At 61.0% G+C, this 55,912-nt stretch carries 59 protein-coding genes (2 of these 59 running past the window's edge); 38 read left to right on the forward strand and 21 right to left on the reverse strand.

All coding sequences use genetic code 11. The annotated features are described in order from the left end of the window. Positions 1–491 carry the 3' end of a CaiB/BaiF CoA transferase family protein gene (locus D3P04_RS01350; RefSeq protein WP_119745614.1) on the forward strand. The gene continues 727 nt to the left of window position 1, outside the view, so 491 of the gene's 1,218 nt are visible here — the last part of the coding sequence; its start codon lies beyond the left edge, outside the window; it ends in the stop codon at positions 489–491. Between the two features lie 302 nt (positions 492–793). Next, the gene (locus D3P04_RS01355) at positions 794–1,972 is read left to right on the forward strand and encodes an amidohydrolase (RefSeq protein WP_119745142.1); all 1,179 of its coding nucleotides are present in this window, start codon (positions 794–796) and stop codon (positions 1,970–1,972) included. Here D3P04_RS01355 and D3P04_RS01360 read toward each other — a convergent pair. The 3 genes from D3P04_RS01360 to D3P04_RS01370 form a co-directional block, all read right to left on the reverse strand. Continuing rightward, the gene (locus D3P04_RS01360; protein ID WP_220475231.1) at positions 1,961–2,908 is read right to left on the reverse strand and encodes a LysR substrate-binding domain-containing protein; all 948 of its coding nucleotides are present in this window, start codon (positions 2,906–2,908) and stop codon (positions 1,961–1,963) included. The two genes, D3P04_RS01355 and D3P04_RS01360, sit on opposite strands and share 12 nt — an antisense overlap. 209 nt (positions 2,909–3,117) lie before the next feature. Then, positions 3,118–4,518 (reverse strand): PepSY-associated TM helix domain-containing protein, encoded by a 1,401-nt coding sequence (locus D3P04_RS01365; RefSeq protein WP_119745146.1) that lies wholly within the window; start codon positions 4,516–4,518, stop codon positions 3,118–3,120. A gap of 39 nt (positions 4,519–4,557) precedes the next feature. Next, positions 4,558–4,944, reverse strand: coding sequence for a hypothetical protein (locus tag D3P04_RS01370; RefSeq protein WP_147391862.1), 387 nt, complete (start codon positions 4,942–4,944; stop codon positions 4,558–4,560). Positions 4,945–5,234: 290 nt separating this feature from the next. Between D3P04_RS01370 and D3P04_RS01375 the strand changes: the two genes are divergently transcribed. From D3P04_RS01375 to D3P04_RS01410, 8 genes are all read left to right on the forward strand, one after another. Next, on the forward strand, positions 5,235–6,209 hold the full coding sequence (locus D3P04_RS01375; RefSeq protein WP_220475232.1) for a substrate-binding domain-containing protein: 975 nt from the start codon (positions 5,235–5,237) through the stop codon (positions 6,207–6,209). A gap of 72 nt (positions 6,210–6,281) precedes the next feature. Beyond that, positions 6,282–7,802, forward strand: coding sequence for a sugar ABC transporter ATP-binding protein (locus D3P04_RS01380; RefSeq protein WP_220475233.1), 1,521 nt, complete (start codon positions 6,282–6,284; stop codon positions 7,800–7,802). Then, entirely contained in the window at positions 7,792–8,754 is a 963-nt protein-coding gene (locus D3P04_RS01385; protein ID WP_119745152.1) for an ABC transporter permease, read from the forward strand. Before D3P04_RS01380 ends, D3P04_RS01385 begins: the two co-directional genes overlap by 11 nt. A gap of 22 nt (positions 8,755–8,776) precedes the next feature. After that, positions 8,777–9,664 (forward strand): TIM barrel protein, encoded by an 888-nt coding sequence (locus tag D3P04_RS01390; RefSeq protein ID WP_220475234.1) that lies wholly within the window; start codon positions 8,777–8,779, stop codon positions 9,662–9,664. A 9-nt stretch (positions 9,665–9,673) separates the two neighbouring features. Then, positions 9,674–11,443, forward strand: coding sequence for a dihydroxyacetone kinase subunit DhaL (gene dhaL, locus D3P04_RS01395; protein ID WP_182912698.1), 1,770 nt, complete (start codon positions 9,674–9,676; stop codon positions 11,441–11,443). Continuing rightward, positions 11,433–11,984: an SIS domain-containing protein gene (locus D3P04_RS01400; protein ID WP_119745154.1), complete on the forward strand. Its 552-nt coding sequence runs from the start codon at positions 11,433–11,435 to the stop codon at positions 11,982–11,984. The genes dhaL and D3P04_RS01400 overlap by 11 nt, the downstream gene beginning before the upstream one ends. Positions 11,985–11,989: 5 nt before the next feature. Next, the gene (locus D3P04_RS01405) at positions 11,990–12,937 is read left to right on the forward strand and encodes a sugar-binding transcriptional regulator (protein WP_220475235.1); all 948 of its coding nucleotides are present in this window, start codon (positions 11,990–11,992) and stop codon (positions 12,935–12,937) included. Positions 12,938–13,020: 83 nt separating this feature from the next. Continuing rightward, a complete protein-coding gene (locus tag D3P04_RS01410; RefSeq protein WP_119745156.1) occupies positions 13,021–13,359 on the forward strand; it encodes a zinc ribbon domain-containing protein YjdM in 339 nt (112 codons plus the stop codon). 85 nt (positions 13,360–13,444) lie between these two features. On the opposite strand, the gene D3P04_RS01415 is transcribed toward D3P04_RS01410, so the two are convergent. From D3P04_RS01415 to D3P04_RS01425, 3 genes are all read right to left on the reverse strand, one after another. Continuing rightward, positions 13,445–13,696 carry a hypothetical protein gene (locus D3P04_RS01415; protein WP_119745158.1) on the reverse strand — a complete coding sequence of 84 codons (252 nt, stop codon included), beginning with the start codon at positions 13,694–13,696 and terminating at the stop codon, positions 13,445–13,447. Positions 13,697–13,707: 11 nt separating this feature from the next. Next, positions 13,708–14,040 (reverse strand): hypothetical protein, encoded by a 333-nt coding sequence (locus D3P04_RS01420; protein WP_119745160.1) that lies wholly within the window; start codon positions 14,038–14,040, stop codon positions 13,708–13,710. Positions 14,041–14,150: 110 nt separating this feature from the next. Further along, positions 14,151–14,546 (reverse strand): VOC family protein, encoded by a 396-nt coding sequence (locus tag D3P04_RS01425; RefSeq protein WP_119745162.1) that lies wholly within the window; start codon positions 14,544–14,546, stop codon positions 14,151–14,153. 223 nt (positions 14,547–14,769) lie between these two features. Here D3P04_RS01425 and D3P04_RS01430 point away from each other — a divergent pair, with 223 nt between their 5' ends. After that, on the forward strand, positions 14,770–15,213 hold the full coding sequence (locus D3P04_RS01430) for a DMT family transporter (protein WP_119745163.1): 444 nt from the start codon (positions 14,770–14,772) through the stop codon (positions 15,211–15,213). A gap of 270 nt (positions 15,214–15,483) precedes the next feature. Here the strand turns inward: D3P04_RS01430 and D3P04_RS01435 are convergent, their stop codons facing one another. Together D3P04_RS01435 and D3P04_RS23215 are read right to left on the reverse strand one after the other, a co-directional pair. Then, on the reverse strand, positions 15,484–15,912 hold the full coding sequence (locus D3P04_RS01435; protein ID WP_119745165.1) for a DUF2267 domain-containing protein: 429 nt from the start codon (positions 15,910–15,912) through the stop codon (positions 15,484–15,486). A 122-nt stretch (positions 15,913–16,034) separates the two neighbouring features. Then, positions 16,035–16,196, reverse strand: a complete 162-nt coding sequence (locus tag D3P04_RS23215) for a hypothetical protein (protein WP_182912699.1) — start codon at positions 16,194–16,196, stop codon at positions 16,035–16,037. 203 nt (positions 16,197–16,399) lie between these two features. On the opposite strand from D3P04_RS23215, the gene D3P04_RS01440 reads away from it, so the two are divergent. From D3P04_RS01440 to D3P04_RS01460, 4 genes are all read left to right on the forward strand, one after another. After that, positions 16,400–17,299 (forward strand): LysR family transcriptional regulator, encoded by a 900-nt coding sequence (locus D3P04_RS01440; protein ID WP_119745167.1) that lies wholly within the window; start codon positions 16,400–16,402, stop codon positions 17,297–17,299. A 278-nt stretch (positions 17,300–17,577) separates the two neighbouring features. After that, positions 17,578–18,255: a phosphatidylserine decarboxylase gene (locus D3P04_RS01450; protein WP_119745171.1), complete on the forward strand. Its 678-nt coding sequence runs from the start codon at positions 17,578–17,580 to the stop codon at positions 18,253–18,255. Positions 18,256–18,263: 8 nt separating this feature from the next. Then, positions 18,264–19,007, forward strand: a complete 744-nt coding sequence (gene pssA / locus D3P04_RS01455) for a CDP-diacylglycerol--serine O-phosphatidyltransferase (protein WP_119745174.1) — start codon at positions 18,264–18,266, stop codon at positions 19,005–19,007. Positions 19,008–19,019: 12 nt separating this feature from the next. After that, positions 19,020–19,640, forward strand: a complete 621-nt coding sequence (locus D3P04_RS01460) for a class I SAM-dependent methyltransferase (protein WP_119745176.1) — start codon at positions 19,020–19,022, stop codon at positions 19,638–19,640. Positions 19,641–19,855: 215 nt separating this feature from the next. Here D3P04_RS01460 and D3P04_RS01465 read toward each other — a convergent pair whose 3' ends face one another. Continuing rightward, the gene (locus D3P04_RS01465; RefSeq protein ID WP_119745178.1) at positions 19,856–20,767 is read right to left on the reverse strand and encodes a DMT family transporter; all 912 of its coding nucleotides are present in this window, start codon (positions 20,765–20,767) and stop codon (positions 19,856–19,858) included. A 290-nt stretch (positions 20,768–21,057) separates the two neighbouring features. Here D3P04_RS01465 and D3P04_RS01470 point away from each other — a divergent pair, with 290 nt between their 5' ends. The 11 genes from D3P04_RS01470 to D3P04_RS01520 all read left to right on the forward strand — a co-directional run bounded on the left by D3P04_RS01470 (position 21,058) and on the right by D3P04_RS01520 (position 33,477). Then, complete coding sequence (locus tag D3P04_RS01470) at positions 21,058–22,020, forward strand: NAD(P)H-dependent flavin oxidoreductase (RefSeq protein ID WP_269902612.1); 963 nt, start codon at positions 21,058–21,060, stop codon at positions 22,018–22,020. 114 nt (positions 22,021–22,134) lie between these two features. Then, a complete protein-coding gene (locus D3P04_RS01475; RefSeq protein WP_119745182.1) occupies positions 22,135–23,166 on the forward strand; it encodes an ABC transporter substrate-binding protein in 1,032 nt (343 codons plus the stop codon). Positions 23,167–23,277: 111 nt separating this feature from the next. Next, entirely contained in the window at positions 23,278–24,372 is a 1,095-nt protein-coding gene (locus D3P04_RS01480; protein WP_119745184.1) for an ABC transporter ATP-binding protein, read from the forward strand. Between the two features lie 2 nt (positions 24,373–24,374). Further along, the gene (locus D3P04_RS01485) at positions 24,375–25,292 is read left to right on the forward strand and encodes an ABC transporter permease (protein ID WP_119745186.1); all 918 of its coding nucleotides are present in this window, start codon (positions 24,375–24,377) and stop codon (positions 25,290–25,292) included. Positions 25,293–25,295: 3 nt separating this feature from the next. After that, the gene (locus D3P04_RS01490; RefSeq protein ID WP_119745188.1) at positions 25,296–26,114 is read left to right on the forward strand and encodes an ABC transporter permease; all 819 of its coding nucleotides are present in this window, start codon (positions 25,296–25,298) and stop codon (positions 26,112–26,114) included. Next, entirely contained in the window at positions 26,104–26,925 is an 822-nt protein-coding gene (locus D3P04_RS01495; protein ID WP_119745190.1) for an enoyl-CoA hydratase-related protein, read from the forward strand. The genes D3P04_RS01490 and D3P04_RS01495 overlap by 11 nt, the downstream gene beginning before the upstream one ends. Positions 26,926–26,983: 58 nt before the next feature. Beyond that, positions 26,984–27,763, forward strand: coding sequence for an enoyl-CoA hydratase/isomerase family protein (locus tag D3P04_RS01500; RefSeq protein ID WP_119745192.1), 780 nt, complete (start codon positions 26,984–26,986; stop codon positions 27,761–27,763). 10 nt (positions 27,764–27,773) lie between these two features. Continuing rightward, the gene (locus D3P04_RS01505) at positions 27,774–28,931 is read left to right on the forward strand and encodes an acyl-CoA dehydrogenase family protein (RefSeq protein ID WP_119745624.1); all 1,158 of its coding nucleotides are present in this window, start codon (positions 27,774–27,776) and stop codon (positions 28,929–28,931) included. 40 nt (positions 28,932–28,971) lie between these two features. After that, positions 28,972–29,646, forward strand: a complete 675-nt coding sequence (locus tag D3P04_RS01510; RefSeq protein WP_119745194.1) for a TetR/AcrR family transcriptional regulator — start codon at positions 28,972–28,974, stop codon at positions 29,644–29,646. Positions 29,647–29,714: 68 nt separating this feature from the next. Continuing rightward, entirely contained in the window at positions 29,715–31,853 is a 2,139-nt protein-coding gene (locus tag D3P04_RS01515) for an acetate--CoA ligase family protein (protein ID WP_119745196.1), read from the forward strand. A gap of 46 nt (positions 31,854–31,899) precedes the next feature. Continuing rightward, complete coding sequence (locus tag D3P04_RS01520; protein ID WP_119745198.1) at positions 31,900–33,477, forward strand: acetolactate synthase large subunit; 1,578 nt, start codon at positions 31,900–31,902, stop codon at positions 33,475–33,477. Between the two features lie 32 nt (positions 33,478–33,509). Here the strand turns inward: D3P04_RS01520 and D3P04_RS01525 are convergent, their stop codons facing one another. The 3 genes from D3P04_RS01525 to D3P04_RS01535 form a co-directional block, all read right to left on the reverse strand. Then, complete coding sequence (locus D3P04_RS01525; RefSeq protein WP_232844852.1) at positions 33,510–33,836, reverse strand: hypothetical protein; 327 nt, start codon at positions 33,834–33,836, stop codon at positions 33,510–33,512. Between the two features lie 151 nt (positions 33,837–33,987). Beyond that, positions 33,988–34,671, reverse strand: a complete 684-nt coding sequence (locus tag D3P04_RS01530) for a gamma-glutamylcyclotransferase (RefSeq protein WP_119745201.1) — start codon at positions 34,669–34,671, stop codon at positions 33,988–33,990. A gap of 84 nt (positions 34,672–34,755) precedes the next feature. Then, entirely contained in the window at positions 34,756–35,559 is an 804-nt protein-coding gene (locus D3P04_RS01535) for a helix-turn-helix domain-containing protein (RefSeq protein ID WP_119745626.1), read from the reverse strand. 148 nt (positions 35,560–35,707) lie between these two features. Between D3P04_RS01535 and D3P04_RS01540 the strand changes: the two genes are divergently transcribed. Further along, positions 35,708–36,040: a DUF1330 domain-containing protein gene (locus D3P04_RS01540; RefSeq protein ID WP_119745203.1), complete on the forward strand. Its 333-nt coding sequence runs from the start codon at positions 35,708–35,710 to the stop codon at positions 36,038–36,040. A gap of 82 nt (positions 36,041–36,122) precedes the next feature. Here D3P04_RS01540 and D3P04_RS01545 read toward each other — a convergent pair whose 3' ends face one another. Next, on the reverse strand, positions 36,123–36,530 hold the full coding sequence (locus D3P04_RS01545) for a MerR family transcriptional regulator (RefSeq protein WP_119745205.1): 408 nt from the start codon (positions 36,528–36,530) through the stop codon (positions 36,123–36,125). Between the two features lie 67 nt (positions 36,531–36,597). On the opposite strand from D3P04_RS01545, the gene D3P04_RS01550 reads away from it, so the two are divergent. Beyond that, a complete protein-coding gene (locus D3P04_RS01550) occupies positions 36,598–37,248 on the forward strand; it encodes a cation transporter (RefSeq protein WP_119745207.1) in 651 nt (216 codons plus the stop codon). 45 nt (positions 37,249–37,293) lie between these two features. Here D3P04_RS01550 and D3P04_RS01555 read toward each other — a convergent pair whose 3' ends face one another. Beyond that, a complete protein-coding gene (locus tag D3P04_RS01555) occupies positions 37,294–38,199 on the reverse strand; it encodes a LysR family transcriptional regulator (RefSeq protein WP_119745209.1) in 906 nt (301 codons plus the stop codon). Between the two features lie 148 nt (positions 38,200–38,347). On the opposite strand from D3P04_RS01555, the gene D3P04_RS01560 reads away from it, so the two are divergent. The 8 genes from D3P04_RS01560 to D3P04_RS01595 all read left to right on the forward strand — a co-directional run bounded on the left by D3P04_RS01560 (position 38,348) and on the right by D3P04_RS01595 (position 47,247). Further along, the gene (locus D3P04_RS01560; RefSeq protein WP_119745211.1) at positions 38,348–39,856 is read left to right on the forward strand and encodes an ABC transporter substrate-binding protein; all 1,509 of its coding nucleotides are present in this window, start codon (positions 38,348–38,350) and stop codon (positions 39,854–39,856) included. Between the two features lie 85 nt (positions 39,857–39,941). Continuing rightward, on the forward strand, positions 39,942–40,877 hold the full coding sequence (locus tag D3P04_RS01565; RefSeq protein ID WP_119745213.1) for an ABC transporter permease: 936 nt from the start codon (positions 39,942–39,944) through the stop codon (positions 40,875–40,877). Continuing rightward, positions 40,878–41,702, forward strand: coding sequence for an ABC transporter permease (locus D3P04_RS01570; protein WP_220475236.1), 825 nt, complete (start codon positions 40,878–40,880; stop codon positions 41,700–41,702). A gap of 3 nt (positions 41,703–41,705) precedes the next feature. After that, positions 41,706–42,701 (forward strand): ABC transporter ATP-binding protein, encoded by a 996-nt coding sequence (locus tag D3P04_RS01575; RefSeq protein WP_119745215.1) that lies wholly within the window; start codon positions 41,706–41,708, stop codon positions 42,699–42,701. Next, positions 42,688–43,650 (forward strand): ABC transporter ATP-binding protein, encoded by a 963-nt coding sequence (locus tag D3P04_RS01580; protein WP_119745217.1) that lies wholly within the window; start codon positions 42,688–42,690, stop codon positions 43,648–43,650. Before D3P04_RS01575 ends, D3P04_RS01580 begins: the two co-directional genes overlap by 14 nt. A 28-nt stretch (positions 43,651–43,678) precedes the next feature. Beyond that, positions 43,679–44,608: a serine hydrolase gene (locus tag D3P04_RS01585; protein ID WP_119745630.1), complete on the forward strand. Its 930-nt coding sequence runs from the start codon at positions 43,679–43,681 to the stop codon at positions 44,606–44,608. Positions 44,609–44,994: 386 nt separating this feature from the next. Further along, positions 44,995–46,206, forward strand: coding sequence for a kynureninase (kynU, locus tag D3P04_RS01590; protein ID WP_456299482.1), 1,212 nt, complete (start codon positions 44,995–44,997; stop codon positions 46,204–46,206). A gap of 102 nt (positions 46,207–46,308) precedes the next feature. Then, the gene (locus D3P04_RS01595) at positions 46,309–47,247 is read left to right on the forward strand and encodes an AEC family transporter (RefSeq protein ID WP_119745221.1); all 939 of its coding nucleotides are present in this window, start codon (positions 46,309–46,311) and stop codon (positions 47,245–47,247) included. 92 nt (positions 47,248–47,339) lie between these two features. Here D3P04_RS01595 and D3P04_RS01600 read toward each other — a convergent pair whose 3' ends face one another. Beyond that, entirely contained in the window at positions 47,340–47,579 is a 240-nt protein-coding gene (locus D3P04_RS01600; protein WP_119745223.1) for a hypothetical protein, read from the reverse strand. 225 nt (positions 47,580–47,804) lie between these two features. Next, on the reverse strand, positions 47,805–48,251 hold the full coding sequence (locus D3P04_RS01605; protein ID WP_119745225.1) for an Rrf2 family transcriptional regulator: 447 nt from the start codon (positions 48,249–48,251) through the stop codon (positions 47,805–47,807). An 83-nt stretch (positions 48,252–48,334) separates the two neighbouring features. Here D3P04_RS01605 and hmpA point away from each other — a divergent pair, with 83 nt between their 5' ends. Further along, a complete protein-coding gene (gene hmpA / locus D3P04_RS01610; protein WP_119745226.1) occupies positions 48,335–49,528 on the forward strand; it encodes an NO-inducible flavohemoprotein in 1,194 nt (397 codons plus the stop codon). Between the two features lie 250 nt (positions 49,529–49,778). On the opposite strand, the gene D3P04_RS01615 is transcribed toward hmpA, so the two are convergent. The 5 genes from D3P04_RS01615 to D3P04_RS01635 form a co-directional block, all read right to left on the reverse strand. Continuing rightward, on the reverse strand, positions 49,779–51,380 hold the full coding sequence (locus D3P04_RS01615; RefSeq protein ID WP_119745228.1) for an FGGY-family carbohydrate kinase: 1,602 nt from the start codon (positions 51,378–51,380) through the stop codon (positions 49,779–49,781). 18 nt (positions 51,381–51,398) lie between these two features. Then, complete coding sequence (locus D3P04_RS01620; RefSeq protein ID WP_119745230.1) at positions 51,399–52,127, reverse strand: SDR family oxidoreductase; 729 nt, start codon at positions 52,125–52,127, stop codon at positions 51,399–51,401. A gap of 12 nt (positions 52,128–52,139) precedes the next feature. Then, a complete protein-coding gene (locus tag D3P04_RS01625; RefSeq protein ID WP_119745232.1) occupies positions 52,140–53,390 on the reverse strand; it encodes a sugar ABC transporter permease in 1,251 nt (416 codons plus the stop codon). Continuing rightward, complete coding sequence (locus tag D3P04_RS01630) at positions 53,387–54,178, reverse strand: ATP-binding cassette domain-containing protein (protein WP_119745233.1); 792 nt, start codon at positions 54,176–54,178, stop codon at positions 53,387–53,389. The genes D3P04_RS01625 and D3P04_RS01630 overlap by 4 nt, the downstream gene beginning before the upstream one ends. Positions 54,179–54,267: 89 nt before the next feature. Beyond that, a complete protein-coding gene (locus D3P04_RS01635) occupies positions 54,268–55,317 on the reverse strand; it encodes an ABC transporter substrate-binding protein (protein ID WP_119745235.1) in 1,050 nt (349 codons plus the stop codon). Positions 55,318–55,547: 230 nt separating this feature from the next. Here D3P04_RS01635 and D3P04_RS01640 point away from each other — a divergent pair, with 230 nt between their 5' ends. Further along, positions 55,548–55,912 carry the 5' end (the start) of a LacI family DNA-binding transcriptional regulator gene (locus D3P04_RS01640; RefSeq protein WP_119745237.1) on the forward strand. 667 nt of this gene lie beyond the right edge of the window, so the window shows 365 of its 1,032 coding nt (coding positions 1–365); it begins with the start codon at positions 55,548–55,550; its stop codon lies beyond the right edge, outside the window.

The following is a 55,912-nucleotide window of genomic DNA, read 5'->3' on the forward strand; positions in this document are numbered from 1 at the left end:
ATGTCTGCGCGCTGCTTTACACGGATGATCACTGGCGGCGGTTCCTGAAGGCCATCGGTCGGGACGGTTTGATGGAGACGGATGACCGTTTTGCCAGTTTCCGGTCGCGGATGGACCATATCGCCCATGTCTATGGCTGGCTGGCCGAGATCTTTCTGACCCGAAGTTCGGACGAATGGATCGACCTGCTGGATGCGGCGGATGTGCCGGTCATGGCGATGCACACATTCGAGACGGTCCTGAAGGATCCGCATCTGGCCGATACCGGATTTTTCAGGACCGTCGCGCATCCGACCGAGGGCACGACCATCGCCATGACCAATCCGGTGGCGATGTCCTCGACCCCCGTCGCCATCGAGCGGCTGGCGCCCGGTCTGGGGGAACATACCGTCGAGATCCTGCGGGATCTTGGTCTGTCGCAGGAAAGGATCGGCGAGCTTCTGGAGCGCGGCATCGTCGCCGGACCGGACGGCGTGTCGCCACCGGTCTGAAGGGAATGTCCTGCTGCGGCATGTCCGCTGCTTTGTCGGGGTCTTGCAGTGCTATACATCGTTGGAACGGGTCTCGCTGAATCGGAAACGCCGGTTATTTGCGTCGCGCGATGGCCGGGGGCGCTCCTCGTCGCCGGCTGACTCTCGAACCAGTGGCGCGACCCGTCGGCGGTCCCTGAGGTATTTGGACAAAGAAGAAGGGGCAGGAAGCTTCGCCGGGCTGCGGCACGCTCTGGACCTTGCCGCCGATCCCGGCGAAGCTTGTGACCTTCATGGAATGCATTTGAAAGCGACTGACCGACATGACCAACCGTCTGACCTTTCCCGATCCGACCGAAGAGGATCTGCGCGAACTGACAGCTTTTCGCCATGAGCTGCACCGCAACCCCGAATTGCCCGGAGAAGAGCAAGAGACCGCCCGCCGCGTCTGCGAGATGCTGGCGCCAGCCCGCCCCGATCACGTGCTGACCGGTTTGGGCGGGCATGGGGTCGCGGCCATTTTCGACAGCGGCGCGCCGGGCCCGACAATCATGTTCCGGGCCGAACTCGATGCCTTGCCGATCCAGGAACTGGGCGAGATCGCCCATCGTTCGGCAGTGCCGGGGAAGGCGCATCTTTGCGGGCATGATGGCCATATGACGATTCTGCTGGGCTTCGCCCGTATCCTGTCGCGCAGTCGCCCGTCGAGTGGCCGTGTCGTACTGATGTTTCAGCCAGCGGAAGAAGACGGCTCGGGCGCGGCTGCCGTCATTGCCGATCCCCGTTATGACCAGATCAAGCCGGATTGGGCTTTCGCGCTGCACAATATGCCCGGGATCGAATTCGGCACCGGCAAGATCAGCATCGGGGTTGCCAATTGCGCTTCGCGCGGGATCTGGATCCGGCTGACCGGCAGCACCGCCCATGCCTCGCGTCCTTCGGACGGGCGCTCGCCGATGCAGGCGATGTGCGAGATCATGCCGGCGCTGGAAAGTCTTGGCAGTGGCCAGCCGCTTGGTCCGGATTTCACCATGGTGACCCTGACCCATGCGACCATGGGTGCCGAATCCTATGGCGTCGCACCCGGCGAGGCACTTGTCATGGCGACCTTGCGGACCGTTGCGGACGATCAGATGGACGCGCTTGTGGAACAGGCGGAAACCCTGATCCGTGATGTCGCCCGGCGTCATGATTTGCAATATGAACTGGGATATGACGACGTGTTTCTGGCCTGCACCAATGCCCCCGAGGCCGTGGCCCATCTGACGGCGGGTCTGGAATATGCCGGAATGACGCCCCGGATCGAAAAGCTGCCCTCGGTCGCGTCGGAGGATTTCGGGCGCTTCGGTCTTGGCGGCGCGCGTTCGGCGATGGTGTTTCTTGGCGCCGGACTGGACCGGCCGGGGGTTCACACGCCGGAATATGATTTCCGCGATGAGATGATCCCGATGGGCATCCGGCTGTATTCGGAAACGCTGGCGGAATGCCTGTCAGAGAGCTGACGGCCCGGACGGGTCCGCTGCCCGTTTCGCAAGTTTCCGCGCGAGCGAGATGAAATTCTTCACCGCCACCGAGGGATCGCCGCGCCGGAACGCCACCGCAAGATCCCCGCGCGGAACATCCCCGGTAAGGGGCCGGTAGACGACATTCGGCAACTGGATGCAGCGCACCGATTTCGGCACAAGTGCCACCCCAAGCCCGACCGAAACCATGCTTGCGATGGTCATGAAATCGCGTCCCTGCGGGCCAAGGCGCGGTTCGAACCCCGCAGCCATGCAGGCATTGACGGTATGGGCGTTGAAACTGACCTGATGCGGATGTTGTGGCGTGATGAAGACCTCGTTCCGCAGATCGCGCAGGGCGACGGAGGATTCGGAGGCATGCGCATGGATGCTGGGCAGGGCGATCAGCAATGCCTCGCAGAGAACCGGAACCGATGCGATGCCTTCGGGCAAGGGAACCGGCGGACGAATGAAGCCGACATCCAGCGTGCCTTGCGCGATCGCCTCCAGTTGCTGAAGCATCTCGAGTTCCGAGATCTCAAGCTCGATCAGGGGATGATCTGCACGAAATCCGCCGACCAGCCGGGTCAGCACCCCGGTATAGGCCGCCGATCCCACATAACCGATCGCCAGCCGCCCGATTTCGCCGCGTGACGCGCGCTGGGCGATCTGGGTCGCGCGTTCGACCTGTTGCATGATCTTGCGGATCTCGGTCATGAACATCTCGCCGGCCAGCGTCATCCTGAGACGCCGCCGGGAGCGGTCGAACAACGTTACCTGAAGGATCTGTTCCAGCGCCTTGATCTGCTGGCTCAGGCCCGGCTGCGCGATGTTCAGGCGCTCTGCTGCCTGCCGGAAGCTCATTTCCTCGGCGACGGTCAGGAAATATCGCAGATGACGCAATTCCAGATTTCCGGTACTTGGGCGTTGTCCCAACTGAAGCCTCATATCGACATGTTCAACTTCCGGATCGCAGTATGATCGCAAGTTCTGCTGATGTAAAAGGCCGGACTCTGCACCGTCCGCAGATGATGCCGATCTTGCCGTCACGCTTTCAGTCGCCTGAATAGGGTGCGAAGAGCGGCCGGCCGGAGTCGGGGCGCAGCGGCATTCCGGTCATCGGAAATACCGCCGCGGCCCCTGCGTTACGACATGGCCCGTTTCACATTGGGCAGCAGCCGCAGCAGCGTCGCATCGGCGATCAGCACCGCAAGAATGGCAAGCCCGCCCATCGGGAACAGCGCCCCCAGCGTGATGACAAGGACGGCCGCGCCCTTCCAGAGCGGCAGATCGCGCGGTTTCGGCGGTGCTGCAAGGCGGGTCCGGCCGCTGGGGCGGCGCTTCCACCACATGACCAGCCCGGACAGGGAAACCATGATCACCGACAGACAGAACACCGTGTTCAGCACAAGATTCCAGATCCCCATATCGCCCTCGTGGAAGGCGATGCCCCAGGCCATGGCCTTGGCATAGGGCGAGTAGTCGGAATATCGCACATCGGCCAGCACGTTGCCGGTATATTGGTCGATATGTATCGTCCGGTCTGCCGCCGGGTCTGGCCCGTCATTCGACATGCTGTCATGGCTGATCGTCCAGACCCCGGTTTCATCTCTGGGAAGACTGATCTGGAACCGCCCCGCGAATCCCAGTTCGCGCGCGAATTCCGCGACGCCGTCGATATCGACATTGCCCGCAACCGCCCTGGCCCCGGCCACGGAGCCGGATTCGGGCATAGGCGTCTGCTCCAGCCCCCAGGGAACCTCATGCGCGCCATCGTGATTCATGGCGGCATGGGTCGCGTCCGATAGTGGGGCGCCCATTTTCTCGGCCGGGAAGCTGTTCCATGCCTGTACGATCCGCTCGCCCCAGATTCCGCTCCAACTCAGGCCCGACAGCAGGAAAACCACCAGCATCAGCGAGATCCAGATGCCAAGCGTTCCATGCAGGGATTTCCAGAATGAGCGTCCGCGGGCCGACAGCCGAAGAAGGAATATTTCGCGCCAGCCCGTGCCGCCCCGCGGCCAGTGAAGGTAAAGCCCGGTTGCGATCAGCAGGATGGCGAGGCTTGCGGCGATCTCGATCAGCCGGTCGCCCAAAGTGCCCAGCATCAGAGAACCGTGGATATTGCTGGCGAAATCGTACCAGCCCGCCCGCCAGGGGAATTCGTGCATCACCTTGCCGCTATAGGGATCGAGCGCGATCCCGGTCGTGCCGCTTTCGGTTTCCACCGCGAAACTGGCGATGCGATCGGATGCCAGCGGCGCGACATATTGCACGGCGCGGCCATCGGGCGTGGCGGCCTCGGCGATGGCCTGAAGCTCGCTGACCGGAAGCGGTGGTCCGTCCGGCGTCACGGCCATGCGTTCGGCGCCAAGCCCGGCCCCCCAGGAAATCCACAGCATCACCAGGCCGGTCGTGGCCAGCATCAGCAGGAAGGGGATGACATAAAGCCCGGCGTAGAAATGCCATCGCCAGGCGATGAAATAATAGGCATTCGCGGCGCGACCGGCCGCCGGGGCATAGGCCCCGCTGGTGACATCCGTCATTTTGTCCTCGTTCGTATCTGTATCTTCGGAAGCGAAAGATCAGATCACGGCAGGAGGACCCGTCGATGGCGGCAGGCCGGTTGCCCGGCTGGCGGTCAGGATGGAAGACGCGATCAGGGCCGTTTCGGCAAGGATCGGGGCGACGTTGCCCGGAGAAACGGGCGCACCGGGAACATCTGCGGTGAAGTTGAAGCTGGCCCAGTCACAGGGCTTGTGCCGATCCGGGGTCTTGTCGTCGGCCGGTTCTCCGGTCTGAGGATCGATGTGAAGTTCAAGGGGGCCTTCGCCCGAGCAGATGACCATGACGACGCCTTCGGAACCGCGCAGAGGCATAAGGCCGTTGGTCGTTGCGGACAGCAGAAAGACGAGGGCGGTAACGGCCCATAGGATGACTTTGCCTGACTGAACCCCGTGCATCGTTTTCATGACTTGGGGTGCTAGCCATTAAAGGTGCGGCCCGTCAACAGAAACCGGCCCTGATACAGGTGCATATTGTCGCATCGGTGAAACTGGCCCGCGTGGTGCGGAGCCCCGGGGCGTAAGTGCGATCAGCCGCAGATCCATCTTATCCGGCGACGATCCGGTTTCGGCCTCCCGGTTCCGCCCGCATGAAAGGCGTATGACACGCAAATACTATTGTATTTTTTAAAATACACTTGCATGGTGATGGTGTCACAACAGGGGAATCGCAGAATCGCTGCGATTGAGGAGGAGACATGACATCTGGAATGAACGGGCTGGTTCCGGCTCTCCGGGCTATTGCGGCAACCACCACGGCGGTTGTTCTTGCGACGGCGTTTCCTGCATTCGCGCAGGAAGAACCGGGAATGGAGGTAAAGGACAGTTATCGCTTCGTCATCATCCCGAAAGTGGTGCATCCGTGGTTCGATCAAGTGAATAACGGCGCAATGCAGGCCGCGCAGGTGATCGAGGCGCAGACGGGTTCGAAGGTCGAGATCGTATACAGCGCACCCCAGCAGGCCGATGTCGTTCAGCAGAACCAGATCATCGAAAGCTCGATCGCGACCCGCCCGGATGGCATTGCGGTCGATCTGCTGGATGCAAGCGGCAACCGGGCATCGCTCGAGGAAGCCGTCGGGCAGGAAATCCCGGTCACCATCTTCGATTCAGTGCCGCCCGAAGGCATGGAGCTGACCAGCATCGGCAATGATTTCTGCGAGCAGGCCAAGCTCGCCTCGCGCCGTCTTGTCGAGCTTATGGAAGAGTCGGGGCAGGTCGCCATCATGATGGGGGTTCCCAGCGCGCCCAACCACGCGATCCGCGCGCAATGCCATGAAGAGGTTTTCGCCGAATATCCGAATATCGAACTGGTCGCGACCGGGATCGACAATGACGATATCGAAACCGCGCAAAAGCAGGCGGCGGCGATCATGCAGGCCAATCCCGATCTCAAGGGCTGGGTCGCCAGCGACGCCGCCGGGCCGATCGGTATCGGACAGGCGATCCAGGAAGCGGGAAAGACCGGCGACGTAATCCTGGTGGGGCTGGATAACCTGCCCGAAATGCTGCAGCTCATCCGTGACGGCGTGGCGGAATCCAGTTCCTCCACGCGGCCCGAGATGCAGGGCTACTGGTCCATCATGGCGATGTGGCAGCAGGCCATGGGCATCGATACGCCCAAATATATCGATACCGGGATCGACTTCATCACCAAGGAAGATCTCGAGTAACCATCCTCTCGGACAGGTGCGGACGGCAAGGCCGGATTCATCTCTGGCCTTGGCCGCCGGAACCGCAATCCAATGGCAGGAAACGATATGGTCTATCTGGAGGCGCAGAAGCTGGGGCGCGACTTTCCCGGCGTAAGGGCGCTGGATGAGGTCTCGATAACGCTGACCCTTGGCCGGGTGCATATTCTGGCGGGCGAAAACGGGGCGGGAAAATCGACGCTCGTCAAGCTGCTGACCGGGTCGGACACGCCCAGCCAGGGCAGCATCCGGATCGATGGAAAAGATCCCTGGCAACATCCCGAGATCTTCGAGACGATCAGCTATGTCCCTCAGGAACTGACCCTGTTTCCGCATCTCAGCGTTGCCGAAAACCTGTTCATGCCGTTCTGGCGCTCGGGGCATGGGAGGCGCGTCATCGACAGGAAGGGCATGGAGCGGGACGCGAAGGAATATCTGGATCGTTTCGCCATCGAGGCGAGGCCGGGCGACCTTGTCCGGCAGATTTCGGTCCCGGATCAGCAATTATTGCAAATCGCGCGTGCCTCGACCAACAGGAACATGAAAGTTCTTATTCTGGACGAGCCGACCTCGGCCCTGACCGCGACCGAGGTCGAACGGGTGTTCAGCGTGATCCGGGATTTCCGCAAGGCCGGGCTGGCGGTGATCTTCATCTCTCACAAGATGGACGAGATCTTCGAGATCGGTGACGATTATACCGTGTTGCGCAATGGCCGGGAGATCGAGACCGGGCAGATCGGCGACTGTTCGGAAAGTGAACTGATCCGGGCCATGTCCGGCAAGGCGTTGAAGGTCGACGACGATTTCCGCCCGCGCGGCACGAAGACCGATCGGGTGCCCCTTTTGTCGGTCAGGGAGCTGAGCGGCAAGAGATTCGAGAATGTGTCATTCGATCTGTTCGGCGGCGAGATCCTGGGATTTGCCGGGCTTGTGGGCTCGGGGCGTTCGGAAGTGATGCAGACGCTGTTCGGCTTCCTTCGCGCAAAATCCGGCAGCGCCGAACTCGAGGGGCGGAAATGGAAACTGGGCGATACGAGCTTCTCGGTCGCGCAGGGAATGCTGTACCTGTCCGAAGAGCGCAAACATCACGGCATATTGCCGCTGCTGTCGCTGCGCAAGAATATCGGCATCTCGATACTGGACAGGACGGCGGGCCGGTTCGGCATCTCGGCCCGCAAGGAAAGCGCCGAGGTCGCGAAGGTCATCCGGGATTACGACATCAAGACCGACAGCATGGGCAAGCGGATTTCGTTGCTGTCGGGGGGTAATCAGCAGAAGGCCATTATCGGCCGTGCCATGGCGACCTCTCCGCGCGTTCTGATCTTCGACGAACCGACCAAGGGGATCGACGTCAGGACCAAGGCAGAGATCTACAGGATCATGCGCGACCTGGCAGAGCGCGGCGTCGCCGTCATCCTGATTTCATCGGAGATGGAAGAGCTGCGGAAATGCGCAAGCCGGATCATCACGATGCATGCAGGCACCACCACCGGCGAGTTCCAGACCGAGAACACGACGAACGAAACTCTGGTGGCGGCAATTTTTGGCAAGGAGTCGGCAAGTCATGAAGCGTAATCCGCTGGCATTGATCGCGGCAAATCCGTTGATGGGCGTCTTCATCGCGCTGGTCATCATTTTTGCCATATCCATTGCGGCTTCCCCGCATTTCCTGACCGGTTACAACATGTCGGTCATCGCGCGGGCGCTTGCCTTCGTGGGGCTGATCACGATCGGGCAGGCCATGCTGATGATACTGGGCGAGCTTGACCTGTCGCTTGGCGTGATTGGCGGGCTTTGCGGCGTCGTTGCCGGGATGGCCATGACCAGCGGGGGGCTGCCTCCGATCGTCGCGATTCCCGCCTGTCTGCTGCTGGGCGCGATGCTGGGTGCGTTGAACGGTTTGCTGGTCTCGATCCTGAAGCTGCATTCGCTGGTGCTGACGATCGGCACGGCGGGCGTTTTCGGCGGGGTCAATCTGGTGCTGACGAAGGGCGTGGCGATCACGGGAATGCCCCCGGAAATCCAGTTCTTCGGCCGGGGCGAGGTCTACGGCATACCGGTTCCCTTCATCATCATGCTGGTCGTTCTGGCAATTGCGGTCTTCATTACCGCGAAAACGCCGTTCGGGCGCTTCATGTATGCCATCGGCAACAATGTGGCGGCGGCGGAGATGCTGGGGATCAAGGTGAACCGGATCCGGGTTCTGGTCTTCACCATGGCCGGATTGCTTGCCGCGCTTGCCGGGCTGTTGATGGTGGCCCGCCTTGGGACAGCGCAGCCGTCGATCGGCGAGACATGGGTGCTTGCCCCGATCGCGGCATCGGTCATCGGCGGCGTGGCGACGACCGGCGGCGTGGGCAGTCCGCTTGGCGCGATCTTCGGCGCCAGCATCATCGCGATCATCGAGAATATCATCGTCCTGTTCGGCGTCTCGCCCTATTGGCAGGGCGTTGTCAGTGGCGTGATCGTCGTGCTGGCGATTTCCTTCGACTCGGCCTCGCGCAGGCTGATCCGGAAGGAAAGCTGATGAACGGGAAAGCAAGGAGGATATGATGAAGCTTGGCTTGAATCTTTCATTTGCCATCAAGCGCTGGATCGGCGGCGAGAACATGGCCCGGATCATCAGCGAAGAGCTTGGCTACGACAGGGTCCAGTTCACATGGGACCTCGTCGATCCGTCATGGCCCGCCGATACCCGGGACCGTATCGCGGGGGATTACGCCCAAAGCTTCCGCAAGGCCGGGATCGCGATAGAAAGCAGCTTCGGGGGGCTTGCCTCTTACACCTATAACCATTTTCTTGCGCCGACCCGCGATCTGCGCGACCTGGGCAAGCTGCATCTGCGCAACGCGATCGACATGACCGCGGCCATGGAGGTGAAGGCGGCCGGGATGCCGCTGGGATCCTATTCCGCCGCGGACGCCCTTGATCGCCAGAGACGGGAAGAGATCTACCGGGAAGCGCTGGAGGCCATCGTGGAATTGTCGCGTCATGCGAAATCCCGGGGCCTTGAGACATTGCTGATCGAACCGGTGCCGCTTTCGACCGAATTTCCCTCGTCAGCGGAGGACGCCCTGCGGCTGATGCGCGATCTCGACGGCGCGACCGATATTCCCGTCCGGCTGCTGGTCGATTGGGGGCATGCGATGTTCCCGGCGCTGTTCGGCGATGATGCGAATATGGATCACTGGCAGAAAACCTGCGGCGAGTTCATCCATTCCTATCATATCCAGCAAACCGACGGTCTGCTTGACCGGCACTGGAATTTCACGCGCAAGGGTATCGTTACCCCGGAATTGCTGGCAGAGTTCTGGAACCGGCACGGGTTGACCGATCAGACCTATTTCCTTGAGATCATCTATCCGTTCGAACAACCGGACGACGAGGTGCTTTCGGATATGAAAAATGCGACAAGACTGCTGCGCGCCGTGCAGTGAGGGGTAAAGGTGCACAAGACGAAAAAGCTGATAAACGCGCCCGAGGATGTCATTTCCGAGATGGTCGCAGGCATGCTGGCGGTGCATTCCGATATCCTGATGCCCGCCGGGCAGACGGGCAGGGTGCTGGTCGCCCGCCACGGGGCAAGGCCGAACAAGGTGGGGATCGTGATCGGCGGCGGCTCGGGGCACGAGCCCGCCTTTGCGGGCTATGTCGGGCAGGGGCTGGCCGATGCGGCGGCGCTGGGCAATGTTTTCGCCTCGCCCCCGCCCGAGCCGATTCTCGAGGCGACCCGCGCGGCGGATAACGGCGCGGGCATCCTGTATCTCTATGGCAATTATGCCGGCGATGTCATGAATTTCGACATGGCCGCCGAGCTGGCGCGGGCCGAGGGGATCGAGATCCGTTCCGTTCCGGTCGCCGACGATGTCGCCTCGGCTCCGGCGGAACGCGCGAATGAGCGACGCGGCATCGCAGGGGATTTCTTCGTGTTCAAGGCCGCCGGAGCCGCCGCCGATCTGGGATATGATCTTGACGGTGTCGAGCGGGTGGCCCGAAAGGCGAATGAATATGTCTCGACGATGGGGGTGGCGCTCAGCTCCTGTTCGATTCCGCAGACGCTGAGGCCGAATTTCGAACTTGGGCATGACGAGATGGAGATCGGCCTGGGGGTCCATGGCGAACCGGGTATCCGCCGCGGCAAGGTCGAGAGTGCGGACAGGATCACCGATGTCCTGATGGAACATATCCTTGGTGATCTGAAATTGCCCGAAGGCCAGCAGGTCGCGGTTCTGGTCAATGGCCTTGGCTCTACCTCGCCGATGGAACTGTATATCGTTTTTCGCCGGGTGAAAGAGATTCTGGACCGGCGCGGGATCGGCATCTGCCGGTCATTCGTGGGCGAATATGTGACCTCGATGGAGATGGCGGGGGCCTCGGTCACGGTGTTCCGCCTGGATGACGAATTGCGGACCCTGCTGGATCATCCCTGCAACGGCTTTGCCCTGCGGGTTAAGGAAACCTCCGCCGATCCGGGCGCGACACGGCGGTTGCCGGACAGCGTGGCCGCCGCGTCTGCCGAACCCGTGGCGGATGACGCAGGAATTCGCCGCCGCGATCTGGGCGGCCCGGTCTCCGCAAGCCGGTTTCGCGGCATGATCCGCGTGGTGGCTGACAGGATCGACCTCAATGCCGACTGGCTGTCCGAGCTGGACGGGGTTATCGGCGACGGCGATCACGGGGTTACAATGCAATATGGCTGGGCGGCGGTGCGCCATATGCTGGACGAGACGCCGGACGACATGCCGGTCGACGCGACCAGCCGGTTGATCGCCAAGACCTTCCTGGACGCGGTCGGCGCCTCTTCCGGTCCGCTTTATGCGACCGCCTTTACCCGCGCGGCCGAGGCTGTCTCGGGTCAGGATAATCTTGATGCGAAGGCCATGCTGGCCTTTTTCGAGGCCGCCGCCGAGGGTATCCGCGCCCGCGGGAAGACCGAGGCCGGCGACAAGACGATGATCGACGCATGGCTTCCCGCGATCGGGAACGCCCGTGCCGCGGTGCAGGAAGGGAAGGATGTCGGGAATTGCCTTGCCGCCGCCGCGGCAGGCGCCGAGCAGGGCATGAAAGCGACCGCGAATATGGAGGCGCGGCGCGGCCGGTCCAGCAAGCTTGGGAAAAGGTCGCTTGGCCATATCGACCCCGGCGCGGCATCGAGCTTCATCGTATTCGACGGTCTCTATCGCGGTTTCGTTCAGGGGGGTGGCAATGAAGGATAAGGCTTTGCGGGCCATCGCCGAGCTGGGCGCGGTCTCCGAGGCGTTCGACTATGCGCAGATCGATGCGGCGGTGAAGGCCATCATGGACAGCAACAGGATCGCGCTTTACGGCGTGGGACGCGAGGGATTGCAGATCAGGGGGCTGGCGATGCGCCTGTTCCATCTTGGCTGCAACGCCTCGGTGGTTGGCGATATGACCACGCCGGCATTGTCGCAGGGCGATCTTCTTGTCGTATCCGCCGGTCCCGGCCATTTCTCGACCGTCGAGGCCCTGATGCGTACTGCCGCGGCGGCGGGCGCAAGGACGCTTTGCGTGACCGCCAGCCCGGAAGCCTCATTGCCGCGTCTTGCCGATATCCGGTTCTGCATCCCTGCCCAGACCATGGCCGACGATCAGGGAGACACGGTTTCGGTGCTGCCCATGGGCTCGCTTTACGAAGGCGCGCAATATGTCCTGTTCGAAATTCTGATTCTGGCCTTGCGGGATGCAATGGGTTTGACCACAGAGGATATGAGGAAGAACCATACCAATCTGGAATAGCACGCGTGAGCGAAAGCCATAATCAGTCACAGGATTACAGCAGGGCCAAGATCGCCTGGCTGTATTTCAACGGCGGGATGACCCAGCAGCAGATCGCCAATCATCTGGGCATCACCCGGCTGCGGGTCAATCAGGTCATCGGGCAGGTGCGGGATGACGGGCTGGTCTCGGTGCGGCTGAACATCCCGCTGGCGGATTGCGTGGAACTGGCCGAAAAGCTGCGGCGGAAATTCGAACTGGCGGATGCCATGGTCGTCTATTCGACGCCGGATTACGTCAGCAATCAGCGGGTGATCGGCGAGGCGGCGGCCTCGATGCTGGCCTCAAACCTGCGCGGGCACGAGGGGGTCGGCATCGGCTGGGGCCGGACGCTGAGTTTCGCCGTGCGCAATCTGCCGAATATCCGGCATGACTGCAAATGGGTCGCCGGGCTGATGGGGGCGGTGACGAGAGGCTCGGGCACCAATACGATCGAGGTTTCGACGGCGCTTGCGAATTCGCTGAATGTCGAGTGTCATTATATTACCGCGCCGATCTATTGTCCGACATTCGACAGCCGGGAACTGATCCTGAGCCATCCCGAAATCACCAAGGTCATGCAAAAGGCCGAGCGTGCCAGCGCCGCTTTGGTCGCCTGCGGGGATCTGTCGCATCATTCGCCCGTATCCGGGCTGGACATGGTGGCCGAGCACCTGACGGAACTCAGCGATTTGCGGGCCGTGGGAGAGATCCTGGGCTGTTTTCTGGATGCCGAGGGCAATGTGGTCGATCATCCGATCAATCGCTCGATCCTTGCGCTGCCGGTGGACAGGCTGAGGGACAAGAAAGTCACGATCCTCGCCTCGGGCGGGCGCAACAAGCTGCCGATCATAAGGTCGGTACTCCTGGGCGGCTATGTCAACCGGCTGGTCACGGACGAGGTCGTCGCGCGGGCCCTGCTATACGAAAGCTGAGCCGGGTCGCCCTTGTCGCGGTGGTTGTCGCGGGGCAATGATTTCTCTGGTCACCATGCTATCCGTAGGCTACAGGTCTTTTCATGACCGAGACCCTGCCTGCCTGTCCCGAATGCACTTCGAGCTTCACCTATCAGGTCGATGCGCTTCTGCTTTGCCCGGAATGCGGCCATGAATGGTCACCCGAGGCCGATGACGTTACCGGCGAGATACGTGACAATGTGGGGAATATCCTTGCCGATGGCGACACGATCACCGTGATCAAGGATCTGAAGGTCAAGGGATCGTCGCAGGTCGTGAAGGTCGGGACCAAGATTCGCGGTATCAGATTGGTTGATGGCGATCACGATATAGATTGCAAGATTCCGGGCATCGGGAAGATGGGCCTCAAATCGCAATTCGTGAAGAAGGTGACCGACTGAAGCGTTTCGGGCGGGGCCTCGGCACCGGCGGATCTTCAATGGTTTCCAGTGCAGGAGGCTGGCGATTTCTTATCGCCCCGCGCAATCAGTTTTTCCGGACCGAGCGAATGAAGCGATAGATGGCATAGATCGCCGAGACGACATAGAGAAAGCCGCCGATGAACATGATGCCGATAACGCCGGCGAAAAGATCGCGGTCGAGCTCATAGGTATCCGGTTTCAATGTTGCCGAGTAAAGAAAGATCGCGATCAGGTGGCCGATGGCGTAACCCGCCAGACCGCAGACCGGAACAAGCACGGTCAAGGCAAGGACGAGAAGCGCGACTTTCTTCACCATCACGGGTATCCTCAGAAGATTGTCAGGTGATCGACCGAGAACCTGTCGGAATCAGCCTCGCATCTGTGCCAGTCCTTCTCGGCATTGGCTTCATGGGTCAGGCCATAGCACCAGCCCCGTTCGTTCAACGCCAGCCCGTAGATGGTCATTGCCTTGCAGGCGACTGCGACCTGAACGTCGCGGCTTGGATTCCGCAGGCAGATGTCTCCGGCCTCGTCATACAGCGCCCTGAGCTGTTCGTCGCTTTCGCCCGCTCCGTCGAAAAGTTTCTCCTCGGCAAGAACCGGTGAGCAAATGCCGAGCGCGGCGATGATCGTCAGGGAAACAACTGTGGTCCGACGCATGAGAGTCTCCGATTATCTGGTAAGGTCGCGGGAAACATCGGGTTCATATCGGGTCCGAATGTAACATAATCCTGTCATGACGCCACCGCAGCGGCCTTTCCGGCGCCGGATCAGAGATAGCGGCCCGCGCGTTGCAGCACCTCGATCTCGTAGCCGTCGGGATCGGCGATGAAGAAGAAACGCGCGATCACCTTGCCCGCAGGGGCGAAATCCACGAGCTTGCGCGGGTGATGGCCCAAAGCGGTAAGACGGGCATGTTCGGCATCGACATCTTCGACCGATACGGCCAGATGGCCATAGCCATTCCCCAGCTCATAGGGGGTTTCCCGATCCTTGTTGACGGTCAGTTCGAGTTCAAAGCTGCTTTCGGCATTGGACAGATAAATCAGGCTGAATGTCTCGAAATCGAAACGCTGGGCGATTTCCAGCCCGAATGCGTCCTTGTAGAAGGCAAGCGAACGCGCCTCGTCCATAACGCGGATCATCGAATGAATCATTTTGGCCATCTGCGGCTCCTGTCCTGATTGCTGCGCCATGAGCGGAAATTTTTGCCACGATATCAGGATTTGGGCGCAGAGGAAGGCACAGCGCCGGGCAAAGCCCGGGTCAATCTTGCGGGTGCGGGGCAGGAACTCACCACATAAGGGCGAAACAGATTTTACAATTTCCGGCTTTCGATCCGTGGCGTTTCAGGCGATGGTGCGCCCGTGCAAAGACAGGATCGCCATCATGCAACTTGCTATCGTCCCGGTCATCTTCGTCATTCTTGCAGGGGCCGCCATTTCTTTTCAGGCCCCGCTGAATGCGGCGCTAAGCCGCGCGGTACACAGCCCGCTTGCAGCGGCGGCGATTTCCTTTGGCGTGGGTTTCGTCCTGCTGACTTTCATGGCGCTTGTGGTTGGCGAAGGACGGGGCTTCATTGCCGCCACGCGACAGGATTGGCGTCTGTGGCTGGGCGGGTTTCTGGGCGCGTTTTACGTCTGGACGATTGTCTGGACGCTGCCCCGCATGGGGGTGCTGACCGCCATTTGCGCGCTGGCACTGGGCCAGATGGTCGCGGCGATTCTGCTTGATCGGGCAGGGGCATTCGGCATGCCGGTTCGCGATATCTCGTTGCCACGCATCCTGGCTGCGATCATGGTGGGAAGCGGAATCGTTTTGTCCCGGTTCTGATTAACGCGTATCGGGTCTGACATGAACCAGACAATCCTTGCAGGCTACCAAAGCCGCGTAGTGTCCGGCCGCGGATGGGCGCAAATCGATTTGTAGGCCACACTTTATCCCGCAACTCCGCACGAAGCTGAACCCGCAGGATAACGGCACCAAAGCGCCCGTCCGGGGGGCGGCGGCGGCCGGACGCTGCGCGGCCCTTGATTCCGCGTGGGGGCATAGCCGGGCTATCGGTGGTTCAGTCAAATCCGAAACGCGTTAGTCACCGTTCCCTTATTCCGCGACCGGCGCCCAAAGCGATCGTGCTTCGGGCGCCATTCCTGACAGAACCCTGTCGAAATCGATCATCCTGACTTCCCGGCGCACGCCCCAGACAAGATCGTCCAGAATGCCCTCTGGCGCGAAATTGTGATCTTGCCTGAGTCTGCGGATCTCTGTTTCCAGTTCCGGGCGGGAGATCCAGGGTTTCAGCGGTGCAGAGATATCCCAGCGCCAGGTCAGGATCGCCCGCATGACCGCCGGCAATTCATCGCCGAATGCCAGAACCTGAGGGGCCGGAACCCGGCTGCGGAAGGCCCGGAACAGACCGTCGAGCGACGTATAGATCACATTGTCGCTTTCGATCAGCGTCCGGTCGCGCATCGATGCAAGGAACCGGCGCCATTCGTCGGTTGCGTGCCGATAGGTGAAGGGCATGGGCATCGCCGACCTCTTCGGATTGTTTCAGCCAAAGAGTTTCTTGAGGCCCGGAAGCGGCAAGTCAATGGGTAGGACGGCGGTCCGGGATGTTCGGCGATGCATTGCCCTTGCGTAAACCGGGTCCTTCACTTCGCCCGATGCGGCATCGTCATGCCATGTGCGCCCGGAATGCGTTCGGCCAGCCATGCCAGTGCCGCCTTCAGACTTGCGGAGCGTTCGCGATTTGCCTTGCGGGCAAGGCTCTGCAAGTCGGGTCTGGAAAGGGAATTGATCGTATAATGCGACATCCGAGCCTCCATCTGGTCTCATGTTCAGGAAATAGGGACATCGGCCCGCAGCGTTCGGTCAATCGTTTCCGGCGGGATGGCAATGCCGCTTCGGAATGATTTTCCGACGTTAACGTCCGAGTCCCTGATGATATAGTTTCAGATGTCAGATCACTCAATGGAAGTTATTTGCCATATTGCGTGAAATTAATTAACGTTACGTCATGTCCCGCCAGTTACCCAATCTGAACGCCGTCCGCGCATTCGATGCCGCCGCCCGTCATCAAAGCTTTTCGCGGGCAGCGGACGAGCTTGGCGTCACGCATGGTTCCGTCAGCCGCTATATCAAGAACCTGGAAGCGGAACTTGGGATCCAGCTTTTCGAACGTCGCCACCGGCAGGTGGCATTGACCCCGGCGGGATCGCGTTATGCGACAATCGTTGCCGAGGCGCTTGTGCTGATCTCACTGGAAACGGGCACGCGGGTGGCCGGTGACGCCAGAGGAAAAGTGGTGCTGGAAATCGATTCCGATCTGGCGATCCTGTGGTTGATTCCGCGCCTGAACGGCGAGACGCTTGATCAGCTTGGCATCGATCTTGAGATGCGGTCCTATGCCGAGCCGCCCCGGACGATTGCGCCGGGCACGGATCTTGCCATCACATGGGGCGCGATCGATGCGCCCGGATATTCGCGCGAGCTGTTTCTGAGCTTCACGACCTTTCCCGTATGCGCTCCCGACCTTGCTTCGGAATTGCGGCGTAACGGATTGGCCGGGCAGCGCCTGATCCATGATCGCAGCATGGGCAGTTGGGACGAAATATTCCGGCGCAACGGGCTGATGCTGTCCTCGGCTGCCGGTCATCTGACTTTTCACCGTACCTATCTTTGCCTCGATGCGGCGGCGCGCGGGCTGGGAGTTGCCATCGGCGATGATGTGACCGCTGCCGAACTGCTTGGACAGGGACGGCTGGTCCGGCCGTTCGGACCGGATATCCCGGGGCGGAAATCCTTCGGGATCTCGACCAGCAACCGGACACCGATCCGCCCGGCGGTGCTGGCGCTGCGCGGCTGGCTGCTGGCGCAGGCCGAGGATCACCGGCAAAGGATAGAAGCATCGGCTTAGGCCGTTCGGACACAAGTCGTCAGCATGTGAGGCGGCCATCCCGTGAACCGTGGCTGAAACTGCCCGGAACAACGCGACCGTCACGGCGGCCAAACGGACCGGCAGGGGCATAATCGGGCCGTCTGCCAGCTATGCATCGGCCCGGATTGCTTGCGAAAGCGGCAAGGATATTGGGATCACGCGTTTTTCCGGTCGCAAGGCGCGGCATTCTTTTGACCGCAAACACGCCCCGCTGTAAGAGAGCGTCAGCGGCGAGACCGCCGGGAGGACAGATTTCTATGCGTATGCGTGACACTTTTATCAAACCGATGCACCGGGAAGGGGTCCGGTTCGTGGCGATTTTTGCCGTTGTGACGATCGGCTTGTTCCTTGTCTCGGAACTGCTTGGCTGGATCGGCGTCGGCCTGACGGTCTGGTGCTATTACTTCTTTCGCGATCCGGTCCGCGTGCCCCCTGCGCGCGGCGGTCTGGTTCTGAGCCCGGCCGATGGCATCGTCTCGCTGATCGAGCAGGCGGTGCCGCCGAAGGAACTTGGGATGCCCGAAACACCGCTGACCCGTGTCAGCGTGTTCATGAATGTCTTCAATTGCCATGTGAATCGCAGTCCGGTGGCAGGCGAGGTGGTGTCCATCGCCTATCGTCCGGGGAAATTCTTCAATGCCTCGCTGGACAAGGCTAGCGCCGATAACGAGCGAAACAGCCTGCGCATCCGCATGGAGGATGGGCGCGAACTGGCGGTTGTGCAGATCGCGGGGCTGGTTGCCCGGCGTATCGTCTGCTTCGTGAAGCTGCAGGAGCGGTTGCAGGCCGGGGACCGGTTCGGGCTGATCCGGTTCGGATCACGGCTGGATGTCTATCTTCCCGAAGGCGTGACGCCGCTGGTCAGCATTGGGCAGACGATGGTTGCGGGTGAGACGGTCATCGCGGATTTGATTTCAACCGATCATATCAGGTAAAAGGGTCCATGGCAGATCCTTTGAATGGCCCGAAGGCCGAGTTTTCCCTGTTACAATTATTGCCGAACATGCTGACGATCGCAGCGATTTGCGCGGGGCTGTCAGCTATCAGATTCGGTGTTCAGGGCAATTATATGCTTGCGGTCCAGCTTATCATCCTTGCCGGTATTCTTGACGGGCTGGATGGGCGCATTGCGCGTTTGCTGGATTGTTGCAGCAGGCTTGGCGCGGAACTCGATTCACTTGCCGATTTCATGAATTTCGGGGCGGCGCCCGCACTCATCCTTTACTTCTGGGCGTTTCAGGATAATCGCGAGGCGGCCTGGATCGCGGTTCTGGTATTCGCGATCTGTTGCGGGATACGGCTGGCGCGGTTCAATGTCGGCAGCAAATCCGACAGCGACAATCATGATAACGCTTATTTTGAAGGTATACCGTCTCCGGCGGGGGCGATGCTTGTCATGATGCCGATGTATCTGTCATTCGCATTCTCGGATTTTCCCCGATTGCCGGATGTGATTATCTGCATCTACATGATCATGATCGGCCTTCTTCTGGTCAGCCGGATCCCGACATGGTCATTCAAGACCACCCGGATCCCGCGCGAGAAGGTCAAGTTCTTCCTGATCGGAGTGGCGGCGATGGGCACCGCTTTGGTGACCTTTCCCTGGGCGATGCTGATCGTGCTTTGCGTCGGGTATGTCGGGATGGTCATCTGGGCATGTATCGACAGGAAACGTCCTGCGGGCTGACAAGGAACGGACATGGATATCGACGCGGTTCAAACTTCCTATTCCCGGTGGGCCCCGGTCTATGACAGGACCTTCGGAGCGGTTACCAATGTCGGCAGGCGCCGGACGGTCGAATATATCAACACCCGCCCGGGCAGCGTTCTTGAGGTCGGCGTGGGCACCGGCCTTGCCCTGCCGTTTTACAACGCGGAAATGGACGTGACAGGGATCGATTTCAGCGAAGAGATGCTGAAGAAGGCGATCGCCAAGGTGCAGCAGCTTGATCTGGGCCATGTCAGGGAATTGCGGCAGATGGATGCGCGGTCGCTTGACTTCCCGGATAATCATTTCGACACCGTCGCGGCGATGCATGTCCTGTCGGTCGTGCCTGAGCCCGAGCAAGTGATGTCCGAGATTGCGCGGGTATGCAAACCCGGCGGCAGGGTGGTGATCACCAATCACTTCGCGCGGACCACGGGCGTTCTGGCGGCGCTGGAGAAGGTTTTTGCGCCGCTTTCGAATGCCATCGGCTGGCATTCCGATTTCAGGATAGAGACTGTCCTGCAAGAGCGGGAGCTGGTGGTCGAGGAACGAAAGCCGATGCCGCCTCTTGGGATGATGACATTCCTCATGCTGCGAAAAACAGCGAGCTAGAACCTGTCACGCCGCATCGGAAACGCAGATTGCTTGCGTCCCGCGATGGCCGGGGGCGCTGCCCCGTCGCCGGCAGGTCTCTCGAACCAGTGGCGCACCTGCCGGCGACCCCCGAGGTATTTGGACAAAGAAGAAGAGGGGGGAAAGCGATCCGGGCGGGCGCGATATGCTTTGGATCTCTTATCTGCCCGGCATGTATCCGGTCCGGATCGTTTTCAGTCTGGCCTCTTTCTTTCGCGGCAAGCGATTTGCGTCTCTGTTCCAGCTGCGGTTGCCGGGCGATTATGCCTGCGGAAATTCAGTGCCACGCTGCACAGGATGATTGTGGCGCCAAGAAGCGACGGCAGCGACGGGATGACACCCCAGAGGATCCAGGTCACCGACAGTGACCAGACCAGTCCTGAATACCCGAAGGCAGCCAGAAACGAGGCGGGAGCCATGCGATAGGCGATAGCCGCCATGCCAATCCCAAGGCTGGAAAACGTCGCCGCGCCCCCGAACAGCAACAGGTCGGACAGGTGGATTCCGCTCCAATGCCGAAGGGCGGTCGGGGCGATGAACAGCGCCGAGAACAGCGCTCCGAAAAAGGCGATGGTCCACAGGTTGTCATTCGGCGGAATCCAGCGCGCATTGATCGCGTTCAGCGCATACATCAGGCTTGAGACGACCACCAGCAGAGCCGACAGCTTGAAGGTCGCACCACCGGGATTGATCGCAATGACGACCCCCAGGAAACACAGGCTGACCGACAGCCACGAAGTCAGGCTGACCGGCTCTTTCAGCACGATGCCGGATATGGCGGTGATGAGGACGGGGGACAGAAACAGGATGACGGTGGCCTCGGCAACCGTAAGCTGTTCTAGCGAGGCGATGTACAGATAGGCGGCCGTCAGCCCGATCGCGCCCCGGATCGCATGAAGGGGAAGATTAGGGGATCCGATGGCCAGGCGTCCGGCGGTGCGGGCATGCAGCAGATACAGGGCCGGAAGCGCCACGAGGCTGCGGATCAGAATGATGCAGGAGACATCATAGCGGTCGATCAGAAGCTTGGTGACACTGTCATTAAGCACATAGCAAAGACCGCTGAAACAGACCAGAATCGCCGCCAGCATCCGCGACGGAGTCATTGCCGGTCACCGGAATGAAGGGCGGAAAGCCGGATCATATCGGGAATCGCGAAGATGATCCGAAAGCTTGTGCTGCCGGTATGGATTCGGCGCAATGTTTCACCGGGAAATGTAATTTTTGCATGATATTCGACCCGTCTTCCGTGTTTGGCACGAAAACAACCCTAAATATCCGTAACTTATAATTTAGTTGTACGTCCAGCAAAAAAATTATTTGACCAACGTCCAACATCACTCAATACTGCCGTCAACAAACCAGAATCGACAAGGGGGACGGTTTGAGGACTCGCGTGACAGATCTTCTGGGCATCAGCTATCCGATCATTCAGGGCGGGATGCAGTGGGTCGGCCGTGCCGAACTGGCCTCGGCGGTGTCGAATGCCGGCGGGCTGGGAATCCTGACGGCGCTGACGCAGCCGGACCCGGATGCGCTACGGGCCGAGATCGCGCGTTGCCGCGCCATGACCGATAAGCCCTTTGGCGTGAATCTGACCATTCTGCCCACGACCTCGCCTCCGCCCTACGAAGACTATCTGGAGGCGGCGCTGGATTCAGGGATCAGGGTGATCGAGACGGCCGGACGCAGTCCAAGGGAGTTCATCACCCGGATCAAGGATGCAGGCGGGGTGATCGTTCACAAATGCACCGCCGTCCGTCATGCAGTATCGGCCGAGCGCGCCGGGGTCGACGCGATTTCCATCGACGGTTTCGAGGCTGCCGGGCATCCGGGCGAAGACGGTATCGGCGGGTTGATCCTGTTCGCGGCGGCGGCGGGTCAGGTCAGGATTCCGCTGATCGCCTCGGGTGGGATCGGGACCGGGCAGGGGATGGCGGCGGCGCTGATGCTGGGGGCCGAGGGGATCAATATGGGCACCCGGTTCTGCGCCACGCAGGAGGCGCCGATCCATGACAATATCAAACAGGCCATGGTCGATGCCAGCGAACGCGACACCAATCTGATTTTCCGCCCGTTCCGCAATACCGGCCGGGTGCTGAAAAACGGGGTTTCGGATGAGGTCATCCGGATCGAGCGCCGTCCCGGGGGCGCAGAGTTCGAGGATGTGCGGTCTCTGGTTTCGGGCGCGCGAGGAAAGGCGGCTTTGACCAGTGGCAAGATTGATGACGGCCTTGTCTGGGCCAGTCAGGTAATGGGGCTGATCGAGGATATCCCCAGTTGCCGGGAACTGATCGACCGGATCGTCAGAGATTGCCGAAAGGCGATCGATCGCGGTCAGGCGGCCTTTTCGGGCTGATCACCGGATGCCGGGAACGGCATCGCGCAGGAGGGTGAATTTCCGGCGGTAAAAGACGCGCCTACCAATCACCAGCACGGCACGGGGAGAGGTGCCGAAAAAAGGGAGGAACTCATGAACAGGAAATATATTCTTGCCGCGCCGGTTATACTTGCCGCCGGCATGGCGGCAGCCGAGGAAACGGTCAGCTATGCGTCCTATGGCGGCGCCTATCAGGAGGGGGTTCGCAAGGCCATCCTGGACCATTTGCCCGAAGATCATGGCATGACCGTTGTCGATTACGTGCTGGCGGGCGGCATTCGCGATATCCGCAGCAAGGTCCGCGCCAATGCCGTCGATATCGATGTGGCCGAGCTTTATGGCGGGCTTTGCGATCTGGCGGCGAAAGAGGGGCTGATCGAGGAGCTCGATTACTCCCAGATCCCGAATGCCAGCGGCATCCCCGAGCATTTGCGGAATACGCATTGGGTCGGGTTCACCGCCTATAGCACGGTTCTGGCGTATAATACCGATGTTTACGGAGATAATCCGCCAAAGAACTGGGCCGATTTCTTCGATACCGAGAATTTCCCCGGGCTTCGCGCCATTTCGGCCCAGTCACCGGCCACCAATATGGAAATCGCGTTGATGGCGGATGGGGTGGATAAAGCCGATGTCTATCCTGTCGATATGGATCGTGCGATGGCGAAATGGCAGGAATTGCTGCCGGATATCGCGGTCATGTGGTCGTCGGGCGCGCAAGCCACGCAGCTTGCGACATCGGAAGAGGTCGACATGATCGCAATCTGGGCCGCGCGGATTGATGCCGCCATCGATGAGGGCGCGCCCTATGCCTATACGCTTCAGGATGGGGTCATGGATGTCGAATGTCTGGTGGTGCCCAAGAATTCGCCCAATCCCGAAGGTGCGATGAAGCTGATCAATCATTTGCTTGATCCGGAATATCAGGCGCGTTTGCCGGAATTCATCCCCTACGGCCCGATGAATCAGGATGCTTTCGAACAGGGACTGGTCTCGCCCGAGGACGCCGCGAATATCGTGACCAGCAGCGAAAATCTGGAAAAACAGCTGATCACCGATATGCCGTGGTGGGCCGATCATCAGACGGAAGCTCAGACCAAATGGGATTCCATAATGCTGCAATGACGTCCTGACCGGATGGCGCAGGATTGCTGCGGCATCCGAGGGACCCTCGTGCGAAATCCAGTGCCGGGCTGACATGGCCGGGCGATCTGATTGCTGAAAGATGGGGCAAGGATGACGAATTCTTCGACAACGGCATTGCCGGTATCGATCCAGTCATTGTCAAAACATTACGGCGCGGTCCGTGCCGTTGACTCGGTGTCTTTCGATATCGATGCGGGTGAATTCCTGACGCTGCTTGGGCCTTCGGGCTCGGGGAAGACCACGCTGCTGATGATGATCGCCGGTTTTACCCGCCCGAATGCGGGCTCGATCCGTATCGACGGGCAGGAGATCGTTCACCTGCCGCCGCATAAGCGCAATATCGGAATGGTTTTTCAGAATTACGCGCTGTTCCCGCATATGACGGTGGGTGAAAATGTGGCCTATCCGCTGCGTCTGCGTAAAATCCCCCGTGCCGAGATCGAGGACCGGGTGAACAGGGTTCTGGATCTGGTGCGGCTTGCCGGATATGGCGCGCGCCGGATCACCGAACTGTCGGGCGGGCAAAGACAGCGTATCGCCCTTGCCCGCGCCATCGTGTTCGAACCGCGTATCCTGCTGATGGATGAACCGCTTTCGGCGTTGGACAAGCAGTTGCGCGACACCATGCAGATCGAGATCCGCAAGCTGCATGATCGTCTGCGAATGACCACGATTTCGGTGACGCATGATCAACGCGAGGCCCTGACCATGTCGGACCGGATCGCGGTGTTCTCGAAAGGCCGGCTTGAGCAGGTGGCGAGTCCGGTCGAGCTGTATGAACGCCCGGAAAGCCGGTTTATCGCCGGGTTCATCGGTGAATCCAGCTTCCTGCCGCTGCATCGCGACGCGCGGGGCATATGTTTCGGCGATCAGCAGATCAATCTGGCGCAGGATGCCGATGGCGTCGATGGCGACAGCTTGCTGATGCTGCGGCCCGAGCGTCTGCGGATCGTGTCGCCGGGCGATGTGACCAATATGGATGACAACCTGTTCGACGGTCAGGTGGTCACGGCCGCATTTCAGGGGGAATCCCTGCTTTACGAGGTGATGCTGAGTGGCGGGCAGAAAGTGTTTGTCCGCGCCGCCAACCGGTCGGAAAACCTGCGTGCCATGCCGCAGGCGGGTGAAAAGGTGACGCTGCGGCTTGGCCGGGCGGATACCAGAATTGTCCGGGCGGGAGGCTGACGATGGAACCTGCCGCTCTGGCCGAAACCGCAATCCCGCAGGCGCAGCTGGACAGGAACCGCCATACGCTGAACCGTGAACGGCGGCACGAGAACTGGTCCATGCTTCGCCTGACCATCCCCGCGCTGCTGATCGTGGGCGTGCTGATGGTCGCCCCGCTGCTATGGCTGCTGTCGATGTCCTTCGTCGATATCGAGGGGAATTACGGTCTGGGAAATTACCGGCTGTTCTTTTCCGAGCCGGTCTATGTCGAGATATTCCTGAACACTTTCAAGATCGCGCTGATGGTGACCGTGATCAGCGTGCTGATGGGCTATCCGGTGGCCTATCTGATGTCGATCCTGCCGCCGAAATGGGCGGGTCCGATGATGCTGGCGGTGCTGGTGCCGTTCTGGACCTCGGGACTGGTCCGCACCTTTTCATGGCTGATCATTCTGCAAAGAAAGGGCCTGATCAACGAGACGCTGTCATGGCTGAACCTGATCGAGCGGCCGTTGACGCTGGTGCATAACATGACCGGCACGGTGATCGGCATGGTGCATATCATGATCCCGTTCCTGATCCTGCCGCTTTACGCCTCGATGAAGGCGATAGACGGAAATCTGATGCGTGCCGCCGCGAATGTCGGGTCATCGCCGACCCATGCGTTCTTCCGCATCTTCCTGCCGCTGTCGATGCCGGGACTGATTGCCGGAACGATCATGATCTTCGTGATGAGCCTTGGCTTCTACATCACGCCCGCATTGCTGGGAGGCGGCAGGGTCAAGATGATCGCCCAGCGCATCGAGGAATCGCTTGCGCTTTATCCAACCTGGGGTCCGGCGGCGGCGCTTGCCGTTCTTCTTCTGCTCATGACGGCGCTGTGCCTGTGGATCAGCCTGATCCTCGTGCGCAGACTGTCTCCGGAACGGGTGAGGTAAACGATGGAATCTCATGTTTCTCACCGGGAGCGTCTGTGGCTTTACATCCTCGTCGGTCTGGTCCTGTTCTTTCTGGTCGCGCCTGCGATCATCGTCATTCCGGTATCCTTCAGCTCGACCATGGCGATGTCGTTCCCGCCTTCGGGCTGGTCGCTGCGCTGGTATGAATCCTTCTTTCAGCAAGAGAAATGGATCGGGGCCCTGTGGGTATCGCTGCGGGTCGCCTTCGGGACGATGATTCTGACGACGATCGTCGGTGTCGCGGCCTCTTACGCATTGAATCAGGGCCGCTTCGGCTTAAGGAACCTGATCCGCACCACGCTTGTCGCTCCCCTTGCGGTGCCGGCCATTCTGATCGCGGTGGGGGTGTTCTTCATCTACGCGGCGCTCGGGAGCATGCTGAACACGATCTGGGGCCTGATCCTGGGCCATTCCGTGGTGGCGATGCCTTTCGTCATCCTGACCATGACCGCCGGGTTCAACAGCTATGACGCCAGTCAGGAGATGGTCGCCCGCAGTCTGGGCGCAAACCGGCTGAAGGCCTTTCTGACGGTGACGTTGCCGCAACTGAAATTCTCGGTCGCGACCTCGATGTTGCTGTCCTTCCTCATTTCGTTCGACGAGCTGATCATCTCGCTGATGGTGTCGTCGGGGCCGATGTCCACCTTGCCGCGTGTGACCTTTGCGACGTTGCGGGACGATGTCGATCCGACATTGGCGGCAGCGTCATCGCTGATGCTGATCGTGACATCCCTGCCGCCGCTGATCCTGCATCTGCTGAGCATGCGTGCCGCCCGGAAGGAGGGCCGCGATGCTGGATGACCTGAACCGCGAGCTGGCGGGTTATGTCCTGCTGATCCGCAAGGGCGTGGTGCTGGAGATCCGCATGGTCAAGCCTCCCGTCAATGCGATCTGCCGCCGGCTTGGCCGCGCTCTGGAACGGGCGGCTTTGTATCTTCAGGCGGATCCCGAATTGCGGGTCGGTATCCTGTCCAGCGGTTCGGACCGGGCATTCTCGGCGGGCATGGATTTCAACGAGGGAACCGATCCTGCCGGAGCCGAGGCAAAGCAGGGCGCGGTCGAAGGCGGATTTGGCGGTATCACGACCCTGTGGTCTTTGAAGAAACCGCTGATTGCCGCGATCAACGGCCCTGCGGTGGGGGGCGGTCTGGAACTCGCATTGGCCTGCGATCTGCTGGTGATGGCCAATGAGGCGTTCCTGCAATTGCCCGAACTCGAACGCGGATTGCTGCCCGATGGCGGCGGGCTTCAGCGGCTGCCCCGGCGTATCCCCTATCATGTCGCCACCGCGATGATCTGGACCGGCGAACCGATGAGCGCATCCGACGCGCATCGCTGGGGGCTGGTCTGGCGTGTGAGTGATCGGGCGGGCCTGATGCCGCTTGCCTGGGAACTCGCCGAAAGGATCGGGCGCTCTGCCCCGCTGGCGCAGCAGGCCCTGAAGGAAACGCTGCGCGCCGTCGATGCCCTGCCGGATCGCGAGGCGATGGCCCTGCGTGCCGATGGCCGCGACGAGTTGGCGAATTACGCCGCCATGCTGCGGTCCGGGGACATGATCGAGGGCCAGCGCGCCTTTCTGGAAAAACGCATGCCGCGATGGCGCGGCTGCTGACAAAGAAACGCCAACCAAAGCCAGCCCGATCTGCGGGAAGAGCGGAAATGAGGGGAAAATGTATAAATTTCTTGAAATTGAACGGCATGATGCCGTTGGGGTGATCGCACTGAACCGTCCGCAGGCCCGCAATGCGCTGGGAATGGGGATCACGATCGAATTGCGTCGTGCCCTGCGCGAGGCAGCGGCTGACACGACCATGCGGGCACTGATCCTGACCGGGCGCGGCGGTGCCTTTTCGGCGGGCGCGGATGTCAAGGAATGGGCTTCGGACGAAAATCCCTGGCCTGATATGAACTGGGTCGAGGAATCGCTGCGTCTGGTTCAGCAGGTGCATGATATGCCCAAACCGGTGATCGCGATGATCGATGGCGCGGCGGTCGGGGCCGGGCTGGACATGGCTTTGGCCTGCGACTTCCGCTATGCCTCGGCCGGGGCCAAATTCATCTGTTCCTATACCAATGTCGGCTTCAATCCCGATTGCGGCGGAACCTGGCTGATGCCGCGGATCATCGGGTTAGAGGCCGCCAGGCGCTTTGCCTATACCGGTGAATTATGGACGGCAGAGGTCGCTTTGCAGAACCGACTTGTCAGCCATGTCAGCGATCCGGATGCGCTGTGGGACGACACGCTGGCTTTTGCGCAACTGCTTGCCTCCGGACCGACCGTAGCGATTGCCCAGACCAAGAAACTGATGAACACCGCGCATCTTCGCAGCCTTTCGGATCAGCAATTGGAAGAGGCGGCGGCAGGCAAGATCTGCGGACAGACACAGGATCACAAGGAAGGCTTGGCGGCCGCCAATGAGCGCCGCGCCCCGCGCTTTACCGGCGCGTAAGGAGAAAAATATGGATTTCGCACTTAGTTTCGAACAACAGACCCTGATCGACTCGCTGGAAGAATTTTGCAGGCGCGAGCTTTACCCCCATGAAGATCTGGTCGAGGAATTGCGCCATGTCCCCGAAGAGCTTCAGCAGGAAATCCGGCGCAAATCGGAAGAGGCCGGGTTTGCCGGAATGAACCTGCCTGAAGAATGGGGCGGGCCGGGACTGGACCGGCAGACCAAGATGCAGGCCGAGCGGGTGCTTGGCAAGTCCAGCGCCGCCTTGACCATGTGCATGAATCGCGGCGTGACCGGCATTCTGTTCAAATGCCGGGGCGAGCAGATCGAGGAATATCTGAAGCCCTGTATTCGCGGCGAGCGCAAGGATGCCTTTGCCCTGACCGAACCGGGCGCCGGTTCCGATGCGCGGGGCATTACCACCAAGGCGGTGCGCGATGGCGATCACTGGGTCGTCAACGGCGTCAAGCAGTTCATTTCTCATGCGGATATCGCCGATTTCATCATCCTCACGGCGGTGACCGGCATTGACGATACCCCCCAGGGCCCGCGCAAGCGCTTCACCTCGTTCCTGATGGACAAGGATCTGCCCGGCGTGCGGGTAGAGCCGATGAAATCCATCGTGACACGCGGATATAACCCGACCATGATCTATCTGGATAATGTCAGGCTTCATGACAGCAAGATTCTGGGCGAAGAGGGCAAGGGTTTCGATATGGCCAATGAATGGCTGTATGATGGCCGGGTTGCACTGTCTGCGCATTGTGTCGGCCGCGCAGAGCGCATTTTCGATATGAGCAAGGAATGGGCCGGAACCCGCAAGGCATTCGGAAAAACGATCGGTGAATTCCAGGGCGTTGGCTTCAAGATCGCCAATATGGCCGTTGATATCAAACTGGGCGATCTTATGGTCAAGGAAGCCGCCTGGAAAATAGATAATGATCAGATGAACCGGACCGAAGCGTCGATGGTAAATTATTACTGCTCGGAAATGGTGTTCCGGGTCGCGGATGATGCGATCCAGATTTTCGGGGGCATGGGCGTGATGGAAGAACTTCCAATCCAGCGCTTCTGGCGCGACGCCCGGATCGAACGCATCTGGGAAGGCACATCAGAGGTTCATCAGGACATAATTGCGAAAGATCTGTTACGACCTTACAGGTAACGGTTGAATATCGGTTGGTCAGTGGTGGCGGAATGGCGGCATGAGAACTGTGACAAGAGAGACGAGGATCAGTGAGCAGCGCAAACGAGAACTGATCGTTGGCACACTGAATTCGATCTGCAAACATGGCTACCTGAACTCGACGATCAATACGATCAGCGAGGAATCGGGCCTGTCGCGCGGCCTTATCAACCATTATTTCGCCAGCAAGGACGATCTGATCACCGCGGCGCACCGGTATTTCCTGCAGAATGCCGATGATTTCTACCGGCATATGGCAAACACGATCGAGGATCGTTTCGATCGCCTGTTCTATGCCGCCTGCGGCCCCTTTCTTCGCGATCTTGGTTATGAGGAACTTCTGATCCATTACATGAGCGCGGCATGGATAGTTCCCGAAATCCGTGCGTTGCATCAGGAATTATGGGGGAAATACCGTGCCTATATCGGCCGCCGTCTGGCCGCGGTCGCCCATGAAAGAGGGATGGAAATCGATATCAGGATGTCTGCAATCACCGTGACCCAGCTTTCGGACGGATTGTGGGTCGGCAAGGTCATGGAAGAGGCCTACACCAGTGACGAATGCTGTATAATAATCCGGAAATGGTTGTGCGACCTGTTCGGAGAGGATCCGGATAAGCACCCGTTGCGGCCGGATATCGATCTGGAAACATATCCGACAAGCGCCCCGATGCCCAAGCGTCTGAGGGGCTGAACCGGGCATCAACCGATAAAGGCAAATCCGGGCAATCTGCGACACCTCGTTCATGGGGAGGATGAGACATGCGAGCGTATAATACATTCGAAACCGAAGGGAAAACCGGCGTGGCGACGCGAGAGAACTTCAAACGGCTGCTTGCTCCGGAAAGCATGGCCTTTATCGGCGGTTCGCAGGTCGAATACACGCTGAAAACATTGCGCGAACAGGCATATGGCGGCGATGTCTATGTCGTGAATCCCAAGCGGGGCGAGATTGCCGGATATCCCTGCCTGCCCTCGATCGCGGATCTGCCGGTTTCGCCGGATGCGGTATTTCTGGCGGTCAATGCCGATGCGACGGTGATCGCGTTGCGTGAACTGGCGGCGATGAAGGCCGGCGGCGTGGTCTGCTATGCTTCGGGTTTTTCGGAAATCGGCGAAGCGGGGCATGAGCGTAACCGTGAATTTATCGCGGCGGCCGGCGATATGGCAGTGGTCGGGCCGAATTGTTACGGGCTGGTGAATTACGTCAGTCACGGCAGCATCTGGCCCGCGCTTTATCCGCAACTGCCAAATGGCCGGGGCGCGGCGGTCATCTCGCAAAGCGGCAATGTGACCGGGCATCTGGTCAGCAATGCGCGTTCGGTGCCGTATTCCTACCTGATAAGTGCCGGGAATCAGGCGGTTCTTGGCTTCGAGGATTATATCGATTTTCTGATCGACGATCCGAATGTGACCTGCCTTGGCCTGTTCATGGAAGGCATTCGCGACGTTGCGGGTTTTGCGCAGGCATGTCTGCGCGCGCGGGCGTCCGGCAAGCCGGTGATCGTCTGCCGCTCTGGCCGCTCGGAACTGGGCGCGGAAATGGCGGCCAGCCATACCAGTTCGCTTGCGGGGCAGAACGAATATTATCAGGCATTGTTCACGCGGCTTGGGGTGATCGAAACCGACACGGTTCCGCAGTTTCTGGAGATGATGAAGCTGGCTTCGGTAGCGCCGCATGTGTCGGGCGACCGGATCGCGGTGTTTTCAAGCTCGGGCGGGGATAACGGGCTGGCGGCGGATTACTGTTCCTTTGCCGGATTGACCCTGCCGCAACCCGATAACCGGCAGGTCGCCGCGATCAGGCCCCTGCTGCCCGATTTCGGTCATGTTTCGAACCCTCTGGATTTCACCGCCGGCTATTGGGGCAGCGAAGAATTGCTGACCCCGATGTTCACGACGATGCTGCAAGGCGATTACGATGCGGGGATGCTGGTCATCGATTATCCGCCCGCAGGGGCGCTTTACCGCGACAAGACTGCGCATCAGGCGATGGACCGCGCATTGGCGGCGGCAGGCAGGGCCAGTGGCAAGCCGGTATTCCACGCCTCGGTCAATACCGAGAGTATTCCGCCCGAAGACGCCTCTGGCCTGATCGCCCAGGGGATCGTGCCCTTACAGGGGCTGCATGACGCGGCGCAGGTGATCGCCAGATGGGCCGCATATTGCAAGCTGGTCAGGGCGGATCGCGCCGGAGCGGCTGTTCAGTCGCCCTTTGCGATTACGCCCCTGTCAGGCGGCGCCATGACGGTCAACGAATATGAATCCAAGCGCCGCCTTGCCGGTTATGGCTTGCAGGTACCCCAAGGCCGGGTGCTGACTCTGGCGGAAATTTCATCCCTGCCGGAAATGATGGACGAGCCCGTCGTGCTGAAGGTTCTGCATGACCGGCTGGCGCATAAAACCGAAATCGGCGGGGTCGCCCTGAACCTGCGCAGCCGGGCCGAACTGACTGCGGCAGCCCAGCGCATGATTGCCTCGGTCGCTGCGCATGATCCGGATATCAGGCTCGAGCATTTCCTGATCGAGCCGATGCAGGCCGCGCCGCTGGCGGAGCTGATCGCGGGCGTCAAACGTGACCCGTTATTCGGGATGGTGCTGGTCATCGGGGCAGGGGGTATTCTGGTGGAGCTGATGCAGGACGCCACGCCCCTGCTGTTGCCGGTGACCCGGGTCGAGGTCGAAACCGCTTTACGGGCATTGAAAAGCTTCGCCCTGCTGGACGGGTTCCGCGGCCGCGCCTCGGCCGATCTGGAAGCGGTGATCGACGCGATCATGGCGATAGCGGATTATGCAGGCGATCATCAGGAGGATCTGCTTGAACTGGATGTCAATCCGCTGATGGTGTCGGCGAAAGGCGCGGTGGCCGTCGATGCCCTGATCGTTGAACATTGCGGCTGATCGGTTCACGGTGCCGGGGAATGGTGGACAGGAAGGTTGGAAGATAATGAAAAACGACGAAAATCTTAGCGGTGCCGAGGCGCTGGTCCATAGTCTGGTGGCCGGAAACGTGGATACCTGCTTTGCCAATCCGGGCACCAGCGAAATGCATTTCGTTGCCGCTCTGGACCGGATTCCGGGTATTCGCTGTGTGCTGGGATTGCAGGAAAACACGGTGACGGGAATGGCGGATGGCTATTTCCGCGTCGCCCGGCGCCCCGCCGCGACATTGCTGCATTGCGGCCCCGGATACGCCAACGGGATTGCGAATATCCATAACGGCCGCCGGGCAGGCAGCGGGATGCTGAATATCGTCGGCGATCACGCGACCGATCACGTCGCCCATGACAGCCCGCTGACGGCGAATGTCGAGGCGCTGGTCGGCAGCACCTCGAACTGGCTCCGGTTCGGCGTCTCGCCCGGGAAGATCGGCGAGGATGCGATGGACGGTTTGCGCGCCGCTGCCGAGGGTTACGGTCAGATCGCGTCGCTGGTCCTGCCCGCGGATGTGTCCTGGTCCAAAGGCGGGGCGGCGGCGGTGGGCGGTGCCCCGCCGGCGGGGCCGGGGCCGCATGATCCGGCAGCCGTGACCCGGGTTGCCGCTGCCCTGCAATCCGGGCGCAAGGCTTTGATCCTGCTTGGCACCCCGGCGGTCGTCGCGGATCTGCATCCGCTTCTGCTTGGGATTTCCGAAACCACCGGCGCGGATCTGATGGGCAGCCCGGCGATTTCCAGCCAGCCACGCGGGCGCGGCCGTCTTGATCTGCCAGCCGTTCCCTATCCCGTATCCGATGCTTTGCGGGTGCTGGAACCCTATGATCTGGTGGTGCTGGTGAATTGTCCGGCCCCGGTCGGGTTCTTCCGCTATCCCGGCCTTCCCAGCCTGTTGCATCGCGAGGATGCCGAGATCCTGACCCTGACCGACCGGCAGCAGGATGCGCGGTCGGCGTTGAACGCGTTGGCCGAAACGCTGAATGCCGCGCCGCGGCCGGTTCAGGTCACGCCCGAGCGGATTGAAAAGCCGCAGGCGGGGCCAATCACACCGGATTCTCTGGCTGCCGTCGTGGCTGGGCAATTGCCCGAAAACTGTATCGTGGTAAACGAGGCTTTGACCTCGGGCGGGGGTTTTGGCGCGGTGATGGGAAAGGCTGCGCCTTGCGACTGGATGACGGTGACAGGCGGAGCGATCGGTGGCGGCATCCCTCTGGCGACCGGTGCGGCGATCGGGGCCGAGGCCAGCGGCCAGAAAGGCCGGCGCGTCATCACCCTGCAGGCCGACGGATCCGCGGCTTATACGGTGCAGGCGCTATGGACGCAGGCGCGTGAAAACCTGCCGGTCACGACATTGCTTCTGAACAACCGCTCTTATGCGATCCTGCTGGGCGAATATGCCAAGGTCGGAGCCAGCCCGGGGCCGACCGCGAATGACATGATGAGTCTGTCGCGGCCTGATATCGACTGGGTTGCGATTGCGCAGGGTTTCGGCGTCGAGGCGCTCTCGGTGGCCGATAATCTGGAACTGGACGCAGCTTTCGGGCGCGCATTGACGAAGGATGGGCCGATGCTGATCGATATTCGTCTGTGAACGCTGCCGGGATTTCATCGGTGACGGCCTTGTCAGCCAAAGCGCCCCTGTTCGTCCGGCCATGTCCATAGCTTCCTGTCGGCAAGAATGGCGGCGACAACGGCTTCGGCCCGCGTCTGGGCCGTGGGGGTCTTCGGCAGGCACATGTCTTGCGTCTCGGCCTGTACAAGGTAATCGACAACCTGTTCGCGGGGCACGTTCCTGCGCAGTTGAGAAGCCGCGGAGACAAGATAGCTGTCATACTCGTCGGCAAAAGGCAGATTGGCGTCGTCATCCCATTTGCCCGGATGCAAACCGCCCGGTCCCAGCAATCCCATCGGATCCCAAGACGCCCAGCCGATATCGCGCAGCCTGGACAATTTGACCCTTGGTTGCGGTGACAGCTTCGTCATGGGCGGCTATGGTGAATTCGGGAAAATCTCATGCGGCACGCGGTCAGCAAGGCCGGGCATGAAGAAGCCGTCATTTCCCAAGCGGATCCTCGGCTCCTGAACGGGCGATAGCTGTGGGTCAACTGTTCCCTGCCTCGATCTCTTCAGCCACAAGCTGCTGAAGCGTCCAGATATATTCGTCGTGAATCCCAAGTTCCGCCAGCCCAAGGACCGTGCGCAGCAGATATTCCGCACCCGATCCGGCCGCACCTGCCGCGCGGGCAAGCCTGTGCGCCTGTTCCCTGACCGTCAGTTCGGCGATCTGCACATCTACCGGATCGGCGTAGAAGGTCAGGGCCTGTTCGCGGCCGCGTTCGGTCTCGACCTCGATCCAGCGGGCGTTGGCGGCCAATTCATGCGCGACAAGCTCGCGCCGCAGGATGGCGCGCAGGGATTGCGTCTCGGTTCCCTCGGCGATCTCGACCAGCAGCCCTTCGCAACTGCCCCCTGAAGCAAGCGCGAGCATCAGGCCGGGCCGTTCGGGCGAGCCGCGGAAATGGTCAAGCGAGATCGAGAAGCTGCGATGCCAGCCGATAGCGGTCGCGCGGCGGCGCGACTGAACGTCAAAGCCGGGATTCCAGATCAGCGAACCATAGGCGAAGACCGGAATCGGCCGTGGCCGGTCCTGCGTCAGCCTGGCGGCCAGCAGATCGAGATCGGCATCCTCCAGCATCCGCCAGCGTGGATCATGCAGCGGCCCCGTCGCCGAGGTTACACGGGCGACATGATCGTCCGACAGGATGATGGGGCAATGATTGGTCATCGGGTTTCCTGCGCGTCCAGAGTTTTCCACGCCCCTACAGATCCTATCCGTGGCGCCGCGGGTCAACCCCGAACTGGACCAGTTTCACGGGCCGGCCATCAGCCTGACCATTGCCGCCGCCGTTTGCGGATCCGCCGGGAAGAAACTTTCGATGACGATATCCGCAAGGGTGATGTCGACCGCAGTGCCGAAAAGCGTTGTCGTGCTTAGAAACGCAAGCGGTCCTTCACGGCTTCGGATGACGAGGGGAACGGCGATTTCGGATGTCGCCACGACGGGTTTGCGCCTCGGCGCGGCGCCGGGTGGCGCGGGATAGGCCCGCAACTCCTTATGCAGATCGATAAGCTGAGGGTCGGCGGTAAGATCGATGTCATGCGCAAGCCGGGCCAGTATATGATCGCGCCATTCCCTGAAATTGACGATCCGGCGCGCCAGCCCCTCGGGATGCAGGCTAAGGCGCAGCACATTCACCTCGCCCGCCAGCAGGGAGGGCGCGGCGCCCTCGGTCAGGACCGCCACGGCCCGGTTGGCGAGACACAGCGTCCAGCAGCGATCGACGGCCAGCGCGGGATGGGGCTCATGCCCGGTCAGGATCCCTTCGATTGCGGTTCGCGCCTGCTCCATATCGGGAGACGTGAGCCCGCGTGCGCGATATGCCGGCACATAACCCGCGGCGGCCAGCAATGCGTTTCTGTCGCGCAGCGGCATCTGCAGGAATTCCGCCAGACGCAGGATCATGTCGCGGCTGGGATTCGAACGCCCGGATTCCAGAAAGCTCAGATGCCGCTGTGAAATTTCGGCTTCAAGCGCAAGGGCAAGCTGGCTGTAACGGCGGCGCAAGCGCCAGTCGCGCAGCATCTGGCCAAAGGAATGCTGTTCGTCCTGCATGATCTGCATTCCATCCTGTTCCAAATGGCGTTGCGATTACCTTCGAGGTAATCGACTGCAGAACAATTTGCCATGATGATCCACTTTGCGATCAGCAATTTCGCGCTGCGCGACATTTGCCTGACGATCATTCGAAGGAGACAGAGACATGACAGCTTATGCCATAGGCCAATTGCGCAACGTCGATCTTAATCAGGGGATCCTGGACTATCTGCACGGGATCGACGCCACGCTGAAGCCATATGATGGCCGTTTCATCATTCATGGCGCCCGGAAAGAGCAGCTTGAAGGGGTGTCGCGCGACGACCTGATCGTCATCGCCTTTCCGACCATCGAAGCGGCGCGCTTGTGGTATTCCTCGCCTGCTTATCAGGCGCTTATCCCATTGCGTCAGCAAGGCTCGGAGGGGGAGGTGTTTCTTATGGACGGCGTGGATGAGCAACACCGCGCGACGGATATCCTCGAACCGCAACAGGGTTGAGGCTGTCGCCACGGGGCGCAAAATCGGCGCCTTGAATCATACGGAAAGCCGGGATGGGCGGCTGCGCGTCCGGACCGGATTTTCAGTTTCGGCCCAATGCTTCGATGATCCGACAGTTTGAAATCGTCGTCCCGCCCTTGCATTGGGCACCGATGCTGCGCAATTCGGCGGCCAGCGCCGTCAGATCGGCGATTTTGTCTTCGATCTCGGCAAGGTGCACCCGTGTCAGATCATCGACTTCCGTGCAGGATCGGGCGTGATCCGAAGACAGCGCGGCAAGTTCGGCGATCTGTTCCAAGGAAAAGCCAAGGTCGCGGCAGCGGCGAATGAACTGCAACCGATGCAGCTGGGCCTTGCTGTAGATGCGATAATTGGCGGCACTGCGGTGCGGCGCGGGCATCAGGCCGATCTTTTCGTAATAGCGGATCGTGACGACTTTCGTATCGGTCAGGCGCGCAAGATCGCCGATGCGATAAATCTCTTCGGACATGGCTTGACCCTATAGTTGCTATAGCCGTTACATTCTAGGCGGAACCGAAACATTCCGCGAGTCTGCCATGCCCTGCTGCTCTTCCGATAGCTGCGCCTCCTCCGCCATTCAGGGATCATCCCGTTTCCGCCGTGTCCTGTGGATCGTGCTTGCGATCAATGCCGGGATGTTCGTGACGGAGATCGCCGCGGGCATGTTGGCAGGTTCTGCCGCGCTGCAGGCCGACGCGCTCGACTTCCTTGCCGATGCGGCCAATTATGCCATCAGCCTTGCCGTGCTGGGCATGAACCTGCGCTGGCGTGCCGGTGCCGCATGGATCAAGGGGGCATCGATGGGCGTTTTCGGGCTGTGGGTTCTGGGCACCGTGGTCTGGCACTGGCTCAATGGAACGGTGCCGCATGCGCCCACAATGGGGCTTATCGGCACTCTGGCTCTGGTGATAAATCTTGTCTGTCTGGTTCTTCTCATGGCTTTCCGGGACGGAGACGCGAATATGCGTTCCGTGTGGATTTGTTCGCGCAATGATGTGATCGCGAATGCTGCGGTGCTGCTGGCCGCGCTTGGCGTATTCGGTACGGGAACGGGCTGGCCTGACTTCGTCGTTGCAAGCCTGATGTCCGGTCTTGCGCTTCAGGGCGCGGTCCTGATCATGCGGGATGCCGGCAGGGAATGGCGGAGTGTCCGGCCCGGTACCACCGGCGTGCCCGATCTGCGATAGGGCGTGGCGCCTATCGGCGATATCCCGGCCTTATCGCGCCGGGATTCAGTTGGTGGAATGCGGAAGCTCTGGCAGCAGATTGGTTTCAAATTTCAACAGCGCGCTTAAAAGATCCTGCACAGGCGCGCGCATCGGTTCGTGCCGCCGGTGAAAGGCGATGATAGAGACGTCCGGCAGATCCGGGATGGGACGCGAAACCAGTCCGCGCATGACGTAATCGCGTGCGGTCATGGCGTCCACGATCCCCACGCCTCCGCAGACGCGCACCATGCTGCAGACATTCGCGCAGAACGGAACCACGCAGGCCGGATCATAGGACAGGCCCTGCGCGACAAAGGCGTTGCGGATGCTGTTCCCCATCGGCGACCAGTCCGGACTATAGCAAACCAGCGGGTTGGCGGCGATCACGGCGCAGGTCAGCTCGGGCTCCCGGGCAAGAGGGTGATCTTCCGGCAGCAGGGCGACCAGAGGGATCTTGCCAAGCGCATGCGCCTGAAATTCCGCCTTGGGGGGCAATGCCATCTGCAGGCCGATATCGGCTTCGCCGCTGCGCAGATCGTCCTCGGGCGAATGAACCCGCATGATGATGCGCTTCTTCCAGTCCCGGTATCCGGCGCGAATGAGAACCGCGCCCAGAAAACTTTCGACAAGCGCGGGCGTGGCCGATATCGCCACCGGCTTTTCCGCAAGATCGCGCAAGGTCGGCAGTTTCGAGCGGATCGTCGCATGGGTGTTGAAAATCGGCACGGCCATCGCGAAAAGCTCATTCGCTTCATGCGTTGGTTCCAGCCGGTTGCCGGTCCGGTGAAACAGCGACATGCCAAGCCTGCCTTCCAGCCGTTTCAACTGCCCGCTGACGGCCGGTTGCGATATGCCCAGCAGCCGCGCGGTTTCGGTCGTGGTTCCCACCCGCATCAGGGTTCCGAAAAGTTCAAGCTCGCGCAGGTTCACTATTACTGACCTTATGCTGGACCGCTTATTTATTATTATTCTGCATGGGCTGACCTGTCTATGATCATATCCGTAAACCCAAGGCCAACGCGCAATCTTGTCGAACGAAATCAGGAAGCGCCCAACGACAGGTGTAGGAGTAATCTTCATGATCCCCGGACTTAATCTGAAAGCTCTGCTGCTTGCTTCAGCCGTCGCCCTGACCGGCCTGCCAGCGGCGGCGGAAACGCTTCGTGTCGCCATGGGGTTCGACCCGCTGAGCCTTGATCCGATCGCGACCAGCGATAACGGCTCTATCTGGACGCAGCTTCTTATCTTTGACACCCTGGTGCGCCCCGACAAGACCGGAGAGGGGCTTGAACCGGGCCTTGCCGAAAGCTGGACCGTCTCTGAAGACGGGTTGACGCTGACCTTCAATCTGCGCGAGGCGAAATTCTCGGATGGCACGCCGGTCACTGCGGAAGATGTGCAATTCTCGATCGAACGCGCCGCATCCGAGGAATCGGGCTGGTCGCGGTTCTACCGCCCGATCACCAGCTTCGAGATCGTGAACGACCGCCAGATCGTGATGCAGCTTGCCGAGCCTTTCACCCCGGCCTTCAACAATCTTGCACTGTTCGCCGCCGCGATCCTGCCCAAGGCGCAGGTCGAGGAAAAGGGCGACGCCTTTTTCGATGCGCCGGTCGGTGCGGGTCCCTTCATGCTGAAGAATTGGGCGCGCGGTTCGCGGATCGAACTGGTGAAAAACCCGAATTACTGGCAGGAGGGCAAGCCCTATGTCGATGACGCGGTTCTTGAGATCGTCACGGAGCCCTCGGCGCGGGTGATCAAGCTGGAAGCCGGAGAGGTGGACGTGGCGCTTGATCCGCCATTGAACCAACTTGAGGATCTGGATGGCAAAGATGGCATCTCCACCGGTCAGATCATCCCGTACCGCGCCGATTTCGTCCAGCTCAACACCACCCGCGAACCCTTTGACGACGAGCGTGTCCGGCAAGCTCTGAACATGGCGATCGACAAGGATGCACTGGTTCAGGGCGTGCTTTACGGCGCGGGCGAACCTGCCGCCGCCGCCATGCCGGTCATGGCCTATGCCGATCCGGAACTGGCGCCCTATCCCTATGACCCCGCCGCGGCCAAGGAATTGCTGGCCGAAGCCGGTTATGCCGACGGTTTCGAGGCGCAGCTTCTGGTCGATTCGGGCGCCGCGACCAGCCGCAACGCGGCGATTACCTTGCAGGCGATGCTTCAGCAGGTGGGCGTCAGGGTCGAGGTGCAGATGCTGGAGGGCGGAACGCAGTGGGAAACCACGAAATCCGGTAATTATGACATGTCGGTATCCTATGCGACCTCGGACACGATCGATCCCGATCAGATCATCGGCTTTGTCGGCGTGAATCCCGAACGGGCGAATGCCTATCATACCGAATGGAAAAGCGACCGCCTGAATGAACTTTACGAAGAAGAACGCAAGACGCCGGATGGCGACGAGCGTGGCGGGATGTTCAGGGAAATGGTCCAGATCCTGCATGACGAAGCACCCTATATCTTCCTGTACCATCCGGCTTCCGCATGGGCGGCGCAGGATTACGTCAAGGATTTCGAGATCCTGCCGACATCGAATTTCCGCCTTGAAGAGGTGAAGATCGAGAAGTGATGAACGGGTCCCCGCCAAACAGGGGCCCGACCTCGCCATCGGAATGCAATCGGCCCATTCGCGGCCAGTAGCCTGACGAGAGCCCATGTTCCTCGCTATTCTGAAACGCCTGCTGATGCTGGTCCCGGTCCTGATCGGGATCACGCTGATCAGCTTCCTGTTGTTGCAAATCATGCCCGGAGATCCGGCATCGCGGGCGATGGGTTCGCGCGCCAGTGCGGAAGACCTTCAGGCGATGCGCGAGCTATGGGGTCTCGATAAGCCGATCTGGGTGCAATATTTCTATTTTCTGCGCGATTGCGTGACCGGCAGTTTCGGCGTCTCGATCTTCCACAAGCAGCCGATCATCACCCTTGTTGCCGACAGATTGCCATATACTTTGGCGATCGTCCTTTATTCGACGGTGATCGCTCTTGTGATCGCATTGCCATTCGCGATCCTGGCCGCGGCCAATCGCGGGCGCTTTCTGGACGTGGCGATCCGGCAGATTTTCGTCGTCCTGATCGCGCTGCCGCCTTTCTGGCTTTGCTATGTGCTGATCCTGTGGCTGGCGCTTAATCTGGGAATGTTCCCGACCGGCGGCGTGGGCACGGGGTTCTTCGCAAATCTCTATCGCCTGTTCCTGCCGTCGCTTGTGGTCGGGTTGTCGACCGCCGCGCTTATCCAGCAAAGCCTGCGCGCTGCCCTGATCGACGCGATGAAGGCCGATTACGTCGATACCGCCCGGGCCAAGGGGCTGCGCGGGTATGAGGTGTTCCTGCGGCATATCCTGCCGAACAGCCTGATTTCCACGATTTCGATCATCGGTGTCCGGGTAAGCTGGATCATCGGCGGCACCGTTGTCGTCGAAAAGATATTCTCGGTTCCGGGCCTGGGCAGCCTTCTGATCGACTCGATCGTTTCGCGCGATCTGCCGGTTATCCGGGGGCTGACGGTATTCTTCGCCGTCATGGTGGTGACCGTGAACCTGATCGCCGATATCTGCTATGCGCTGGCCGACCCGCGCATCCGGCTGGAGTGAATGATGCGCGTGCTGGGAAATCTTCTGCGTACGGTGTCGGGCGCTGCCGGGCTGGCCATGCTGATCATGACGATGGCCGCGACCGTGCTGACGCCCTTTCTGTCGCCCTATGATCCCTTCGCGCTGGATTTCGCGAATGCGATGCAGCCGCCCTCGGCCGCGCATTGGTTCGGCACCGACAATTTCGGGCGGGACATTTTCACCCGGGTCATGGCGGGCGCGGTCTATGACATGCGGCTGGCCCTGATCTGCGTTTTCGGGCCCATGGCCATCGGCGTATTGATCGGCCTTGTCGCCGGCTATCTGGGCGGCAGGATCGACGCGGCGCTTATGCGGCTGACGGATATCGTCTGGGCATTTCCATTCTATGTGCTGGTGCTGGCCATTGTCGGTGTGCTGGGGCCAAGCGAGACGAATCTGTATATCGCCTTCTTCCTCGTGAACTGGATCGGCTATGCGCGGATCATCCGCGGCGAGACATTGCTGATCTCGCGGCTGGAATTCATCGAGGCGACCCGCGTCCTGCGATTTGGCAAGCTGCGGGTGACATTGCGGCATATCCTGCCGAATGCGATTACGCCGGCGCTGGTCTATTCGATGTCGGATGTGGTGCTGACCGTTCAGGCTGTCGCCGCCATGTCCTTTTTCGGCCTTGGGGTGCAGCCGCCCGCGCCGGAATGGGGACTGCTGATCGTCGAAAGCATCGACTATATGCGCGACGCTCCGTGGATGACGGTGTTTCCGGGGCTTGCCATCGTCTGGATCGGGATCGCCTTCGCTCTTCTGGGCGAGGGGCTCTCGACCGCTCTGAAGCCAAAAGGATAAGCAATGAGCCTGCTGAGTATCCATGATCTGGTTGCAGAATTCGACAGCCCTTCGGGCATTGCCCGCGCCGTGGATGGCGTCAGCTTCGACGCCCAGCCCGGCGAGATTTTCGGCATCGTGGGCGAATCCGGTTGCGGAAAATCCGCCACCTGCCGCGCGATCCTGCGGTTGTTCGGCGGCGCGCCGGCCCGGATCGCTGGGGGCCGGATCCTGCTGGATGGGGTGGGCGATCTGGCGGCGCTTCATGAGCGACAGCTTGCACAGGTCAGGGGGAGGGACGTCGCCTTCATCTTCCAGGATCCGCTGACCGCCCTGAATCCGACGATGAAGATCGGCAGGCAGATCACCGAGGTCATTCGCCGCCACCAGACCATCACCCGCGCCAAGGCCCGCGCGGCGGCGCTCCAATTGCTGAGGGATGTGCATGTCACCTCGCCCGAACGACGGCTGGACTCCTATCCGCATGAATTGTCGGGCGGGCTGCGACAGCGCGTGGTCATCGCAATGGCGCTGGCCTTGCGGCCACGGCTGATCATCGCGGATGAACCGACCACGGCTCTGGACGTTACCGTTCAGGACCAGATTCTGCGGCTGCTGAAAGAGCGCCGCGACAGGTTGGGAACCTCGATCATCCTGATCACCCATGATCTGGGCGTCGTCTCTCAGATCTGCGACCGGATGGCGGTCATGTATGCGGGGCGCGTCGTCGAAACCGGCCCGGTGCGCGAGGTGCTGGATTCCCCGTCCCATCCCTATACGCAGGCCCTGCTTGCCGCCTTGCCCGGACAAGTCGGCCGCGAACAGGCCCTGACCCCGATCGAGGGCGCGCCGCCAAGCCTGATCTCGCCTCCGCCCGGTTGCCGCTTTGCACCGCGCTGCAAGCTTGCGCAGCCGGATTGCGTGATTGGTCCGCCGCCACCGCTGCATGCGCGCGATGGTGTATCCAGCGGGCATGTCGATGCCTGCATTCTGAACGAGGTCGCCTATGGCCCAGCTTGATTTCCAAAGGGTCGAGCGCCGGTTTCCGGTCAAGCGCGGCTTGCTTGATATGGTGGCGCGGCGGGACAGGGTCTATCTGCACGCCGTACGCGGCGTTGATCTGCGGGTCAGCCCGGGGGATATTCTTGGCATCGTCGGTGAAAGCGGTTGCGGCAAAAGCACGCTGGCCCGCATCGGCGTCGGGCTTCAGCAAAGCGATGGCGGACAGGTCATCTTCGACGGCAGGCCCCTTGCCGGCCCCGATCCGGCAGGCAGGCTTCAGATGGTGTTTCAGGATCCCTATTCCTCGCTCAATCCGCGCATAACCATCGGGGCGCAGCTTGAAGAGGTCGTCGCCCATTACTTCCCGAAATTGCCGCGTGCGAAGCGAGCCGCGCGGGTTTCCGAGATTCTTGCAGAAGTCAGTCTCGACCCTGAAACCGCCCTGAAATTCCCGCATGCCTTGTCGGGTGGGCAGCGGCAGCGCGTTTCGATTGCGCGGGCTCTGTGCCCGGCCCCCGAAATCCTTGTGGCGGATGAGCCCGTCTCGGCGCTTGATGCCTCGGTTCAGGCGCAGATCATCAATCTGCTGAAACGGCTGAACCGCGAGAAGGGGCTGACGATTATCTTCATCTCGCATGACATGAACGTGGTTTGCTATCTCTGCGACCGGGTTGCCGTCATGTATCTGGGCGAAATCGTGGAATTGCAGAACAGTCAGGATTTGTTCGGCGATCCCCGCCATCCCTATACAAGGGCGTTGATCGCCGCCGTGCCGGATGTTCGGCGGGCGCAATCGCTGGCCGAGCCCATCACCGGCGAAATCCCCGATCCGTTCGCCGTCCCGCGCGGCTGCCGTTTCGCCACCCGCTGCCCGCTTGCCGAGACCGCCTGCCAGAATCCGCAGGAGATGCTTCCGCTTGGTGGGGCGGGGGGCGTTCGCTGCTGGAAGGCCGTCCCCTCCGATTAACGTCACCCCCTTCATGAAAGTCACCAAGATGCTCTTCAGAACCGACCCGGACTGGTCCGGACGCTGTGAACCCATCGCGATGGAACTGGTCGACCGCTTTTCCGAAAAGGGGTTGCGTCCCGACAATTTCGGCTTCGTGGCGCTGCGCGAGAATGGCGCGGGCCAGATGCCTGACGGTTTCGCCTATCGCGGAGACTGGCGCTGCTATCCGTGCAGTCTGGTGAAGGTTTTCCATCTGATTCACGTCCTGCACGCGATCGATACGGGCCGGGTCGAAGATCATCACGAGTTGTCCCGCGCCATGCGTGACATGATCCTGTGGTCGTCGAATACCGGCACCAATTACGTGATCGACATGCTGACCGGAACGACCGGCGATACGATGCTGTCCGGCGCGGATTTCGATGACTGGCGCAACCGGCGCGACGGGCTGAACCGCTTTTTCACAACCGCCGGCTGGCCGGAATTCGCGCCCGATTTCGTGCAATGCAATATCACTCAGAAGCTGATGGACGACATCCGCTATGGGCGCGAGGCGCAATATGCAGGCCCGTCAGGCCAGAACCTGAACGCCCTGACCCCGATTGCCGCCGCGCGCATCTTTTTTGAAATCTTCGCCGGAGACCTGCCCTTGTCCGCGGCCGCTCGCAGGCGGGCACAGAATATCCTGCTGCGCGATCGCAGCAGTGCCGAGGCGGAACTTCCCCATTTTCAGGTCGAGACCTATCTTGGCGGCGGCCTCCCCGCCGGGGCCACCCTGTGGAGCAAGGCAGGAAAGAACAGCTGGACCGGCGACGATATGGCCTCTTATTACAAGCATGATCTGATCCGTATCGCGCTGCCGGGCCATGCGCCGGTCATTCTGTGCCTGATGACCCGGGGCAAGGGTATTTGTGAAGACCATCCAACGGTTTTCCCCGAGATCGGAAAACTCTTTTGCGACAGGCTTTTGGGGTAGAGCGGATTACCCCTGCGAAGGCCGGGGGCGCTGCCCGTCGCCGGCTGGTCTCTCGAGCCAGTGGCGCGACCTGACGGCGACCCTCGAAGAGGTATTTGGACAAAGAAGAAGGGGCGGGTGCGGGTTTGATGAAGGGCAAAATGCTCTCAAACCAGAACTGGTCACAGGGATCGGGTGTGATGGAATACAGGGCATGTCGGCATCTGCTATAAGGAATGGCCTTGCCTTTGGTAGCGCGAATGCCGCGTCATCATGCCGGTGATCTGTAAGAGGCAGTGAAAAGGCATTGATCGTCAGGCCGATATGGGTTGTCATCAAGGCAGTGATACGCTTGGCAAGGACCGCGCCCCATGTCTGCATTTCCCGATTTTGCCGCAATCGAGGCCATGGATGCCACGGATCCGCTGCGCTCCATGCGCGCGCGTTTCGTGCTGCCGCGGGGCGTCATCTATCTTGACGGCAATTCCCTTGGGGCCGCCTCGACCGCTGCTTTCGCCGAATTGCAAAGCGCAGCGACAGAGGAATGGGGGCAGGAGCTTATCCGCAGCTGGAATACCGCGGGCTGGTTCGACATGCCGCTTGACCTTGGGGATCGCGTCGGGCGTCTTATCGGCGCTGCCGCCGGTCAGACAGTTGTCTGCGACACGACCTCGATCAATATCTACAAGTTGCTGCATGCCGCGCTTGCCCTGCGGCCGGATCGGTCGGTGATCGTTTCCGAAGGCGGCAGCTTTCCGACCGATATCTACATGGCCGAGGGCGTGGTTGCGACGCAGGCAGATGCATCGCTGCGCCTTGAAGGCGTGGACGCGCCGGATATCGAAGAACTGATCGATGGCGATGTTGCGGTGGTTCTGGTCAACCATGTCAACTACAAGACCGGTGAGCTGCGCGACATGGCGAAGCTGACGCGGAAGGCCCATGCGAATGGCGCGCTGGTCATCTGGGATCTCTGTCACAGCGCGGGGGCGCTGCCGGTCGGGCTTGACGGCGCGAATGTCGATTTCGCCGTCGGCTGCACCTATAAATATCTGAACGGCGGCCCCGGCGCGCCTGCTTTCATCTATGCCGCTGAACGGCATCACGGCGACATTCGCCAGCCGCTCAGCGGGTGGTGGGGCCATGCCCGGCCCTTCGCTTTCGAACAGCGCTATGCCGCAGGCGAAGGAATCCGGCGCTTCCTGTGCGGGACGCAACCGATCCTTTCGCTTCGCGCGTTGAAAGGCGCGCTGGATATCTGGGACGAGGTCGACATGGCTGCGCTGCGGGAAAAAAGCCTGCGCCTCACCGATCTTTTCATCGCGCTTGTCGAAGGGAAATGCGCGGGTCACGGGCTGAAACTTGAAAGCCCGCGCGACGGAGCGAGACGCGGCAGTCAGGTTTCGTTCAGCCATCCGAATGCCTATGAGATCATGCAGGCACTGATCGCGCGGGGCGTCATCGGCGATTTTCGCGCGCCCTCGACCATGCGCTTCGGCTTCACGCCGCTTTACACCAGCTATGCCGATCTGTGGCATGCGGTCGACATTCTTGAAGATATCCTGCGCCACGATACCTGGCGGGAGGCACATTTCGGTATCCGGGCCGCCGTGACCTGACCGGATCGGCGTGCGATACGGGGATTTGCATGCCACAATGGACTGTTTCGCCGGAGGCGGTTACTTGATCGGTGCCGGTTCCACTCGAAAGGTCGCCATTTCATGCTATCGAATATCGTCGTCGTTCTGCCGATCTTCGCCCTGATCTTCACCGGCTGGATCGCGGCCCGCTGTGATGTGCTTGGCCTCGAGGCGACGCGCGGGATCAACCGCATGGTGATCTATCTCGCCCTGCCGGCGATGCTGTTCGATATCATGGCCAATGCCGATCCGGGCGAGATCTGGCGGCCCGGTTTCATCTCGGCCTTCCTGATCGGTTGCGGAGCCGTCTTTGCCGCGACCCTGGCCCTGAGGCTGAGGCAGGGAAGCCATCTGGCGGATGCCGCGATCGACGGGTTGAATGCCGGTTACGCCAATGTGGGTTTCATGGGCTTTCCGCTGGTTGCGGAAATTATCGGTCCCGAGGGGCTGGCGGCGACGCTGATCGCGACCATCATCACCGCCTGCATCCTTTTCGCCGCCGCGATCATCCTGATCGAAATCGCCCTGAAAAGCGAGGCGCGAAGGCGGGACATCGCCCGCAAGACGGCCCTGTCGCTGGTCAGGAACCCGTTGCTGATCGCGCCCCTGCTGGGTGCGGGTTTCATGATCGGCGGATTTACCATGCCGCATGCGCTGGATGTCTATCTTACATTGCTTGGAGGGGCGGCGGCTCCCTGCGCGCTTGTGGTGCTGGGCCTGTTTCTGGCCCAGAATTCAGGCCGTCGCCCGCGTGCGGGCGGCGGGGTGCAGGCCGCGTTGATCGGATTGAAGCTGATCGGTCAGCCGCTGGTCACTTGGATCGTGGCGGTGCCGGTGCTGGGCCTGCCGCCGCTGATGGCGCAGACCGCCGTCCTGCTTGCGGCGCTGCCGACCGGCACGGGGCCGTTCATGCTGGCAGAGTTTCATGAACGGGAAGCGCTGCTTACCGGGCGGGTGATCCTGATCTCGACCGTGCTGTCGCTGATAAGCCTGCCGCTGCTCATGGCAGCCTGGCATTGAAGCTTGCGATGCGCCGTGCATGCGATGCCATGAAAACGACCAAAGACCGATAAATCCTGCAGAGCCCGGACATGTGGCAGGCGGGCGGCAGGTCAGGCAAGCGTCCCGATAAAGAAGCCGATTGCCGCGAATATCAGTCCGAACAGGATTGCGTTCTGCGTGAATGACTTATGCGGACCGAAAGGCGCGGTGTCGGGATTACGGCCCTTGCCGGCCAGAAAATCCTCTTTCCGCTTTTGATGGGCTGCCTGCAGGTGCTGCATGCGGAATACCAATGCGATGACTGGCCCGCCCAGAAGACCCATGATGAGGGCCATGATGATGGATTGCAATTGATCACTCCTTTTTGCCGTCAGTCATATCCAGACCACGGATGGCCGGGATACGTTCCCTCCTGATTATTTATGAAGTCTTCCGTTCGAAATTCACAGGTTTTTCATGCCGAGCGCCGCAAGACGCCGCGAAGCTCGTGCCGTCGGTTCCTGAATGGCCGCAATATCGGGCAGTCTGCCGGAACAGGGGGTGCCGGGACAGGCGAACGGTCTATTGGCCCTTACCTACGCGACCTTATTCGCGTCCTGTCCGGCAAGAGATTTCAGGATCAGATCAAGAATTTCCCGCGAACGCACCAGATCGGAAAGCGGATAGCGATCCAGCGTCTGCATGAAAGCCTCGGCTGCCTCTGCCAGGATTCGTGGCAGGGTGCAGGCCGGCGCGATCACGCAGCCGGCGCATTCGACAAGCGCAGCATGCCCTTCGGTATGCCGGACGATCTCGCCTATGGTGACTTCCCCGGCAGGTCTGCCCAGCCTGACGCCGCCATGTCTTCCGCGAACGGTTTCGATAAAGCCCGCGCGGGCAAGATCGTTGACGACTTTCATCAGATGATTCTGCGAAATGGCATGAGCATCCGCGATCTCCCGGATCGAGGAAAGTTCGTCCGGGCGGGCCGCAAGATGCGTCATCAGGCGCAATGCGTAATCGGTATAGCGGGTCAGCTTCATTTTGTCACATTACATGCATCTTATTCGCATGTATATGATCGCATATAAGATGTAAAAAATATGCATGTATAAGGATGCCCTCCATGTCGAACCATCTTTCCGCTGAAACCATTGCCGTCGTGAAGGCCACCGTGCCCGCCATTGCCGAGCATGGCGCGACGATCACCGAGGTCATGTATCGGCGCCTGTTCGAGGACGAGCATATCGCGCGTCTTTTCAACCAGGCGAACCAGAAAAGCGGCACGCAGCGTTTCGCGCTGGCGAATGCCGTTCTGGCTTATGCGCAGAATATCGACAATCCGGGGGCGCTTGCATCGGCGGTCGAACGGATCGCGCAGAAGCATGTCGGTTATGCGATCCTGCCCGAGCATTATCCCTATGTCGCGACTGCGCTGCTTGGCGCCATCGAGGAGGTGCTTGGCGAAGCCGCGACGCCGGAAATTCTTGCTGCCTGGGGTGAGGCCTATTGGTTCCTTGCGGATATCCTGAAGGGACGCGAGGCCGGCATTCGCAAGGAAATCGACGCGCAGACCGGGGGGTGGATCGGATGGCGCCATTTTGCCATCACGGAAAGGCGGGCTGAAAGCGACCAGATCATGTCCTTCACGCTGCGACCTGAAGATGGCGCGCCGGTCATCCGGCACAGGCCGGGACAATATCTGACCCTTCGTTTCGACATGGCGGGGCTGAAAGGCGTGATCAGGAATTATTCGATTTCCTGCGGGCCGAACAACGATCACTACCGGATCACCGTCAAGCGCGAGCCGGAAGGGGAAGCGTCGGGATTCCTGCATGACCGGGCCGAAATCGGCAGCATTTTCGAGTTGACCGCACCGGCGGGCGATTTCTACCTTCGCGAGGTTCCCGATCGGCCGGTTGTGCTGCTTTCGGGCGGTGTCGGGCTTACGCCGATGGTCAGCATGCTCGAGGAAATCGCAGATAAGCATAAAGCGCTGCCTGCCTATTTCATTCACGGCACGACAGATCGCCATAGCCACGCCCTTGCCGCCCATATCCGCCAACTTGCGCGGCGGCACGGCAATACAGAGATCGCGACCTTCTACGAACGGATGGAGCCGGCCGATGCCGCATATGAGGGATATATCTCTGTGGACTGGCTCAAATCCGAACTGCCGCTGAATGAGGCGGATATTTTCCTCTGCGGTCCCAGACCGTTCCTCCGGCATTACGTTTCCAGCCTGATCGGCGCGAATGTGTCGCCGGATCGCATTCATTATGAATTCTTCGGGCCTACGGACGAAATACTTGCCGCCTGACTTTTCAGTCTCGGGTGGGGCGTTGTTGAATCGGAAACGCCGGTCACTTGCGTCCCGCGATGGCCGGGGGCCAGCCCCCGGACCCCCGAGGTATTTGGACAAAGAAGAAGGGAGGGAGAGATACCGGGCAGGCGCGATATGCTTTGATGGGGGGCCGGGTTTTGCCCTTGCGGAAACTCACGCCGCCTGCTCTGGCGGTTCCGCCTTATCCCGGCCGGGATGAAACTGGCTCAGAATGCGGCGGGGCTATTCATCCAAACGACCTGCCAACATCCTGCAAGGCGCAGAATGCGTCATAGCGCCTTTGATGAAGCGCCCCGGTTTCGGCAGAAGGCATATATTCGGATGATCTTGCCGACATGCTTTTCATTGCTTCTGGCATTGTGGCGTAAACTCCGGCCGCGACGGCGCCAAGGATGGCGGAACCGGCCAGCACCGGCTCTTCCGCCTGTACCGAGACCAGCGGCTTGCCCGCCGCATCCGCAATAAGCTGACGCACCAGCGGCGACTGCCCCGCTCCGCCCGAGATGACGATCCGCTCGACCGAGGCTCCGGCGCGGTCCTGGGCTTCGATGATCTGGCGCAGGCCATAGCCGATGCCGGAAAGCCCGGCGATATAAAGCGCCACGAGATTGTCGATGTCGCGCTCCATTCCAAGCCCGGCGATGATCGCGCGGGCATGGGGATCGCCGAAAGGGGCGCGGTTGCCCAGAAATTCCGGAACGACATGCAGCCCGCCGGCCAGATGGATGGCGTCCGAGCTTGTGGCGACCGCCGCCTCTGCGCACTCGGCCAGCCAGACCGGCAATGCCCGATCCGCGTCCTGCGCCGCCTTGTTCGCCTCGGCGGCGGCGGGGTGGAATGACAGAAGATGATCCATCGCCGCACCGGCTGCGGATTGCCCGCCTTCGTTCAGCCACATGCCCGGCACCATCGCCTGATAATAGGGACCCCAGACACCCGGTACGAAGACCGGTTCATCCGTCGATGTCATGGTGCAGGACGACGTGCCAAAGACATAGGCGAGATTCGATTGCGGCGTTCCCTGAACACCCACGGTACCGATCCCTCCGGCATGGGCGTCGATCAGCCCGGCGGCGACCGCTGTGCCGGGTCGTAGCCCGAGATCACCTGCCGCCTGTTCCGACAGACCCTGACCCAATGCGGTGCCGGGCGCGACGACATTCTGGCCGATCCGGGTGAAATCCTCATCCGCCAGTTCGTTCAGGCCGATCCGGTGAAAGTAATCGGGATCCCAGCGGTTCTCATGCGCCAGATAGGTCCATTTGCAGGTGACCGTGCAGGCCGAACGGGAAAGATCGCCGGTTGCCCGCCAGCTCAGGAAATCGGCGAGATCCAGGAATTGCCATGCATTGGCATAGGTATCCGGAAGGTTCTCCTTCAGCCATAACAGCTTGGGCGTCTCCATCTCGGGCGAGATCACGCCGCCGACATAGCGCAGGACCGGATGGCCGGTGGCGTTGATCCGTTCCGCCTGTTGAATGGCGCGGTGGTCCATCCAGACGATGATATTCCGCTGCGGATCGCCCGACGGGCTGACGGTCAAAGCCTTGCCGTCTTCGCCCAGCACGACCAGCGAACAGGTCGCGTCGAAGCCGATCCCCCTGACATCGGCCGGATCGATTCCGGCCTTGCCAAGCGCCTCGCGGGTCGAGGCGCAGACGGCGGACCAGATATCCTCGCTGGATTGCTCGACGATATCCGCGCCCTCGCGCCAGATCGTGATATCCCGCTTGGCCACGGCCAGCATGTGCCCGGCGGCATCGAAAATCCCGGCCCGCGCGCTGCCCGATCCGACATCCACGCCCAGGAAAAACCCTTGCTTCGTCATGGTTTCCTCCGGTTGCACCTACAGATCGACGCTGTTGGGCAGGATGACGAGATCGCGGATCACCACGCCGCGCGGACGGGTCAGCATGAACAGCACCGCATGCGCGACCTCTTCTGGCTGCATCAGCGAGCCATTGGCCAGCGCCTCTTCCATCTTGGCCTTGGGCCAGTCGTCAAGCAGCGCGGTAACGACCGGGCCGGGAAGCACCGCGCCCATGCGGATGCCGTGCTGCGACACCTGCCGCCGCGTTGCGTGCAGAAATGCCTGCACGGCGAATTTCGAGGCGGTATAGACCGGCTCCCACACCACGGGGATGACGCCCGCCACCGACGAGGTGAAGATCACATCGCCGGTCTTGCGCTCGATCATGCCGGGCAGCACCGCCCGCACACAGCGAAAGGCCGCATTGATATTCAGATGCAGCATGCGGTCCCACTGATCGGGATCGCCCTCGGAGGCTGCTCCGCCGACATAGGCCCCGGCATTTGCGTGCAGGATGTCCAGCGGTCCGGCGATCCTGCCGATCTCATCCGCCATGCCGTCGACCTGCGCGCCATCCATCAGGTCAAGGACCAAGGGCTTCGCATTCGGTCCCAGTTCCTCGCATAGCGCGGTCAGCCTGTCTTCGGCCCGGTCGATCAGGACGACGGTTGCGCCCTCGGACAGCATGGCTTTCGCGCAGGCAAGCCCGATCCCCGAGGCGGCGCCCGTGACCGCAGCCACCTTGCCTTGCAATTCTTCGCTCATGGTTGTTTCTCCTTATGCGCGGCCATGGCTGGCGCGGGATTGACGGGCCAGCGAGTCGACGACAACGGCGATGGCAAGGACCGCGCCGGTAATCATGTAGCGCAGGGACGAGCTGAGATTCAGCAGTGTCAGCCCGTTTGAAATCGCCTGAATCACCAGAATGCCGAGCAATGCCGACCATGCCGATCCCCGCCCTCCGAAAAGCGAGGTGCCGCCGATTACAGCCGCCGCGATGGCGTTCAGGTTCACGTCGCCCGTCCCCGCCTGCTGGCTGGACGAGGCCAGCCGCGCCGCCGACAGCACACCGCCCAACGCGGCCAGTGTCGAGCACAGCATGAAGGCCGACAGCCGGATCCGGTTCACATTGATCCCCGAACGCCGCGCCGCTTCGGTGTTTCCGCCGACCGCGAACATCGAGCGGCCCCATTTGGTGCGGGTAAGCGCATAGTTCATGATGACGACCAGCAGGACGAACAGCCCGAACATATAGGGCACGCCGCGTCCCTGATTCAGATAGATGACCGCAATCAGCAGCGCTGCCGTCAGCATTGCGGTCTTGGCGATCAGCACGCTGATCCCGGCATTCGACAGATTCGCCGCTGCCCGCAACCGCATGGTGCGCAATCCCTGCGCCAGCATGACAATCCCCGGCACTACTGCCAGAGCATAACTGAGCCATGCGGGCATGATCAGGATCTGACCGAACCGGACCAGCGGCGAGCTGTAGCTAAGGTTGATCGAGCCGGTCGGCCCAAGGATGTAAAGCTGCATCCCCAGCATCGCCAGCAAACCGGCCAGCGTCGAGACGAAGCTGGGCATGCCGAAGCGGTTCAGCAACATCCCGTAGATCAGCCCCATCACCGCGCCCGCAGATAATGCGGCAAGAATGGCCACCACGACCGGCAGGCCCATATTGATCCACAGCACGCCGACCATCGCCGAGGCGAGGCCGCTCATCGAGCCAACCGACAGATCGATCTGGCCAAGCATCAGCACGCAGACGATGCCCAGCGAGATGCAGCCGATGGCGGCGGCGTCGAATAGCAGGTTCACCAGATTGTTCGGAGCCAGAAAGACCGGGTTCAGCGAGGTGAAGACCACCGCGATCAGCACCAGTCCCACGGCCACCGGCAGCATTCCCAGATCGCCGGAACGGACGCGGTCGACAAAGGCGCGGACCGCGCCCGAGATGCCCTCGTCATGGCGCACGCGGCTGTCCGAGCGGTCAAGGGCGGGTGAGGTCTTGGGATCGGGCATGGTCATTGCTCCATCTCTTCCAGCTTGCGCGCGCGGCGGCGCGATACGGAATTTTCGGACGCGCCGGTAATCGCGGCGACCAGTTCTTCGTGGCTGGTTTCCTGCGTGAATACGCCATTGTTGCGGCCAAGGCGCAGCACCACGATGCGGTCGGCAACGGCGCGCACGTCTTCCATGTTATGCGAGATCAGCACAACGCCATGTCCGCGGTCCCGCACCCGTTCGATCAGGTTCAGCACCTCGGCGGTCTGCGCCACGCCAAGCGCGGCGGTGGGTTCGTCCAGCATGATGATCTTCGGGTTCAGCAGCAGCGACCGGGCAATCGCGACGGTCTGGCGCTGCCCGCCCGACAGCGAGGCGATCGGCTCGCGGACCGAGGGGATACGGGCGGCAAGTTCCTGCAGCAATGTCCAGGCGCGGACCTCCATCTGCACCTCGTCCAGTGCCCATGGGCCGATTTCATGGCCCAGAAACAGATTGGCGACGACATCGAGGTTTTCGCAAAGCGCCAGATCCTGAAAGACCGTGGCGATTCCCATTTCCAGCGCGGTGCCGGGACTGTCCAGCGTTACCGGCTTGCCCATGAATTCGATGCTGCCGGCTGTGGGCTGATGGACACCGGCCAGAACCTTGACCAGTGTCGATTTGCCGGCGCCGTTATCGCCGACAAGCGCGACGACCTCGCCTGCATGGATGTCCAGTTCGATATCGCTAAGCGCCGAGACTGCGCCGAACTGCTTGGACACGCCGCGCAATCTCAGGATCGGCTCTTGCGCCGTTGTCTGACTGGTCATTCGATTTCCTCCCGGAATGCGGGTGCGCGCGGGACGAGCGCGCACCGTGTTCTTGGGGTTCCGTTTCTCAGGATGCCGGATTGCCGGATCTATTCCAGAATACCCAGTTCCTTGCAGGCATCGGCATATTCCGCCGTGCAGACTTCCTCGGGCGTCTGGATGCCTTTGTCGAAGATCTCGGCCTTGATGTTTTCACGCGTGACCACGGCAGGCACGAACAGTTCGGAAGGCGTGTCGTACAGCGTCGTCTTGGCCTCGGGCGTCTCGCCCTTCAGGAAGGTGGCGACGACTTCGGCGGCGGCGCGGGCCACGATCTCGGACGGTTTCGAGATGGTGTTGTACTGATCGCCCGCGATGATCAGTTGCAGCGCCGCGATGGTCGCGTCATTGCCGGTGACCGGCGGCACCGGATCGACCCCGGCGGCCTTCAATGCGGCAATGGCGCCGCCTGCCGTGCCGTCATTGGCGGCGACGATGCCGGTGATCTTGTCACCAAAGCGGGTGATCTGGCCAGCGGCCCATTCCTGCGCCTTGGGCGGTGCCCAGTCGGGCGTGTCATATTCGGCCAGAGTCTCGTATTCCGATCCGTCCAGCGCGGCATCGATTCCGTCGCGGATCAGCCCGGCTGCCGCATCGGTGGGCGAGCCGTTGATTTGCAGGACACCCGCGCCGGCTTCGACGCCTTCGGCCTTCAGGTGATCGACCAGCGACTGGGCGATGGCCTTGCCGATGCCTTCATTGTCGAAGGACACATAATAATCGGCCGGAACATCCGGGATCGGGCGGTCATAGGCGATGATCTTCACGTCCTGGCTTTGGGCGATCTGCACCAGCCCGGCGGCCGCCGAACTGTCGACCGGATCCAGAACCACGATCTTCGCCCCTTGCGCGATGACCGAATTGATCTGCTGCTGCTGCAGCGAGGCATCTGCATTGGCGTTCTGGTAAACCACGGTGCAATCCGGGCACAATTCGTCCATGGCGGCCTTGAAGCCCGGGAAATCATGCTCTTCATATCGCGTCGAGGCCTGATCCGGCATCAGGAATGCGACGGTCGCCGCTTCCTGGGCCAGCGCGGCGGTGCTCAAAAGCCCCGTCACCAGCGCCGAAGCGGCGGCGATCGAATATCGTTTCTTCATCTCGAGTCTCCTCCAATTGTCACATGCCCCAACAGGGGCAGCCCGGCGGAACGGGCATCCCGCAGAAGCGGGATTCACGCCGCTTTCAGCAATTCCCTGGCCAGTTCTTCTAACTAGCACAACCGATAGAGCATGCACGCTCAATCGATTTAGCAACATTGTGCAAATTGCGGTTTGCTGTCAAGATGCAAGTCTTCCGGCCATATCGGCCAGTCTGACGGGGCAGCAATATGGCCGGGAACGGCGGGAATTCATCAAGGCGGCCAACCATCTACGATCTGGCGCAGATCGCGGGCTCCAGCCCCAGCGCCGTGAGCTCGATCCTGAACGGAACGTGGAAGAAGCGCCGAATCAGTTCGCGGACCGCAGAAAAGGTCATGAAGATCGCGGCGGAACAGGGTTATGCAGTCAATCTTCAGGCCAGCATGTTACGGCGCGAGCGGTCGCATATCATCGGCATGATCGTTCCCAAATACGACAACCGTTATTTCGGCGCGATTGCCGAGAAATTCGAGGAAATGGCCCGCGCCCGCGATCTGTTCCCGGTCGTGACCTGCACGCAGCGCGATCCGGAACTGGAATTCGAGGCGGCCCG

The organism is Paracoccus onubensis (assembly GCF_003591515.1).
Taxonomy (GTDB): Bacteria; Pseudomonadota; Alphaproteobacteria; order Rhodobacterales; family Rhodobacteraceae; genus Paracoccus; species Paracoccus onubensis.

Coding starts and splice junctions, on each gene's coding strand:
- D3P04_RS01355 (WP_119745142.1), top strand. CDS start 794: ATGACCAACCGTCTGACCTTTCCCGATCCGACCGAAGAGGATCTGCGC.
- D3P04_RS01365 (WP_119745146.1), bottom strand. CDS start 4,518: ATGACGGATGTCACCAGCGGGGCCTATGCCCCGGCGGCCGGTCGCGCC.
- D3P04_RS01370 (WP_147391862.1), bottom strand. CDS start 4,944: ATGAAAACGATGCACGGGGTTCAGTCAGGCAAAGTCATCCTATGGGCC.
- D3P04_RS01375 (WP_220475232.1), top strand. CDS start 5,235: ATGACATCTGGAATGAACGGGCTGGTTCCGGCTCTCCGGGCTATTGCG.
- D3P04_RS01380 (WP_220475233.1), top strand. CDS start 6,282: ATGGCAGGAAACGATATGGTCTATCTGGAGGCGCAGAAGCTGGGGCGC.
- D3P04_RS01385 (WP_119745152.1), top strand. CDS start 7,792: ATGAAGCGTAATCCGCTGGCATTGATCGCGGCAAATCCGTTGATGGGC.
- D3P04_RS01390 (WP_220475234.1), top strand. CDS start 8,777: ATGATGAAGCTTGGCTTGAATCTTTCATTTGCCATCAAGCGCTGGATC.
- D3P04_RS01400 (WP_119745154.1), top strand. CDS start 11,433: ATGAAGGATAAGGCTTTGCGGGCCATCGCCGAGCTGGGCGCGGTCTCC.
- D3P04_RS01410 (WP_119745156.1), top strand. CDS start 13,021: ATGACCGAGACCCTGCCTGCCTGTCCCGAATGCACTTCGAGCTTCACC.
- D3P04_RS01415 (WP_119745158.1), bottom strand. CDS start 13,696: ATGGTGAAGAAAGTCGCGCTTCTCGTCCTTGCCTTGACCGTGCTTGTT.
- D3P04_RS01420 (WP_119745160.1), bottom strand. CDS start 14,040: ATGCGTCGGACCACAGTTGTTTCCCTGACGATCATCGCCGCGCTCGGC.
- D3P04_RS01425 (WP_119745162.1), bottom strand. CDS start 14,546: ATGGCCAAAATGATTCATTCGATGATCCGCGTTATGGACGAGGCGCGT.
- D3P04_RS01430 (WP_119745163.1), top strand. CDS start 14,770: ATGCAACTTGCTATCGTCCCGGTCATCTTCGTCATTCTTGCAGGGGCC.
- D3P04_RS01435 (WP_119745165.1), bottom strand. CDS start 15,912: ATGCCCATGCCCTTCACCTATCGGCACGCAACCGACGAATGGCGCCGG.
- D3P04_RS23215 (WP_182912699.1), bottom strand. CDS start 16,196: ATGTCGCATTATACGATCAATTCCCTTTCCAGACCCGACTTGCAGAGC.
- D3P04_RS01440 (WP_119745167.1), top strand. CDS start 16,400: ATGTCCCGCCAGTTACCCAATCTGAACGCCGTCCGCGCATTCGATGCC.
- D3P04_RS01450 (WP_119745171.1), top strand. CDS start 17,578: ATGCGTATGCGTGACACTTTTATCAAACCGATGCACCGGGAAGGGGTC.
- pssA (WP_119745174.1), top strand. CDS start 18,264: ATGGCAGATCCTTTGAATGGCCCGAAGGCCGAGTTTTCCCTGTTACAA.
- D3P04_RS01460 (WP_119745176.1), top strand. CDS start 19,020: ATGGATATCGACGCGGTTCAAACTTCCTATTCCCGGTGGGCCCCGGTC.
- D3P04_RS01465 (WP_119745178.1), bottom strand. CDS start 20,767: ATGACTCCGTCGCGGATGCTGGCGGCGATTCTGGTCTGTTTCAGCGGT.
- D3P04_RS01475 (WP_119745182.1), top strand. CDS start 22,135: ATGAACAGGAAATATATTCTTGCCGCGCCGGTTATACTTGCCGCCGGC.
- D3P04_RS01480 (WP_119745184.1), top strand. CDS start 23,278: ATGACGAATTCTTCGACAACGGCATTGCCGGTATCGATCCAGTCATTG.
- D3P04_RS01485 (WP_119745186.1), top strand. CDS start 24,375: ATGGAACCTGCCGCTCTGGCCGAAACCGCAATCCCGCAGGCGCAGCTG.
- D3P04_RS01490 (WP_119745188.1), top strand. CDS start 25,296: ATGGAATCTCATGTTTCTCACCGGGAGCGTCTGTGGCTTTACATCCTC.
- D3P04_RS01495 (WP_119745190.1), top strand. CDS start 26,104: ATGCTGGATGACCTGAACCGCGAGCTGGCGGGTTATGTCCTGCTGATC.
- D3P04_RS01500 (WP_119745192.1), top strand. CDS start 26,984: ATGTATAAATTTCTTGAAATTGAACGGCATGATGCCGTTGGGGTGATC.
- D3P04_RS01505 (WP_119745624.1), top strand. CDS start 27,774: ATGGATTTCGCACTTAGTTTCGAACAACAGACCCTGATCGACTCGCTG.
- D3P04_RS01510 (WP_119745194.1), top strand. CDS start 28,972: ATGAGAACTGTGACAAGAGAGACGAGGATCAGTGAGCAGCGCAAACGA.
- D3P04_RS01515 (WP_119745196.1), top strand. CDS start 29,715: ATGCGAGCGTATAATACATTCGAAACCGAAGGGAAAACCGGCGTGGCG.
- D3P04_RS01520 (WP_119745198.1), top strand. CDS start 31,900: ATGAAAAACGACGAAAATCTTAGCGGTGCCGAGGCGCTGGTCCATAGT.
- D3P04_RS01530 (WP_119745201.1), bottom strand. CDS start 34,671: ATGACCAATCATTGCCCCATCATCCTGTCGGACGATCATGTCGCCCGT.
- D3P04_RS01535 (WP_119745626.1), bottom strand. CDS start 35,559: ATGCAGGACGAACAGCATTCCTTTGGCCAGATGCTGCGCGACTGGCGC.
- D3P04_RS01540 (WP_119745203.1), top strand. CDS start 35,708: ATGACAGCTTATGCCATAGGCCAATTGCGCAACGTCGATCTTAATCAG.
- D3P04_RS01545 (WP_119745205.1), bottom strand. CDS start 36,530: ATGTCCGAAGAGATTTATCGCATCGGCGATCTTGCGCGCCTGACCGAT.
- D3P04_RS01550 (WP_119745207.1), top strand. CDS start 36,598: ATGCCCTGCTGCTCTTCCGATAGCTGCGCCTCCTCCGCCATTCAGGGA.
- D3P04_RS01560 (WP_119745211.1), top strand. CDS start 38,348: ATGATCCCCGGACTTAATCTGAAAGCTCTGCTGCTTGCTTCAGCCGTC.
- D3P04_RS01565 (WP_119745213.1), top strand. CDS start 39,942: ATGTTCCTCGCTATTCTGAAACGCCTGCTGATGCTGGTCCCGGTCCTG.
- D3P04_RS01570 (WP_220475236.1), top strand. CDS start 40,878: ATGATGCGCGTGCTGGGAAATCTTCTGCGTACGGTGTCGGGCGCTGCC.
- D3P04_RS01575 (WP_119745215.1), top strand. CDS start 41,706: ATGAGCCTGCTGAGTATCCATGATCTGGTTGCAGAATTCGACAGCCCT.
- D3P04_RS01580 (WP_119745217.1), top strand. CDS start 42,688: ATGGCCCAGCTTGATTTCCAAAGGGTCGAGCGCCGGTTTCCGGTCAAG.
- D3P04_RS01585 (WP_119745630.1), top strand. CDS start 43,679: ATGCTCTTCAGAACCGACCCGGACTGGTCCGGACGCTGTGAACCCATC.
- kynU (WP_456299482.1), top strand. CDS start 44,995: ATGGATGCCACGGATCCGCTGCGCTCCATGCGCGCGCGTTTCGTGCTG.
- D3P04_RS01595 (WP_119745221.1), top strand. CDS start 46,309: ATGCTATCGAATATCGTCGTCGTTCTGCCGATCTTCGCCCTGATCTTC.
- D3P04_RS01605 (WP_119745225.1), bottom strand. CDS start 48,251: ATGAAGCTGACCCGCTATACCGATTACGCATTGCGCCTGATGACGCAT.
- hmpA (WP_119745226.1), top strand. CDS start 48,335: ATGTCGAACCATCTTTCCGCTGAAACCATTGCCGTCGTGAAGGCCACC.
- D3P04_RS01615 (WP_119745228.1), bottom strand. CDS start 51,380: ATGACGAAGCAAGGGTTTTTCCTGGGCGTGGATGTCGGATCGGGCAGC.
- D3P04_RS01620 (WP_119745230.1), bottom strand. CDS start 52,127: ATGAGCGAAGAATTGCAAGGCAAGGTGGCTGCGGTCACGGGCGCCGCC.
- D3P04_RS01625 (WP_119745232.1), bottom strand. CDS start 53,390: ATGACCATGCCCGATCCCAAGACCTCACCCGCCCTTGACCGCTCGGAC.
- D3P04_RS01630 (WP_119745233.1), bottom strand. CDS start 54,178: ATGACCAGTCAGACAACGGCGCAAGAGCCGATCCTGAGATTGCGCGGC.
- D3P04_RS01635 (WP_119745235.1), bottom strand. CDS start 55,317: ATGAAGAAACGATATTCGATCGCCGCCGCTTCGGCGCTGGTGACGGGG.